We start from the raw sequence: 57,671 nt of genomic DNA on the forward strand, positions 1-57,671 counted from the left end.
GGCTAACTTTGATGGTCCTGCAAATAGTTTAATTGTTGGGTCACCAGCAAAAGTATTACGTGAGCTTTCTGAAAAAGAAATTGCGTGGAAATCCGAAGGTACCTCTGTTTACCAACAATTGGCTCGCGATAGTTTCACCAAGATGAAATCTGTTGAACCTTTATTTGAGATTGAAGAAGGGCGCCGAACTGTCCGTGCGCCAAAGGCAACACCTTTGCATATGACAAAAGATCAAGTTGAAGATTAGTTTTTTATACTTTCAGCATAATGCATCAGGCCACCGCGCCAGCGTGGGAAACCAAATCCGAATACTTCGACGAGGTCGATATCAACAGGAGCTTTGGCAATGCCTTCTGAGAGCATTGCTTCGCCTTCTGCACGCATCGCAGATAGAATGCGATCCAGTATCTCTTCTTCGCTAAAATCTTGGATGGTAGCATCACCATCTTGGCGCAAAGTTTCAATAATACTTGCAACTTCATCGCTGGCAATAGGGGTGCGATCACCTTCCTCATAATCATACCAGCCGCCCTGACTTTTCTGACCAAAACGTTTTAGCGCGCATAACGCATCTGATACAGGGGCATAGACAGGCATCCCATTTTGGGCGGCATTCTGACGCTGGGCAAACGCGATATCTAGGCCGCCTAAGTCTTGTGCCTCAAATGGGCCCATCGACATACCGAATTTCCGCATAACTTTATCAACTTCGCTAGGGTAACAACCTTCAAGTAAAAGCTGTTCTGCTTGTTTACGATAAGTCTTGAGGATGCGATTACCAATAAAACCATCACAGACACCTGCCAGTACCGGAATTTTCCGCAACTTCTTCGCTAAGCCAAAGGCGGTTGCAATAATCTCATCCGATGTATGATCGGTTTTAATTACTTCAACCAATTTCATAATATGGGCCGGGCTAAAAAAATGGATACCAATCATCCGTTCTGGATTGGATATCACATCGCTAAACTTATTTGGATCAAGGTAGGATGTATTGGTTGCAAGGATTGTGTCACTACGGCAAACCTTATCAAGTTCTTTGAAAAGGGTTTGCTTGACGGTCATATCCTCGAATACAGCTTCGATTACTAAATCCGTATCGCTCAAATTGCTATATCCAACTTCTTGCCCAAGGCTAGATAGATTTTCGTGAAGTTTTTTTTCATTTAGCAAGCCACGCTTAAGGCTGCCTTGGTAAAGTTTTGTGATATTGGAAATGCCACGATCAAGGCTTTCTTGATCCCGTTCTACCAAGGTGACTTGATAACCTGCATTTTGGAGAGCAACGGTAATCCCGGCGCCCATGGTGCCACCGCCAATGACAGCAATTTTTTTTAAGTCTTTTATTAAAGACTTGTCCAGCCAATCCGGATTTGTTGCTTTGCGTTCAGCAAAGAACATATGACGTAAGGCTGTGGATTCAGCACTGTTTCGGCATTCAATAAAAATTTGACGTTCTTGTTCTAAGGCATCTGAAAAAGACAGCTCGCAAGCATTCTTGATGGATTGAAGTGCGCGAAGCGGGGATACCTGCCCCTTGGTCTTTTTAAGAAGTTCAGCTTTTTTCTCATCCCAAAAACGATCATGTTTTGGCCCGATCACATCACGATCCTTTAAGGGGAGGGGATGTAGTTTATCTTTGATAATTGCCGCATACGCAACAGTATCCTCTAACAAGTCATTTTCACTGATATAGGTGCATGCGCCCATCTGCATGGCAGTGTCGGCATTAACTGGTTTACCACTGGTGATCATATCAGTTGCTTTACTGACGCAGATAAGACGAGGCAGCCGGATAGTGCCACCTGCGCCGGGAATGAGGCCTAAATTTACTTCGGGCAGGCCGATTTTTGCACCCCTTGCCATCACACGATAAGTACAGGCGAGGGCAATCTCAAAACCGCCACCAAGGGACGTGCCATGAATAGCTGCGATCCAAGTCTTGCAACTGTTTTCAATAGCAGAAATAACTTCTGGTAAAGTTGGTTCTTGAGGTGGTTTTCCAAATTCGGAAATATCCGCTCCGGCAATGAAAGTACGGCCTTCACAAATCAAGATGATTTGATCGATTGTGTCGTCTTGATCCAGTTCATTTGCCGCGTCATATAACCCTTTGCGAACCGCAGCGGATAATGCATTCACGGGCGGATTATCAACCTTAACAATGGCGAGGTGATCGCGTCTTTCAATGGAAACAACCATATGCCTTTTCCTTTATTGGACGTTTTAAGCCGCAACAGGTTTTCTGGTTGCAACGACACGGAAACGTTTTGCCACAAATGCGCTATCTGTCAGGCTGGCATTGCCCGCCGGATTTGCCCCAGTAACATGAAAGTCGCTAAAAGCTGCAGACTGGTTAACGAAAATCCCACCTGTTAAGTTGCAAGACAGATTCACACCTGCATCCCCAAACGCGTCCGATGCTTGATCTAAAACCGCATCATCTGTGGAATAGATGGCAGAAGTAATCGCACCTTTTGTCGCCGCTAAATGGGCTGCATTATTAATAGCATCTGTCGTGTCATCAGTTGCGATAATAAAGGAAATCGGACCAAAAGCCTCTTCTGTATGGATGTCGGATTTAGATGCGTCCACTTTCAAGATTAATGGGGTAGCTGTGCGCGCAGAATCTAGTCCGTCAACAGGGGTGGAGGCACGAAGAATTTTTGCTTTATCGGCATAAGTCGCTACGCGATCTGTTATGCTATCATTGGAGATCGCACCACAAACACCTGCGGCACGTTGTGGATCTTTCAGAAGGCCATTGGTTGCTTTCACAATACCTTCTGCAACTTCATCGAAACTTTTGTGGCCGTCTTCTGTTTCAATACCATTCTTTGGGACATAGATATTTTGGGGGGCCGTACACATCTGACCACTATAGAGGGAAAGAGAAAAGCCAATATTCCCTGTCATACCACGGAAATTGTCGGTGGAGGAAACCACAATGGAATTCACGCCAGCCTCTTCGGTGTAGATGTCAGCTTGTTTTGCGTTGTCACGTAACCATTGGCCAAAGGCATTGGAGCCAGTGAAACCAATAATTTTAACATCTGAATGGATAGATAAATCCTGAGTGATTTGAGCGTCAGGTGTATCCGCAGCAAGCAGGATTGTGTTTGGATTAAAACCGGCTTCTTTCAAAACAGCACGAGCTACGGAAACACTGATTGCCAATGGTAAGATTGCTTTTGGATGAGGTTTTACGATTACGCTGTTGCCCGTTGCTAAACTTGCGAAAATACCGGGATATCCATTCCATGTGGGAAATGTCGCACAACCAATTTCTAACGCTACACCGCGCGGTACGATGCGCCATGTTTTTTCCATCGTATCAACCGAATCTTTACCCGCGGGCTTGCGCCAGATCGCGGTGGCAGGGGTACGTTTCATTTCATCATAAGCATAAGTGACAGCTTCAAGACCACGATCTTGTGCATGCGGACCACCGGCTTGAAAGGCCATCATGAATGCCTGACCTGTTGTATGGGTCACTGCATTGGCGACTTCAAAACTACGTTTGTTTAAACGATGCAGAATCTCAAGGCATACACCAACACGCTCTTCAATAGAGGCTTTACCCCATGATTTGCCTGCTTCTTTAGATGCAGACATGAGTGTTTCAACAGAGGCCGTTGGATATTTGATATTTAACTCTAGGCCATAGGGTGAGGATTCATCACCAACACGGTTTTCTTCCGGATGTCCTTCGATTTTGAAATCACCGTTGCGATAGCTATCAAATGCCGTTTGCCCATCGGCTTTGGCTGTTTCGCCATAGATTTTGCCGCTCGGCATTTCTGGATAGGCAGACCAATAGCCGCGATTTTTCGCTGTTTCCAAGGCTTTTTCAAGTGTCGCACGATGTGTTTCGAAGAAGCTGGACATAACGTCCTCCCTATTAAGTATCACAATATTATTTATTGATTCATATTTTGTGTGATTATTTATTGACCGACCGGTCGATTTATGCAAGTCTTTTCTCATATAAAAATGAAATATGTTGGTAGCTTGAAATAAAAGCGGACATCAAAGAATGGGAAAACTTAATAGGGAGTGAGCTGTGATGAACAGCGATACTATTCTTGTATCTAAAGAAGGTGGCGTGACAAAGATCACCCTAAACAGGCCTGATAAATTAAATTCTTTTAACGATGAGATGCATCAAGCACTTTATGCAGCGATGAAAGAAGCTTCAGAAGATCCTGTTTGCCGAACTGTTTTGTTAACGGGGGCTGGTCGTGCATTTTGTGCGGGACAGGATTTAGGCGATCGTGATCCATCCAAGATGGATGGCCCGCCTGATTTAGGGGAAACATTGGATAAGTTTTATAATCCTTTAATCCGTTTGATCCGTGATATGAATAAACCCGTTATCTGTGCCGTTAATGGTGTCGCAGCCGGGGCAGGCGCAAATATTGCGTTGGCTTGTGATATCGTTTTCGCGGCCAAGTCCGTTAAGTTTATTCAGGCTTTTTGTAAAATTGGTTTGGTTCCGGATTCCGGTGGAACTTGGAGTTTAACCAAGCTTTTGGGAGAAGCACGTGCCAAAGCATTGATGTTGACTGGCACACCGATTATGGCGGATCAGGCGGCTGATTGGGGGATGATTTGGCAAGCAGTGGATGACGATCAATTAATGACCGTTGCGACGAGACAAGCGCAAGAATTTGCCTCAGGGCCTACGGTTGGCCTTGCATTGACGAAACAAGCGATCCATGAGGCTGCGATTAACAGTCTTGATCAACAACTTGATCTGGAACGAGACTTTCAGCGGCGCGCGGGACGTAGTTCTGATTATGCGGAAGGCGTATCCGCTTTTATACAAAAACGAAAACCGGAATTTACAGGGCAGGAATGAGGGGAAGTGATGTCTGCTTTAACTGATAAAGAAGTTGCAGAGAAATCCGCGGCGGCTATGTGGGCCAATGATGATGCTTCTAAAGGTTTAGGCATGGACTTGGTTGAAGTAGATGCAGGTTATGCAAAAATGACCATGCCGATTACTAAATCACAAACCAATGGACTGGATACTTGCCATGGCGGGTTCATTTTTACATTAGCGGATTCAGCCTTTGCCTTTGCCTGTAACAGTCGCAATCAACAAACCGTTGCCCAGCATTGTTCTATTAACTTTGTTGCACCAGCATTTGAGGGGGATGTCCTTTGTGCTGAGGCTAAAGAAGTCGCGGTTTATGGGAGAAGCGGTATTTACGATATTCGGGTTACCAATCAGAAGAATGAATTGATTGCGGAGTTCCGTGGGAATTCACGCAGCATTCGCGGCACACATTTTTAAAATAAAAACCAAATAAGAATAAAAAAACAGAACCAATTATAGGGATAAGATAATGGAAGATTTGAGCCCAAAAAAATCTGATTTGGAAGCGATTGAAATTGCCTCAATTGATGAAATTCGTTCTGTACAATTGGATCGAATGAGAAAGACATTGCATCACGCTTACATGAATTCTCCATTCTATAAAGCGAAGTTTGATGCAGTGGGTGTGCATCCGGATGATCTAAAAGATTTATCAGATCTTTCAAAATTTCCTTTCACAGTTAAGCAAGACTTGAGAGACAACTATCCTTTCGGGATGTTTGCGGTTCCTCAAGATCAATTGGCGCGCGTTCATGCATCTTCTGGCACAACGGGGAAACCTACTGTCGTTGGGTATACGCAAAATGATATTGATATGTGGAGTGACGTGGTCGCACGTTCCCTTCGTGCATCTGGTGTAAGAAGAGGGGATATTGCCCATGTTGCTTATGGTTATGGATTATTCACTGGCGGGTTAGGTGCGCATTACGGGGCGGAAAAGCTGGGATGTACTGTCATTCCTGTGTCCGGTGGCATGACGGAACGCCAAGTGACGCTTATTCAGGATTTTAAACCCCGTGCGATTATGGTGACACCGTCCTATCTTTTATCCATTCTGGATGAGTTTCATGCGCAAGGTATTGATCCTCGCGAGACTTCTTTAGCGATTGGGATTTTTGGGGCGGAACCTTGGACCAACGCCATGCGTCAGGAAATTGAACATCAATTTGATATGCATGCGGTTGATATTTATGGCCTATCCGAAGTCATTGGTCCCGGGGTTGCCAATGAATGTGTGGAAACAAAAGACGGCTTACATATCTGGGAAGATCATTTTTATCCGGAAATTATTGATCCTGAAACAGGGGAAGTTTTGCCAGATGGATCGGAAGGGGAATTAGTATTTACTTCTCTCACAAAAGAAGCTTTTCCAATCATCCGATATCGTACCCGTGATTTAACACGCCTGCTACCTGGAACCGCGCGGTCCATGCGTCGGATGGAAAAAGTTACGGGACGAAGCGATGATATGATTATCCTGCGCGGGGTAAATGTTTTTCCAACACAAATAGAGGAACAAATTCTTAAATGCGCTGGTTTAGCTGCACATTTCCAAATTGAGCTGAATAAAGAAAACCGTATGGATAGTATGACAGTTCATGTGGAAGCGCTTTCACAAGCTAATAATGATGAGGCGAAGGCGAGTTCTGCGAAGGAATTGAGCCACCATATTAAAAGTGTCGTAGGGGTCAGTACTAAGATCATTGTGGCAAATCCGGGTGGGATCGCTAGATCGCAAGGGAAAGCTGTTCGTGTCGTGGATAATCGCAACAAATAAGGTTTACATATGTCCAGAACCCGTGCTCAAGATTTCGATCAAAAAAAGATAGCTATTCGATCTGTGGCAACAGGGTTGTTTTCAAAAGTTGGCTTTCATGCAACCTCCATGACGCAAGTCGCAGAAGCAGCAGGCATATCAAAAGGTTTATTATATCATTACTATCAAAATAAAGATTTCTTACTATTTGATATTCTAGAAACTCACCTGTCCGATCTTGCTGAAGATGTTGAAAACGCGGCATCTAAATGTATGGACCCTGAAGAAAAACTGAATTCCATTATAGAGGCGTTGTTGGATAATTATCATGATTGTGATGATGAACATCGGATACAAGTAGCCGAAATGTCCTCTCTTCCTATCGCACAGCAAGAAACCCTTCGAAATCTTGAGAGACGAATTGTAACACCTGTTAATCATGCTGTATCAAAAATGTTACCTGCGGAGGTTTCGCAAAACATGATGTTAAAACCATGTACGATGACTTTATTTGGGATGGTGAACTGGTGCTTTATGTGGTTCAAAAAAGATGGCCTAATGAGCCGTTCTGACTATGCGAAACTTGTCTCACAAATCTTTCTGAATGGCATTCGATCTTTGCCATAGGGCAAATATAATATCTAGCGCAGAAAAACGAATAGTCCTATAAAGTGAAAAAGAAAAATATCACAGGTTTAGGATCATATGTCGGACGTTTCTCCTCTTCGAAATTCAGTTTATAGCCGATTACTTTCAGCCCAGATTATCGCATTGGCAGGGACCGGCCTTTCAACTGTTGCATTGGCTTTGTTGGCTTATGACTTAGCGGAAGGGGATGCTGGTGTTGTTCTTGGGACTGCGCTGGCTTTGAAGATGGTTGCCTATGTATGTATTGCACCGATTGTTGGTGGATATGCACATAAATTACCACGTAAGATGATGTTGGTTGCCTTAGATATTGGTCGTGCTCTCGCTATTGGGTGCCTTCCTTTTGTGACTGAGATTTGGCAGATTTATGTTTTGATCTTCTTCTTAAATAGTTGTTCTGCAGGTTTTACACCAACTTATCAGGCGACAATCCCGGATGTATTGCCTGATGAAAAACAATATACAAAAGCCTTGTCATTATCCCGTCTGGCCTATGATTTGGAAAACTTGTTAAGCCCGCTCTTTGCTGCTGCCGCTCTTGCCGTCTTAACTTATGATGCTTTGTTTAGTGTCAATGCAGCTGCCTTTATTATATCCGCATTACTTGTTCTATCCTGTACTTTACCTGCTTCTTCAATTGTACAGCGGGAAAAAGGCGTATGGAAAAACCTGACTTATGGGATCAGTGTTTATCTTCGTACGCCACGGTTACGAGCTGTATTGGTGCTGGCGATGGCAGTATCTGCAGCAGGTTCCATGGTGATTGTGAATACAGTGGTCTATGTACGTGATCATTTGGGGCGGTCTGAACAGGATTTAGCATTGGTTTTGATGGCATCTGGTATTGGATCGATGGTCGTGGCGATGTTACTACCCAAATATCTGGATAAGTTTTCAGATAAGCCTGTAATGGTGTTGGGCGGTGTTCTAATGGGATCCGCTTTATTCCTTGGATTACTGGAACCTGACTTTTATCAACTGATGCCGATCTGGTTTATGTTAGGGGCGGGGTCGTCCATGTCCCAAACTCCGATGGGAAGATTGCTTGCAAAATCTGCGACCCAAGGAGATCGCCCGTCCATTTATGCAGCCCAGTTTACTTTATCTCATGCTTGCTGGTTAATTGCTTATCCGTTGGCCGGATGGGTCGGTGGCAAAGTTGGTTTGGATACTGCTTTCTTGGTACTGGGTGTGATTACCGTAAGCTCGACCATTTTAGCATTGGTCATTTGGCCGAAAAATGACAATGAAGAATTAGATCATGTGCATCATGCCCATGATCATGAACATCCTCATTATCATGATGAACATCACGACCATGATCATGAAGGTTGGGAAGGGGAAGAACCTCATGTTCATCCGCATTATCATCCCAAGATTCGGCATCGTCATGCCTATGTTATTGATATTCATCATGAGACATGGCCAAAACAAGGAACTTAACTAAAAACCTTTTTGTCGGTCATATAATGGAAAAGCGGCTTCGCCTTTTTCTAATCTATTGATGTTATTTACCAAGACTTTCGCAGCACTACGGGCATATGTCGCCCCGGACATATGTGGGGTGACATGCACGTTGGGATGAGACCAGAAGGGATCATCTCTTGGTAATGGTTCTTCAATAAATGCATCTAGTGCTGCTGCTGCGATATGTCCTTTATCAAGCTTAGTCAGTAGATCTTGATCCTTGATGATCGCACCGCGCGAGATATTAATGAGAAAACTTCCCTGTTTCATTTTGGATAGGAAATCGCCATCAATCATATTTGTTGTATCACTGGTTAACGGAAGGCAATTAACCAACACATCCAAGTTTTGTAAGAAATCAGTTAACTGATCTATTCCATGATAGGTTTTTATACCCTGAATGGTTTTGCGGCTTAAATCCCAGCCAAGCGTTTGATAGCCATTTTGTGCAATTTTTTGACCAACGACTGAACCAATATTGCCAAGGCCAAGAATACCAACTTGGAAGTCCTCAGCGGGTTTACACGGATAGCGTTCCCAATGTTTTTTAGTTTGTTGTTCTTGGTAGATATGATAGTGGCGATGAAAATTCATACACCAATAAAGGCTATGCATGGCCATATCATCTGCAACAGCAGGGTCAATCAGGCGAATGATTGGTAGATCATCAGGCAGGGAGTTATCTTCTGCTAGATGTTCAACTCCAGCCCCTAATGACAACACAGCTTTTAGATTTGGATAAGTGGCTAGGTCACCTTTTGGGTGATCCCATACTAAGGCATAGGTGATGTCTTCTTTATCTGGTACATTGGGATATTCATAAACAGGTAGATCGTTAGGCAGCAGTTTAGGAAGTTCTTCCATCCAAGCCTGATTACCATATCCATTATTATTTAAAAGGACTGCCATTGAATGCTTCCTTTAGGCCTGAGCATGAAGGCCGACCACGCCGACCACAATCATACCAATGAAAAGAAGGCGTAAGGTGGAAACGGGCTCCCCTAAAAAGACGATGCCCAAAATCGTTAGGATGGCAATGCCAACCCCTGACCAGATCGCATATGCAATACTCATATCAATAGTCTTCATAGATAAGTTGATCAGGCTTAACGCAATAGCGAAAAAGACAATGAACAGAACGCTTGGTACCAGTTTGGTGAAGCCATGGGAAAGTTTCATACAAAATGTACCGGCAACTTCGGTGACAATCCCAAGTGCTAAATATATCCATCCATTCATTGTCTTCTCTTTCTCATTATTTAGATAGGTTGAGATTAACCGCCATATTCAAAAACGGGATCACCTAATATGTCCCAATCTGGCTCAATGCCTAAGCCCGGTGCAGAAGTCGTGTTTAGATATCCGTTTTCTGCTTTTGGTGCACCATGGGCCACATGCCCGTGCATGTAACGATTTAGGTCTGAGCAGTTCAACATAGCCTTCACAGGTGTGCTTGCAGCAAGATGTGAAAGGGTTGTGGTGACAATGTCACTGCCCCAACTATCTTCAACCGTCATGGATAAACCTTGTGCGGCACAAAGATCACGGATTTGTTTTGCTTTGGTCAGGCCACCAACTTTAGAAACCTTAAGACATACAACATCCATTGCGCGGTATTTAATCGCAAGAAGTAATGCCTCAAGACTGTCGATGCTTTCATCCAGTTTAATAGGATGCGGGGTCATTTGACGAATATTTACGCATCCTTCTAAATCTGCACATGGTTGTTCAATATAGACGGAGACATCTTTTAGGGCATGTACCAGCTTGACGGTTTCATGCTGTGCCCAGCCCTGATTGGCATCGGCAATGAAGATTTCACCCGGTTGTCTTGTGGCACATACAGCACGCACGCGTTCTATATCTTCATCAACATTGCCATCACATTTGATCTGGAATTGTTTATAGCCTTCTGCGCGGGCGGCTTCGCAGGCTTCAACCATATTCTCAACAGGCGCACTTGAGATAGAGAAATAAAGAGGCAATTTATCTTGGTATTTACCACCAAGTAAGGTGTAAACAGGAACACCTGAATATTTGCCCAGAATATCCCAGCACGCCACGTCGATTGGTGATTTGACGTAGTTATGGCCTTTCATCAGACTGTCCATGGTTTGGTTTAATACACCTAAATCCAATGGATTTTGTCCGACAAGTTGTGGGGCAAGTTCCGAAAGGCCCGGAATAACCCCTTTTGCATAGGCAGGCAGATAGTTTGATCCTAAGGGGCAAACTTCACCATATCCGGTAATCCCTTGATCAGTTTCGATGGCAACAATTGTACTTTGGGCAGAACTGATAACCTTGCCCATTGCCATGCGATACTCACCCCCAACACAATCAAGATCGGTTTGATAGGCTGAAATCTTAGTGATTACTGGATTTACAACCTTTTGGGTGATGTCGGATTTTAAATCTTTTACCAAATTCATCAGCCTAACTCCTGTTTAGACATTACTGCTCTTCTTCCATCATTCGGGGGAAGAGTGTTTCAGTGTTTCCATCTACACCAATGATTTGACCGGAAATATGTTTTCCATAGTCAGAACAAAGGAAGACGATTAAATCTGCGATTTCTTCTGGATCCACATAACACTGCATGGATGTTCCAATCGCATAAAGGTCGCGCACATAGTCTTCGGATAATCCTTCACCCTTTGCATGGGCGGAGATTACGTTATCCATACGTTCGCCATTTACATTGCCCGGCACGATGCCATTCACGCGAATATTGTCGGGGCCTAGTTCCATAGCCAATGTTTTTACCAAACCAGTGACGGCCCATTTAGCGGCAACATAGGGGCTTCTGTTGGGGAAGCCTAAAATACCAGCGGCAGATACCAGATTAATGATGGTACCTTGTTTCTTTTCTTTAAAATGAGGCACCACGTTTTTAGTGAAAAAGAATTGGCTATCGATACAAACAGCCATGGTTTGACGCCATTGATCGACTGTTACATCTTCAATTGGGGCGGTAGGACCGGCGATACCTGCATTGTTAACCAGAAAGTCCAAGCCATCGGTCATGACTTCAGACATGATACGATCCACCTCGTCTGGATCACTGACATCACAGATATATTTGGTGATGTCATCTGGCAGGGTATCCAGGACTTCTTCATTAATGTCGCAGGTATAAACCTTCGCGCCTAGTTTATGCATGGCGAGACAGGTGGCACGGCCCATACCAGCACCACCTGCACTTACAAATGCTCGTTTTCCTTCCAGAGAAACTTTCATTCGCTTAAGCCATTATTGTTTATTGACGATAGGATGGATCAACTTGATCCAACTGACGCAACAAAGCAGGCCATTCATATTTACCCGGAGGGAAATCGGCATATTGGCGACGTGATAGTTTCCAGATTTCCTCCGGACCTTTATCTAATGGTAGGCCTGTGGAATATGCTTCAACCATCACCTGGCAGGCCCGGATTAAGTAATACATATTCATGAAGGCTTCGCCTGCCGTTTCGCCCACTGTCAAGAAGCCGTGGTTACGCATGATCAAACAGGATTTACCTTCGATATTTTTTGCCAAAGCATCACGTTCTTCAAGGGTTAGGGACAAACCTTCCCAATCGTGATATCCGATATCGCCATAAAGCATGGAGGTATCTTGGATCAAATAATCCAAACCATCTTTTAGCGCAGTCACAGCCAAGCCAGCAGGGGCATGTGCATGGAAGACAACTTTCATATCTGGATGTGCGTTATGGATGGCAGAATGAATGACGAAGCCTGCGGTATTCACATCTGTTGGGCCAGACAGAACAGTGCCATGTTCATCCACCTTAATCAGATTAGATGCCGTTACTTCATTGTATAACAAACCAAATTTGTTCAACAGGAACTGATGGTCTGTGCCCGGTACACGCATGGTTATATGGTTCCAGATCAAATCATCATAACCGTAAAGGGCTGCTAAACGGTAAAGAGCAGCAAGATCAATACGGGCTTGCCATTCTTCGGGTGTGATTTGGCTTGCACCTTGTGCGGATTTGAAGCTGTCTTCGTTCAGCTCGCGGCGGTCCATTTCGTTAATTTCGTCTTTCATCTTACTTCCCTCTTAATAACTGATCATTTTGTTCTTCAAGTAGCTTTACAGCCATGAGATGGTTTTGGTCGAAACCATATTTATCTACAGCGCGGCTGTAGATATCTTCCACTTGCTCACACATTGGCAGTGTTGTGCCTGTGCTTTTGGCGAGCTCAAGGGTCAATTTCATATCTTTATGCGCAAGTCCGAGGGCAAAGCCCGGATCATAGCTGCCTTCAAGAATAGGGGGGCCATAACGGTCTGCCACATAGGAACGTCCGGTTGATTTTTGCACGATGCTTAACATTATTTCCGGATCAACACCGCCCTTTATGCCAAGCATCAATGCTTCGCTTAGGGCGACGGAATGCAAGTAGCAAAGCATCACTTGTGAAATCTTTGCCACATATCCTGCGCCGTGATCGCCAAGATGTTTTACATCTCCGCCGATAACATCCAGAATGTCTTTTACTTTTTCATATGTTTCAGCCTTGCCACCCACATAGATGGCTAAGCTACCTGCTGCGGCACCTTCTGTGCCTCCGCTGATCGGGGCATCCAGTGTTGAGATATCTTTTGCTTCTGCAGCGGCGCGAATTTCGCGCTCCACTTCTAAATTGTTGGTGGAGAGGTCAATCCAGATCGACCCCTGTTTCATAGCGTCTAGGATGTTGTCCTCATCCAAGGCAATTGATTGCAACTGCTTTGGACCAGGTAGGGAAGTCATAACAACATCTGCGTCTACGACCACCTCGGCAGGGGATGTTGACCATACACCACCAGCTGCCAAAATTGGTTCTGCTTTGGATTTATCTAAATCAAAGACATTTATATCATAGCCTGCTTTGGCGATATTAAGGGCCATTGGTCCGCCCATATTCCCTAGACCGATAAATGCGATTTTCATCTTTGCTTCTCTCCTGAAAAGAAGCCTCACCCTTTATTTCGGGTGAGGGAGTTACTCTAAGGGTAATTAGTCTGTCAAACCGTCGGAACGATGGGCTTCACGTTCGTAATGCATTGGTAAAGCGCGTCCATAAACCTGTTTGGAATGTTCTGGGCGGTTTACAGTATATGGATCAATGGCATAAGTCGGTAAGGCGATAATGCGATTTGTTTTACCTTTGACCGGTGTTACGCGATGCATGGAAAAACGACCTTTGAAAATTTGCATATCACCCGGACGAAGTTGCAGGGAATGAACTGGATCACGATCACCATTCAAAACCTTATTCACGCCATCAAAATTTTCATCAGATCGATTGCGAATGTCAGGGGCATATTCGAAAGTGCCGCCTTCTTCAGATTCTTGAACCAGAATTGAAACCGTGAAATCGTTTCCATCAAAATGCCATGGGAAATAATCGTTATCACGCATCACACCATATGGGTGATTTCCCAAAGGATCTGCCCAGCAATAAAGTGGAGATACATTTAAACATTCGCTTAAAAAATCTAACAATATTTGAGAGTCAAAGATCGCATTGAGATCAGATTGTTCTTCAAGGCGGTCTGAGTCGATAAATCCGCTGCTGCGATATTCAAAGAAACGTTTTGGATGATCTTCTGGTAAGCTTTCATCTTCTTTCGTGAAATATGGGTTATGGTTCAGGCTGGACCAAAAGGTTTTTTCTTCCAGACGATGTGCTTCCGCTTGCATACGATCTAAAGATTCTTGTGTGACGAAATCCCGAAGAACCACACATCCAACATCATCCAATTCCTTGCGACAGCGGTCGACCAGTTCTTGACGGGTTGTAGATTCTTTATCGTGAATTGGATAAGTATTTAAATCAAAGATGTGATCCATCGGATCGTTTTTCATAATCTTTAATGGTGTTTTTTCCATATTCATAGCATCCTCCATTACAAATATGGTCGTCTGGGTTCAAAAAGGTGAAATCAGACGTTTTGAATTCTTGTATGTGAGAAGTATGTGTTATTTCTCTTTGACAAAGCAAACGAATATAAATTATGGGTAATATCGGATTTTTCGATTTAACTGAGAATACTCTATGAATATTGAACATATGCGCGCGTTTTTAGAAGTTGCTACAACGGGCAGCTTTCAATTAGCCGCAGATAAATTACATGTGACACAGTCCACGATTTCTGCACGTATCAAGGCGCTGGAGGAACGTTTGAACCGTCAGTTATTTGTACGTCGAAGAAACGGCGCAGAACTAACTGCTGGCGGACATCATTTTCACCGACATGCATTAACAGCTGTGCGGTCATGGGATCGTGCACGTCAAGAGATTGCCCTGCCGGATGATATGAAAGCCATTGTAAATCTTGGGGTGCAGTTGAACCACTGGGACAGAATTGCCGCACCATGGTTGAATTGGATGAATTCGAATGCATCTAATTTGGCAGCGCAAATCGTATCAGAATATTCTGAACCTTTGATGCATCGCCTTCGTGATGGATTATTGGATTTGGCGATTTTATATGATCCGCAACAGAGACCAGAATTGGTCATTGAATCCTTCCTTGTTGAGAAATTGATTTTAGTGTCAACAACGCCAAGGCAAGTGGAAGCAGAAAGGGTTCAAGGGTATATTTTTGTGGATTGGGGAGATAGCTTTAAAGCACAACATAGCTTGGCTTTTCCAAATGCGCTGTCGCCTAAACTATCTGTTGGTATTGGATCTGTTGGTTTAAACCATATTTTACAACATGGTGGATCGGGTTATTTTATTGAAGAAACAGTAAAGCCTTTAATTGCGGAAGGGCGTTTGTTCCGAGTGAAAGATGCACCAGAATTTAAACGTCCAACCTATCTGGTTTATCAAGATAGTCCATCTGATCATGATTTGTTGGAAACTGCGATCAAAGGATTGCGTTCCATCTTACCTGACACGGTATAAAAGTGAGTTAAAAGAATGAAAATAACCAATGTTAAAACCACTTTGGTGGAAGTCCCATTTGAGAAGCCTGTAAAAACTGCAATCCATGATATGCGATCAGTTGGATGTTCTTTACTTGAAATTGAAACGGATGAAGGCCTTGTTGGTGAAGCCTATCTTTTCTCTTTAAACGGTGTGCGTCTGAAATCATTGGATGAGATGTTAAAAGGATTTAATCATCATCTAATCGGTGCCGACCCACATTACATAGAAATGATTTGGCAAAAGATTTGGTCAGAAATTAACCCAATGGGGCATGCGGGGGTAACCATTTCGGCTTTATCAACGATTGATACGGCCCTTTGGGATTTGGTTGGGAAAGCAGCTAATCGGCCATTGCATCACATATTTGGCGCCTGCAGGGATAAGATAAAAACCTATGCAAGTGGTGGTCTATGGATGTCGCAAAGCATTGATGAACTTCAACAAGAAGCCAATGAATTTCTAGATCAAGGCTTCAGAGCCATGAAAATTCGTGTGGGTCATCAAGACATCACCAAAGATGTGGAACGCGTTCGCGCAGTGCGTGACGCTGTAGGTGATGAAATTGAATTAATGGTTGATGCCAATCAAAGCTTTAATCCAAAACATGCCATTCGTCTGGGTCGAAAATTAGAAGAGTTTAATCTGGTCTGGTTTGAAGAACCTGTGCCTGCTTATGATCTAGACGGTCATGCAGAGGTGCGTTTGGCACTTGATACTCCGATTGCCAGTGGGGAAACGGATTATACGAAATATGGCATGAAGGATTATATCGATAAGAAAGCCTGTGATGTCTTAATGCCGGACTTGCAACGTATTGGTGGTTTAACAGAAATGCGTAAAACCGCAGCAATGGCAGAGGCTGCAAATATGCCGATCTCCACGCATATCTTTACAGAGCAAAGTTTATCTATTGCTGGTTCTGCCCCAAATTGTATATCAGTGGAACATATGCCTTGGTTCTGTCCGCTCTTTAATGAAGAAATGGTCATTAAGGATGGTTTGGTTGAGATCCCCAATCGTCCCGGTACTGGCTTTACTTTCCGCACGGAAGCTAAAGAGAAATATAAGTTATGATGGCTGGAAGTTTGAAGATCTTGGAGAGAGAGTGGAATCCTTATGATTTTATATGATGCAAATTCATCCGGATGTAACCCTGTAACCGTTCGACATTTTATTTTAGAACGTGAAGGGTTGTCATTAGAGGTGGAGCATATTGATTTAGTAAATTTGGCAAATAGAGAGCCAGATTATCTTGAAAATGTGAATAGCCGTGGTGAAGTGCCTGCCTTGCGTTTGGATAATGGATCCATTATCACTGAAACCACAGCCATATGTGCGTATCTGGATGAAGTTGCCACAAGTGGTATGTCTTTATTTGGAAATACACCGGAAGAACGCGCTGAAACAAATATGTGGGTGAGGCGGGTATATCTTGAAATTTGCTCACCACTTTTAACTTGGTGGCGTGGCACAGAAGATGCCGTTCAGTTCTATAAAGGTCATCGTGTACCTGCAACCGATGCACAAGAATGGATGCAAGGGCAAACCCATAAAGGATTGGAGCGTTTAAACATCGATCTTGAAGGGCGTATGTTTATTGCGAATGCTAAGTTAACAATGGCAGATATCTTATTAAATGCTTTTCTGACTACCTTACTACGTAAAATTACTTGGGCGGATCGTGAAGATTTAACAAACTTGATGTCTTGGCGGAAGATGATGGCAAGCCGTCCTTCCAGTAAAACAATGTTGGACCCGTTACCTCGTAAAATTGGTTGAGATGTCTAACCTCAAATCAACAAAAAGGGCCTGAAGTTAAATTCAGGCCCTTTTATGTTTCAGCTATAAAGCGTGATTAGCAAGTGATTGCTTTGGTTTCAAGGAAGTCTTCCAGACCCCATTTACCACCTTCACGGCCAATACCGGATTGCTTGTAGCCACCAAATGGCATGCCTTGGGATAGGTCACCACCATTCATGTGAACCATGCCTGCACGTAATTTACGTGCAACGCGGTTTGCTTTATCCAAATCTTGCGTTTGAACATAAGCTGCCAAGCCATAAGGGGTATCATTACCAATTTTGATGGCTTCTTCTTCTGTTTCAAACGGGATCATGGCTAATACAGGGCCAAAGATTTCCTCAGCAGCAACAGTCATCTCGTTATTTACATCAGCAAAGACTGTAGGCTTGATATAGTAACCTTTTTCAAAGCCTTCTGGGCGACCAACACCACCTGCAACTAATCGGGCACCTTCATCAATACCTGCTTGGATCAAGCCCTGGATTTTGTTGAATTGAAGTTCGCTGACAACAGGGCCCATATGACGGCCTTCTTCTGTTGTCGGGCCAACTTTTACAGATTTTGCTGTTTCTTCGGCAATTTTTACAGCTTCTTCATAAGCTGATTTTTCAATCAGCATACGTGTTGGCGCATTACAGGATTGACCTGTATTGTTCATGCAATGCAATACGCCGCGTTTTACTGCTTTTTGTAGGTCAGCATCTGCGAAAATAATGTTTGGTGATTTACCGCCAAGTTCCAAAGAAACACGTTTCACTGTGTCTGCGGCGTCTTTTGTCACCATAACACCGGCACGTGTGGAACCTGTGAAGGACATCATGTCGATATCTGGATGTTTGGACATAACAGAACCAACGCTTGGGCCATCGCCGTTTACAAGGTTAAATACACCTTTAGGGAAACCAGCTTGATCCATCCATTCTGCAAATACCATAGCAGAAAGGGGGGCAATTTCACTTGGCTTCAATACTACGGTGCAACCGACTGCAACCGCAGGAATTACTTTCAATGCGATTTGGTTAACAGGCCAGTTCCAAGGTGTAATCAAGCCACAAACGCCAATTGGTTCATGACGAATAACCTTTTCGGTATCACGATATTTAGATTCGTCTTCAAACTCTTCTAAAGCTTCAATAAAGCCACCTAAATGCCACGGACCCGACCCTGCTTGGGAATTATCTGCCAAGGTTTTTGGTGCACCCATTTCCAAACGAACAGCTTCGCCCATGTCAGCGTTATTTTTATTCATGATATCCATGAGGTTTTTCAACAGTTGCAAACGCTCTTCTTTTGACGTTTGGCTATATGTTTCAAATGCTTCGCGTGCCGATGCGACTGCTTTGTTTACGTCAGCTTCGCCACCCATGGAAATAACGGCACAAGCTTCTTCGGTTGATGGATCAATCACATCTAGTGTTTTTGGTTCTACCGGGTTTACCCATTCACCATTGATGTAGAATTTTGTTTTATCTAACATGGCTTTCAGTCCTTATAAAAGTTCGCCTAAACTGTAGTTTCGACTACGCATCGAAATCATGTTTTAATTTCTCTGAGCGCAGTTTATTCAAAATGTGATCACATTTACAAGCTGAATCTTCACATGAAGTAAGATCGCTTGATCAAATGTCTTTGTCCTAATCAGAAATTATTATGGGATACATATAAGAAAGGGTGGACTTTAAAATCAAGTCCACCCATACGTATTTATGCGCAAAATATTTTTGGTCTTATCTAAAATAAAAACGATTCGCTTTTATTCAGCTGCAGCTTTGTTGTCTTTAACTGCAGCTAATGACACAGGCGCTGCAGGTTTTTGTTTTGTATCTAAAGTCATTTTACGGCTGTAGCGGCCTTCGATTTTCGCGCCTGCTTCTACTTCAAGAACATCATGATAAACATCGCCAACAACATGCGCGCTATTTTTTAGACGTACTTTCTTGGAACGAATCTCACCTTTTAAGTAACCCAAGATAGTTACCTGTTCCGCTTCAACTTTTCCGTCCATTTTACCTGTTTGTCCGATTGTCAAAGCATGACATTTAATTGTACCAGTAAAACCACCATCAAGTTGCACATCGCCTGCACCTTGTAACTCACCACCGATTTCAATACCTTCGGCAATAACAGAAAGCATGGTTGGCGCTTTCTTTGGCGTCGGTGTTGTCACTTCAGCTTGCGGTTGTTTATTCTTAGACCCAAACACGTTCTTAGCTCCCTTGGCCATAAGTGGCCCTGTCTCTTAAATCCAGATTGATTTTGGATAAGTAAATTTAGATATATGGTACGCTAATATAATAGCCTAGACAATGGGTCTAAGATGATTCTTTTATGAATTTTTAGGTAAGATTTTACCTATCACAAAAAGAGTCAATGGAATCAAACATGAAGCTTGATTCCATTGCTAAACATTTATTTTAATTAAAATTTTATTCAGCTGCAGTTGCAACCTGAGATTCAATTTCTGCGATATATTTTTCAGCTTCTAGCGCTGCCATACATCCCATACCTGCCGCTGTCACAGCCTGGCGGTAAATCTTGTCTGTCACGTCACCAGCGGCGTATACACCCGGCACTGTTGTGGATGCTGTACCTGCTTCAACCAATAGGTATCCATGGTCATCCATTGGCAGTTTCCCTTTGAAAACTTCTGTCGCAGGACTATGCCCAATTGCGATAAACACACCATCAACAGTTAGTTCACTCTTGCTGCCGTCTTTGGTGTTCTTGAGACTCAAACCTGTAACACCTTTGCCTTCTTCCCCAAGGATCTCTTCCAGTGTGTTATTCCAGAGAATTTCAATCTTTGGATTCGCAAATAGACGATCTTGCAAGATCTTTTCGGCTGTTAACTGATCGCGACGATGGATCAGTGTAACTTTTTCTGCATGATTGGTCAGATAGATTGCTTCTTCAACGGCTGTATTGCCGCCGCCAACAACAGCGACTTCTTTACCGCGATAGAAGAAACCATCACATGTGGCACATGCACTTACACCAAAACCTTGGAAAGTTTGTTCTGATTCAAGCCCCAACCATTTTGCCTGTGCACCTGTGGAAACAATTATACTATCAGCTGTATAGACTGTACCACTGTCACCTGTTGCACGCATTGGACGGCTTTCAAAATCAACATCAACGATGATGTCATAAACTAGATCAGTGCCCACTTTTTCAGCTTGTTCACGCATCTGTTCCATTAACCAAGGACCTTGGATCACATCAGCAAAACCCGGATAGTTTTCAACTTCAGTTGTAATGGTAAGCTGACCACCCGGTTGAAGACCTGCAACCAATCTAGGTTTCAGGTTTGCACGTGCTGTGTAAATCGCAGCTGTATAACCAGCAGGGCCAGAACCGATAATTAAAACTTTAGAATGTTGGGTTTCAGACATTTTCGTAAACTTTCCGTTTCGCGTGTTTTCTCACGCAATTTGCTATTTCATTTGGGTCCTAAAGATAGGCACAGAAAAAGGAATCTCAAGAGGCTTTTTCGCAGAAAATAAAGCTTTTAGTGAATCCAGTAGTTTAAACCTGTTTCCTTAGGAAGATTTTTCATATGTTACAAAGCGATAGGCAGGATTATCGCCTTCTGCTTCATGTGATTCTGTGAAAACTTCTTGCCAGATAGTTTTATCGATTTCCGGGAAATATGCATCGCCATTCGGCGATAAGGCTACTTCCGTAATATAAAGTCGCGTCGCGGATGATAGGGCAGATGTGTATATTTGCGCGCCACCCACGATCATGATTTCCTCTAAGTTAAGCTCTGTCGCATATTTTTTTCCGAGCTGCACTGCGGTCTCAATATCAGCAACGACATCAACTTTTGGATCGGCTTCGTAATTGGTATTTCGGGTGATCACGATATTTGGGCGGCCCGGTAAGGGGCGACCAATGGATTCATAAGTCTTTCGCCCCATGATGATGGGTTTGCCCATTGTTGTTTTTTTGAAATATTTCAAATCCTCAGACAGATGCCACGGTAAATCACCATCAACACCGATAACGCGGTTTTCACCTTGGGCGACAATCATCGAAATATGCACAGTTTGAACCCTTATCCTTTTATGAATTCCCTATCAATTAAGAGAAACCATCTTTCACGTAAACATAAAAATAGATTTTCAAATTTGACAATAAACTAAATTATCCCTATATACTGCAAAAGACAGACATCTGATAAGATGTTGTTCAGTTCGCATTTATGTTGAGGAGACCGATATGGAATTCATATTTAATCAGCTAACGGATATGGAGATTTATGGATGGGAAGCTTTTATCGGTGATTGGTTCTTTGTTTTCTCTTTCGCTTTTTTAGCGCTCGAATTTCTAAGATATGGTTTGAGAGAAAAGATCAGTTGGGGGCTAATTGGCGATGTTTTTACAAATTACATCACGCTTGGTGCCTTTATCGGAATTAATTATCTGGTAATTGGCGGATTTTATGTGGGGGTTTTCTTTTATGTATCCGAATATGCGATTTGGACGATTGAAAGCAATTGGACTAGCGTTGCGATTTGTATCATTTTGGCAGATCTAATGTATTACTGGGAACATCGATTTGCTCATCGTGTGAATGTTGCTTGGGCGACGCATACGGTACATCATTCATCCCCGCATTTTAATATTTCTGTCGCCTATCGTTTTGGTCCGCTAGATGGATTATTGCCACTACCGTTCTATATTCCTTTGGTGTTGCTCGGCTTTAATCCATTTGTTGTGTTTTTTGCCGAAATGTTTGTGCAGTTATATCAGACATTGTTGCACACGGAAGGTTTTGGAAAATTCCCACGTATTATTGAGAAGGTCATGAATACGCCGTCGCACCATCGTGTGCATCATGGGTCCAATAACAAATATCTGGATAAGAATTATGGTGGCATCTTCATCATTTGGGACCGTATGTTTGGGACCTTCGCAGAAGAAAAAGAAGACGTGGTTTATGGATTGGTGACGCCGATCAAAAGAAACGATCCTTTTTCAGCTTTCTTTCATGGGTTTTATCGTTTGGGGCAAAAGGTTTTCTATACCAAGGGTCTTTTCAATAAAGTCGGTTGTTTGATTATGCCGCCGGGCTGGGAACCAGCTAATCAAAAACGTCAGATCAAACAATAGATAAACAAAGGATTATACACATGCCTTCATTCAAACAGACAGTCGCTGGTATCGCGGTTTCAACAGTGATCGTAATTGGTGGTGCATATATGGCATATGAGATGCCATCAATTTCGGAATATGTGGTGAGTTATGATAGCTCATTTTCAGACGCGGTGACACAAGTGGAAATAGTGAGAGAAACGCCAGAAATTAGCCAAGTAGCAACCACTTCACCTAATGGAGGCGATTTGAGTTTCACAATTTATGATATCGAACGAAACTATGGTAAAGTTATTGTAATGGTTTATGGCGATGAAGATAGTTATAGCACTTATGATCCAAATGGATTGATCGCTTATGACGAGTTATCGATAAACGGTGGGACTGTACATGCTTCCTTTGAAAATATTGGAGAAGGTCCCTTTGCGATCTCTTTCTTTCAAGATGAAGATGGTAATGGTGATTTAACTTTACAGGGAGAATATCCAATCGAAGGTTACGGCGGTTCAGGTATGAAAACACCTTATTCTGAGCCTTCATTTGAAAAAGCTTCTGTGGGTCTTGGAAGTCATAATTTTAAAATGCATTATTTAAAATAAAGTCGTTTTGTATTGTCGAAGAGTGTGACCTTCTGATGAATCGGATAAGATGCTACCAGATTTGATTTGAGGATGAATTTATGAAGCAATATCTGGAACTGGCACAAGATGTCTTGGATAACGGTATTTTTAAAGGTGACCGCACGGGAACTGGGACCAAATCTGTTTTTGGCCGTCAGCTACGCCATTGTTTGAAAGATGGTTTTCCGCTTCTGACCACAAAGAAATTACATTTTAAAAGTATTGCCAATGAATTGATCTGGTTTCTGAATGGTGACACAAACACTAAATGGTTACGTGAAAATGGCGTGTCTATTTGGGATGAATGGGCGACAGAGGCGGGGGAGCTTGGCCCTGTATATGGCAAGCAATGGACGGCATGGGAAACCAAGTCAGGTGAAACCATTAATCAGATCGACTATGTGGTTGATACTCTAAAGAATAATCCAAATAGTCGTCGTATTTTGTTTCACGGCTGGAATGTTGAATATCTGCCAGATGAAGGTGTCAGCCCGCAAGATAATGCGGCAAATGGAAAAATGGCGTTACCACCATGTCATCTTTTATATCAGTTCTATGTGGCGGAAGGACATTTAAGTGCGCAACTTTATATCCGTTCCTCTGATGTTATGCTGGGGCTGCCTTACAATATTGCGTCACTTGCGTTATTGACACATATGTTGGCTGAACAATGCGATCTAATCCCGCATGATATTGTCGTCAGTTTCGGGGATGCACATATCTATAGTAATCATTTTGAACAAATTGAAACGCAGCTGCAACGTAGTCCAAAAGCGTTGCCAGAGTTAAAGATCAATCGAAAACCGGATAGTATCTATGATTATAAATTCGAAGACTTTGAAATCATTGGATATGACCCTGATGCTCATATCAGTGCGCCTGTAGCCATCTAATCCTTAATTCTAAATTCTACAAAATATCAACTGTGGGAGAATATCTTGTCCCCCACAGTTGGAAATTTAGGTGTTTAGTTCAAAGTTTTATTCGCAGTCAAAACGATCAGCATTCATAACATTGACCCATGCAGCTATGAAATCTTCAACAAATTTTTGCTGGTTATCGTCTTGTGCATATAGTTCTGCATAGGAACGCAAGATGGAATTGGAGCCGAATACAAGATCAACACGGGACGCAGTCCATTTTACGTTACCATTTCTTCGATCACGGATTTCATAATTGCCATCTTTTGTCGGATGCCAGCTGTAGGTCATATCTACCAAGTTCACAAAGAAATCGTTGGTCAGTTGACCTTCGCGATCTGTAAAGACGCCATGTTTAACATCTCCATGATTGGTGCCTAACACACGCATGCCGCCGATTAAGGCTGTCATTTCATGTGCATTCAAGCCCATTAGTTGAGACCGATCCAAGAGCATCTCTTCAGCGCTTACGGCATAGGTATCTTTTAACCAATTACGATAGCCATCATGTAATGGTTCAAGTACAGCAAATGAGCCTTCATCTGTCATATCTAAAGTGGCATCACCGCGTCCTGGTGTGAATGGTACTGTGATATTGTGACCTGCAGCTTTTGCAGATTGTTCAATTCCGACATTCCCCGCCAACACAATAATATCTGCGATACTGGCCCCAGTTTGCGAGGCAATGTTTTCTAAAACGGGCAAGATGCGATCAAGACGTTCTGGTTCATTTCCGACCCAATGACGTTGTGGGGCTAGACGGATACGGGCACCATTTGCACCTCCACGCATATCGGAACCACGAAATGTGCGGGCACTGTCCCAAGCGGTAGAAATTAACTCGTTGCTCTTTAAGCCACTGGAGATGATTTTCTCCTTCGCAGCCTCTATGTCAAAATCAACGGGACCTGCTGGTACAGTATCTTGCCAGATCAGGTTTTCTTCTGGAACGTCAGGTCCGATATAACGTGCTTTGGGTCCCATATCACGATGAGTTAGTTTGAACCAGGCACGGGCGAATGTTTCAGAAAAATATTCTGGATCTTGATAAAACTTCTCTGAGATTTTTCTATATTCTGGGTCCTTGATTGTTGCCATATCGGCGTCGGTCATCATCGGCATACATTTGATGGAAGGGTCTTCTACATCAACAGGCATATCTTCTTCTTTGATGTTGACAGGCTGCCACTGCCAAGCACCTGCAGGGCTTTTGGTTAGCTCCCATTCATATGAGAATAACATATGGAAATAGCCATTATCCCATTGGGTTGGGTTTGTTGTCCACGCACCCTCAACACCACTTGAGACCGTATCACGACCAATGCCACGATTGCCTTCATTTAGCCAACCAAGGCCTTGAGTGTGAATGTTTGCAGCTTCTGGATCGGCGCCGACTTTATCGGCATTGCCATTACCATGTGCTTTACCAACGGTATGCCCACCAGCTGTGAGGGCGACGGTTTCTTCATCATTCATCGCCATACGTGCAAAGGTAATACGCATGTCTTCTGCAGTTTTTAGTGGATCAGGCTTCCCGCCGACACCTTCAGGGTTTACATAAATTAACCCCATTTGAACTGCAGCTAATGGATTTTCCAGAGAATCGCGATCATCCTCTTTATATCTATCTGACCCTAACCATTCTTGTTCTGAGCCCCAGTAAATATCTTTTTCTGGATGCCAGATGTCTTCGCGACCAAATCCGAAACCAAATGTTTTTAAACCCATGGATTCATAAGCCATATTGCCAGCAAGAATCATTAAATCAGCCCAGCTGATTTTATTTCCATATTTCTTTTTAATAGGCCAAAGTAAACGACGTGCTTTGTCTAGGTTCACATTGTCAGGCCATGAATTTAACGGCGCAAAACGTTGATTACCTGTAACACCGCCGCCGCGGCCATCTGCTGATCTATATGTGCCTGCGGAATGCCAAGCCATACGGATCATAAGGCCTCCATAATGGCCCCAATCTGCAGGCCACCATTCTTGGCTATCTGTCATAAGTGCTTTTAAATCATCTTTTAAAGCGTCAACATCTAATGACTTTACGGCTTCTCTGTAATTGAAATCTGACCCCATAGGGTTAGTTTTGGAATCATGTTGGTGAAGGATGTCTAGATTTAGGGTATTTGGCCACCAATCAGTATTGGATTTACTTGTGGATGTCATGCTGCCATGCATGAACGGGCATCCTGATGCTTTTTGATTATTACTCATAACGAACTTCTCTATCTTTAGTGAGGTTAGCTTTATGCTCATACGCGATTAGACAGGTTTCAATGATTTGCGATTTTGTTGTAATTGCGTGAGCACGTCTTATGCTTAAAATATAATGTGAAAAAATTGATCTATAAAATATTATAATTTGAATTTATCAATCTAAAAAATAGATCGTAATTCCAATACGTGGGTATTTTAATTCCAAGTCACTCTCAAAACTTCAAGTAAGTTACAGATGAGTTGAAAATCGAATTTTCTTTTATCAAGACGCTTAAAGAGGCTTTATTCTTCGGCTGTGAATGCCTATATAAAGATTACTGCTTTATGCAGTTATGGTGCTAAACGGCTTTATGGAATAAGCGTAGTGGACCCGGGGGCGGTACCCGGCGCCTCCACCATTCATCGGAAGATAGAGAAGGACTTGTTTCTTTCTAGATGGTATGGGGGCGAATTAGGATCGACACGCGTAGTAAAGATTTAGTCGGTACCCGGTATTGTCTCCGCCGTTATCGGGCTATTCTTATAGTTGCAAACGACAACAATGAGATGGTTGCTGCCGCTGCATAATTGCAGCCTAGGCGACGAATTTAAATCCCTATGGACTATCTTCCCATAGGTGGGGCCCGGGGCGCCTAGCAACAGAAGCCCCATTTCTTAAAGAAATATTCACTTTCCCTACCAAATCAGTTTACATAAACTATGTATCTCTTTTTGCTGGGGGGAATAGGGTGAATAAAATTGATATTGCGGCATTGACACAAGAATTAAAAAACTATGTGGAAAAGAAGAATATTAGTCATTTTTTCGATCAAGACTATAATCTTGAAGAAATGAGGGCATTAAATGAGCCGGAAATAAATTTATATCTTGGTTTAATCTATCGGCTGGCTGGGGAAGCTGGTGAGTCGATCTCTCTGTTACTTGATTTTTTAAAGCAATATCCAACACATATCGAGGCACTGCGTCAGGTCTTTTTTCTTCTCAATGCGGGCGGGCGATATGCTGAAGTTCTTGATCTATTCGACAAGTTAGACGAGAAGGTGAAAGTTGATCCGGTAACAGTCAGGCATGCGTTGACAGCTCTTATCGCGTCAGGACAATATTTCCGAGTTGAAGATTTTGTCAGTTTTATACGCGAAAAAAGAATTACTGATTTAAATTCGATCCAATTTATTCTTTTGATATTCTTACTAGGTTCCCCATCTCTTAGCATGGAGGTGGTGAAAGCAACCTCGTCCCATGATCAAGGGGGCAGTGTTGATCCTGCAAAAATTTATGTTTTGCAGCATATATTTAAGGATGTTCCACTCGCTGAGTTGTGGTCCAATTTATCAGAATTTTTTGATGATTTTGAAGGAAAACGAAATTGGCTCTTATTACAGCTTGGCAGAACACATATCTATGATCCTTCGAGTATTGCGTTGCTAAAGCAAGATACACTTTATCCAATTGAACAGGCTGCTTTTGTGTATTCCCCGATTCCATCGATGAATAGTGTCTTACATCATGATATTCCGTTAATGGAGGCCGTCCAAATAGATGTTCCAAGATTTGGACAGGGTTTGGAAGGTTATTTTGATCTTGTAAGGCAAATGAATGATAAAGGTGAGTTTGATACTGCTAAGCAAAATGTATTGGCAGTTAAGGATAAATATGCGCCGAATGCTCATGCTCCGATATCAATTTTATCATCCGGCCGGGCAGGTACTACATCACTTCATCATTTGTTTCAAAAACTTGAAGATACTTTTTCATTTCATTCCTACCAATGGCAAATGCCTACGACGGACAGAAACCATGTTTTATATCGAATATTGGAAAATAACTTCGTAGGTGAACCAATTAGAAATGTCATTAAAAGTTATGTGTCAATCAGAACCACCGAATTAATCTACGCATATCGCCTTGGTAAGACACCTGTATTTACTGGTCATTGGGATAGTATATTAATGCCCATATGGTCTGTACTGTTTCCGGAAAGTAAGTTTATTTATTTAGAGCGAGACAACGTCGCAACATTCAAATCGATTTATGAGAAAAACCAATGGTTTGATAATCAATTACAAGCATTAAGATATGATAAAAGGTTTCCAAATGACTGTTTTCATCATTGTCTTGATACTCGATTGAACATCACGCAAAAGATAAGTTGGTTTTTGTTTACAACGCAACTATTTGGAAGAAAGGTTGCTGATTTTCTTCCTGAAAATAAATATCTGCATCTAAAAAGTGAGGATCTTTTTAATACTCAAAAAGATGCATATGCAGATCTTTCTAACTTTCTGGAAATAGCAGAAATAACTTCCGATTATCTAACGGAACATTTCTCTACGCCGATTAATGAAAAGTCACAGAAAGTTGTGTTTAGAAAAGATAGTAAACAACAGACTAAATATTTGGAACAGTATTTCGATCAGTTAGCCGAAACTGGCTCCTTGATCCGATAAGTTATCGATAGCCATGTTTGGCGAGTATTTCATCAAAAGTACCGTCAGCTTTAATTTTTGTGAAGCCACGATTGAAAGCATTGATGATCTTTTCAGGATTCGTAACCATTTTTGAGATTGCATTATAGATGAGGTTTTCTTGGACAGCTGGTTGATGAATTTTGATCAGGCGATCCCAATTAGGTAGCTTATGGTTTAAACTTCTTATGATATGTTCTTTTCCTGAAAAAATCATATCGATCCGGCCATTAATTAATTTTTCAATGTTTTGATCTGGTAAATCGACAGGAATTTTATTCAAATAAGTCGCTGCATCAAACACACCGCCACCTGACGCACCACGGATAACGCCAATTTTATAAGGTGATAGCTGGCGTAATTCATCAAACTGAATGCTTGATTTTTTCAAGCTTAATAGAACAGTTTGAACTTCTGAAATTGGCTTGGAATAAACAAAATTTTTGGTGCGTTCTTCTGTTAGATATGCACCCAATAAACCGTCATACCGTCCTAAAGCAGCATGTTTTAAGGCTCGTTTCCAAGGGAGGAAAGTGAATTTCACTTTATAGCCTTCACGTTCGAAGGCCGTTTTGGTGAGTTCTGCAATATATCCTTGGTTTAATAGGTTATCTCCGTAATATGGTTCCCAATTGACGGATACCAAGCTTAAAGATCGAATTGTTTCCGCTTTTGCAGATGTATTTAATGTAATGCAAGTAATTGTACTACAAGCACATACAAATAAGAATGTTCGAACTAATTCTTGGTTTATCAATAATAATTACCCCTATTATGTGATGCTATTTTAGCGTGAATATTTTTTATTCCAATAGTAAATCACATTTTCATGAAAGATCAGTTTTCAATCCATAAATATTAACCTAATATGCGCGCGGAACATCAAGAATTGTTGCGTAATCTGCACAGGTTTGATACTTCATTAAGCAATAGAAAATTTTGTATTGGGACGGGAAAAAGCATGACGGAAGACCTGTTAGGCTATAATGAAATGGTTGAAACTGCGATGCGTACAGTTGTACGTGAAGCGTTGGAACGTGCTGGTGACGATGGTTTGCCTGGCGAACACCATTTTTATATTACCTTCCGTACGGATCATCCTGATACAAGTATCCCGGATCGCTTGAAAGAGCGTTATCCAGAAGAAATGACAATTGTTTTGCAGCATCAATATTGGAATTTAGAAACCAGTGATGTTGGGTTTAATGTTGATTTAAGTTTTAATCATAAAATGGAAACGTTGCGCATTCCCTATGATGCATTGATTACCTTTGCTGATCCATCAGTGAACTTTGGTCTGCAGTTTCATGTGGATATTGATGATGACAGTTGGGCATCTGAGGAACTGGAAGCCGCAGTTGAATTGGATGCAGATATCGAGTCGGGTGGACCAACTACAGTTGAGGAACTTGCCGCAGAAACATCTGAAGGCGAAGCGGGTGACAAGGCCAAGGGAGGCGATAATGTCGTTACCTTGGATAGTTTTCGCAAAGACAAATAATAAAAGGGGGAATGCCCCCAACCAAGGCGACTTACAGTCGCCTTTTTTAATGTGATAATGATCAGGATGCAGACAAGATATCTGCAAGTTTGAAGTGAGGAAAAAATGAGCGCAGAGCCAAAAGACGTAATGTTCCCTCTAGGTAAAGATGAAACGCCTTATCGTAAAATCACGAGTGATTATGTGTCTGTTGGTGATTTTGAAGGACAAGAAGTTCTTAAAGTTGATCCGGAAGGTATTCGTCTATTATGCGAAGAAGCGTTTAATGATATCAATCATTATCTTCGTCCAGGGCATTTGGCTCAATTACGAAAAATTCTGGATGATGAAGATGCATCAGCTAATGATCGTTTTGTCGCTATGGATTTATTGCAAAACGCCAATATCTCTGCAGGTGGTGTTTTACCGATGTGCCAAGATACTGGTACTGCAATTATTATGGGTAAAAAAGGCTCAAACGTTTGGGTGACTGGCAATGATCATGAAGCCTTGGGGCAAGGTGTTCTGGATGCGTATGAACGTCGAAATCTTCGCTATTCACAAGTTTCACCTGTTTCTATGTTTGAGGAAGTGAATACTAAAAACAATCTTCCTGCGCAGATTGATATCTTCTTTGAAGGGGAAGGTGCGTATAAGTTTTTATTTATGGCAAAAGGTGGGGGGTCTGCGAACAAAACCTTCCTATTTCAGGCAACACCATCGTTGCTTGAAAAGGAACGCATGATCGCTTTCCTTGATGAAAAAATTAAGACCTTAGGCACCGCTGCTTGCCCGCCATATCATTTGGCCGTGGTGATTGGTGGAACAAGTGCTGAGTTGAACTTAAAAACTGCAAAACTGGCTTCTGCGCGTTATCTTGATAGCCTTCCTAAACAAGGCAATGATAAAGGCCAAGCTTATCGAGACGAAGAATTTGAAGGTATTGTGCATGAGCTGACCCAACATATGGGGATTGGTGCGCAATTTGGTGGTAAATATTTCTGTCATGATGTGCGTGTTATTCGCTTGCCGCGTCATGGGGCGAGTTTGCCAATTAGCATTGCTGTTTCCTGTTCTGCAGATCGTCAGGCAACAGGGAAAATTACAAAAGACGGTATTTTCCTTGAGCAGTTGGAAATGAATCCTGCGCAATATCTACCGGAAGTTACTGAAGGTGATCTATCCAGTGATGTGGTTGAAATTGATTTGAACCAACCAATGGAAAAGGTATTAGCGATTTTAACTAAATGTCCGGTTAAGACACGTTTAAGTCTAACAGGTACCATTATTGTGGCGCGTGATGCGGCCCATCGGAAAATTCGTGAACGTTTGGATGCAGGCGAGCCAATGCCCGATTATTTCAAAAATCATCCAATTTATTATGCAGGTCCAGCAAAGACACCAGAAGGTATGCCATCCGGCTCATTCGGACCTACAACGGCGGGACGCATGGATGGTTTTGTGGATGAATTCCAAGCGGCAGGTGGTTCTTTGGTGATGTTAGCCAAAGGCAATCGTAGCCCACAAGTTCGTGAAGCATGTCACAAACATGGTGGTTTCTACTTAGGATCTATTGGTGGGCCGGCTGCACGTTTGGCTCAGGATTGTATTAAATCTATCGAATTAGTCGAATATGAAGAACTAGGAATGGAAGCTATTCGCAAGATTGAAGTGGAAAATTTCCCAGCCTTTGTCGTTGTGGATGACAAGGGAAATGATTTCTTTAAAGAATTAAATCTGGGATAAATATTTATTTATACGGATTAAGAATTGAAAGCGAGGCAGGATTGTCTCGCTTTTTCTTTGACTCTTTTAAGAGGGATACTACAGTCAAATACAGAAAAAGTATCTATACCGTTCATAACGGAATCGTTGATTAGATTATAGTGCGACATCATATGGGGAATTACATTGTTGAAACTGGGCTTTAAAAGAAATGTATTATTTTTCATTGCTTTGGTTATGCCGATTTTTGCGATCTTAGTATCGTCAGCAAAAGCAGATAATTATCAGAAACTTGCCTCGCAAGTAGCTCAGTCCGGTACAGTTGATATTGTTGTGAGTGGCGGTTGGAATGCCGTAACTGGTGATATTGATCCTCGTGATCTACATCGTGCGATTACAGGTGATATCGACCTTCCTGGATTACAACAAAAATTTACCCGTCAAATGCAGGCAGGGGGCGCTATTGCGGAACCCTTATATACGTTTAAATATTTGCCGTTTTCAGTTTTGAGAGTGGATAGGCAAGGTCTTGAAAATGTAAGAAATTTCTCATCAAAAGTAGCGATTTGGGAAAATCTGGAAATTAAATCTCAGCTGACCGAAAGTACCGAAATGATTGGTGCGCCTATACAATGGCAAATGAACGGAACCGGCACTGGACAAGTTGTGGCTGTTATAGACAGTGGTGTGGATGCGTCTCATCCTATGTTGAGAAATCGTGTGGTATTTGAAGCATGTGTGATTTTACTAGGATGTCGGAATGGAAAGAGTATTGATATCGGGCCTAATGCGTCACTTACGAAAACGAACCATGGGACACATGTGGCAGGTATTATCGCGGGAAATGGAAATGGGATATATGGTGTAGCACCTGAAGCGTTTGTTGCGTCATTTAAGGTGCTAGATGAAAATGGAAGCGGGCGCGCATTAGATGTTCTGGTTGCGTTAGATATGATTTATCAATTGAAAACACAAAAGCAACTAAACATTAATGTGGTGAATATGAGTTTAGGTGGTGGATATTTTCCTGATCCTTGTGATGAGCATCCTTTTGAGGCCGCGGCCGCGATGTTGCAACAAGAGGGGGTAAGTATCGTTGCTGCTTCTGGTAATGAAGGTTATGCAGATGCGCTAGGTGCGCCTGCATGTGCAACATCTATCATTAGTGTTGGTGCAGTGGATAAAACATGGAATATTGCTGAATTTTCCAATGCTTCAGAGCATTTAAATCTCTTGGCGCCGGGGGTTGGTATCAAATCTTCGTCCGTGAGTAATGATGGTCAGCATGTGCTGGAAAAGTTGGACGGAACATCCATGGCAACCCCACATGTTGCTGGCGCGATGGCGGTTATGCATCAAATGTTTCCTGATAAGTCGAGTAACGAGTTATTCGAGATGCTGAAGGGAGAGAAAATCCTTGATCCTAGAAATGGTCTTTCCTTTCCGATGCTTTCTCTACCACAAAAAATAGATAATGAGCCAGTTTCCTCCCCTGAACCTGAACCGGTACCCGCGCCTTTACCCGAAGACAATGGCGGAACAATAGCAATTACGGGATAGTTGCCTGTTGGGAATAGATGTATCGCGAATTGAGGCCATCTGATCGTTTGACGGTTAGATGGCTTCTTCCTATTGTGCGGAAATATATTATTAATACTAAAAGGTCAGTGCGGGATGAGTGAACAAGACAATCAAGGTCGGGCAGGGGTTATATTTGCTCTGATTGCATTTGGTATCTGGATTTTATTCCCGTTTTATTGGAATGAATTACGTGACGTGGATCCAATGGAAATATTATGTCATCGTATTCTATGGAGCATTCCTGTTTTATATATCATTATGATATTGAACAAATCGACAGGTGAAATTGCCCGGGTTTTTCGTTCTCCTAAAATGTTATTGCTGCTTAGTCTGTCTACCGTGGTTATTACGATCAACTGGGGACTATATATCTGGTCAGTAGCCAATGATCTCATCCTGCAAGCAAGCTTAGGATATTTTATGAATCCCTTGGCAAATGTCCTAGCTGGGTTAGTCGTATTTCGTGAGCAACTTCGTAAATGGCAATGGGTATCCGTTGGTCTCGCTGTGGCTGGTGTTGTGATTTCAGTTCTTTACGCTGGTGTATTCCCATGGATTGGTGTTGTTCTTGCTGTTTCCTTTGGTGTTTATGGCGCTGTTCGTAAGCTTGTCGATGTGGATGCTGTACCGGGGCTGTGTGTAGAAACAATTTTATTATTCCCATTCGCAACGGGGTATTTAATTTGGCTTTATATGCAAGGTACTCTTGGTTTCCTTCATCTTGATTTAAAAGCTGATGCATTAATGTTGGGCGCAGGTTTTGTAACTGCCATGCCATTGGTTGCTTATGTGGCTGCGTCAAAGCGTTTGCCTATTTCGACGGTTGGTATGCTGTTCTATCTTGTGCCAAGTGGTTTATTTGTGCTTGCGACACAATATTATGGAGAGGAAATCCATACAGGAGATATTATTACCTTTGCTTTCATTTGGGCGAGTCTGGTGATCTTTACTTGGGAGCGTCGATATACGGCACGTCGTAATCGTGCGGAAATTGTTTAAGAGGATTTCGAATGTCTGAAACGGGAATAACTGGTTTAGATCACAGCATTATAGGTGTTTCTGATCTTGAGGCTGCACGTGGAACTTATGAGAAACTTGGTTTTACGATCACACACCGTGGACGGCATGAAGGGTGGGGTACAGCAAATTATTGTATCATGTTTCCACAGGATTATTTAGAGATCCTAGGTGTCGTTGATCCAACTCAGTTTGATGCAGGGCTTGTGGATTTTCTCGCTACAAACGGCGAAGGACTTATGAAGCTTGCAGCGCGCTCTTCTGATGTAGAGGTGACAAGAGCGCATCTTGATCAAGAAGGTTTTGATCCTTCTGGTGTGCAAAAATTAGGGCGTTGGCTGGAAATGCCTGAGGGGGATGTGATGCCAAATTTCCGTCTTCTACATATCCCTGCGGAAAAGACACCCGGATTTAAAGGGTTCGTATGTCAGCATCTGACGCCTGAAATCGTTTGGCGTGAGGAATGGTTAAGCCATCCAAATACAGTTACTGCAGCGAGAGCATATGTGATTATTAATGAAGATCCAGCAAGTTTGAAGGACTGTTACGAAAAGCTGTTTCAACTACCGACGAAGTTTGAAGATGATATTCTTTATGTGGATACAGGCATGGGAGAGATTATTTTCTCCCCAAAAGACGCATTGAATCAGATTATTCCTGATTTGGTATGGTCTGGGAATGAAGATGAAGGAACGATGGTGGCCATGATATTGGCCGCGAATGATCTTTCAACTACAGCTTCAATACTTCGTGAAAACAGGGTGAACTATATAAAAGCAACCAGTGGTGAGTTGTTGGTTTCGCCAAAAGATGCATGTGGGGTTGCAATCCAATTTATCTAAAGTTTCCCGGGCCGCCCAAGATATGGGTATCCTTCTGGTTGAAGAGAGGCTGGATCGTCATGATCGATAAAATAGGGCTCATCTTCAGATTTACGTTTTAACGCATACATACGTAAATCGGCTTCGTGTAAAACCGTGTCTATTTTGGAATTGCTGTCATAATGTTCAACGCCGACGCTGGCAGAAATAGGGATTGGAATACCTTTCCAGGAAACCGCAAGCGCATTTAGTTCATGATCAATTTGCATGGCTTTTTCCATACCTAAAATACGATCCGTGCCTGTTAAGATTACTGCAAATTCATCTCCCCCTAGGCGGGCGGCAGTATCGACCAAACGGATGTTGTTTTTTAGATGACTGGCAACAGCACATAAAACCAAATCACCTGCTTTATGGCCATGTGTGTCATTGATTGCTTTAAACTCATTCAAATCAATCATGAGCAAAAGACCATTTTCGTTCCGGCGAATAGCGCGTTCAATAGCGCGTTGTAATTCATGTCGGAAACCTCGACGATTGAGAATGCCTGTTAAATCATCAGTTATAGAGGCTTCTTTTAGTCGGGAAACTTCGGCTTCCATTTCTGCTAATGCTTGTTCTGCTTTTGCAGCGTCATGAATGGCATTTTCAAGAAGTTTACAGTAGGCATCAATTGGATCAGCTTTATCGTCAACAGAGTTTAAAAGTTGCAAAGCGATATCACGCGCAGAACGTGCTGAATGTTGCAATTCTTCGCTATTCTCTTCAGTTTGAATAGCTTGTTGTTTACGGAGTTTATTATCTTCTTCATCTAAAGATGCAAAGAAGGAAGTGCTATCCATTATTTCCATTCTAATCCTCCGGTTGGGTCCGAATTCTTCTCATAACAAGAGTTTGGTCTATACAATCCTGTAATTAGAACAAGTATATGCAAGTATTATGCCATAAATAGGATATAAAATAAGGGATATTGCATTTGAGGGAGAGGATATAGAAAAAGCAGTAATTCAGAGGTTTATGCGAAGAAGGGCAGTATTAAACTACCCTTGTTCTACTCAGAGGGAAACCTGACTGGGTAATTTGGTTCCGGCAAAAAATGCATCCAGATTATCAAGGCATTTAAAGCCCATATCATTTCGGGTTTCAACGGTTGCACTGCCAATATGTGGAACAAGGAAAACGTTGTCCAATGTTAAATATTCGGGATTGATATTTGGTTCCCCCTCAAAAACATCAAGGCCGGCTGCGGCGAGTTTGCCAGATTTTAGAGCTGCGATAACATCTGTGTCTTTGATGACAGGGCCACGTGCAGTATTCACCAATACCGCACCATCAGGCATTAGACTGATCCGGTCTTCATTTATCAAATGATGCGTGCTTTCGGTTAACGGGCAATTGATGGACAGGAAGTCACTGGCGGCAAGCAAGCTTTCAACGCTGTCATGGTAAATTGCACCTAAGTCATCAGCGCCTTCTACTGGTCGACGGTTATGATAATGGATTGGCATATCAAAACCTTTTGCACGACGCGCCACGGCTTGACCAATGCTACCCATACCGAGGATGCCAAGACGTTTTCCTGACATATGAGTACCAAGATAACCTGATGGCATCCATCGGCCCCAGCCGCCTTCACGTAAAGATTTCTCGGATGCTTGGGCTTGGCGGGCTGCACCTAGCATGCACAGCATTGCAATATCTGCTGTAGCATCGGTCAAAACATCGGGTGTATTTGTGATAATTATATCTCTTGCAGTGGCTGCGGCCACGTCGATATGATCGTAACCGACAGAGAAAGTAGAGATGATTTTGATGCTATCAGGGAGTGTGTTTATAGCTGCCTGATCCATTTTTTCGGTCGGACTGATCATCAAACCATCGCATTTATCTGCATATTTAGCATAATCTGAAATATCTAATGGCTGATCATTATCGTTCATAACAACGTCATATGATGCAAAAAGACGTTTTTCCACATCCGCAGGGAAGCGGCGTGTGGCAAAGATTTTCGGCTTGCCCATGTTAACTCCCTATTAAGCATATTTTGTTCGAAAGTAGGTTAACGTATTAAATTACTTTAAAGATCTGCCTTTTATTATGGCGTCATTTCCCAATTTGTCACGCAGCAGATCCATGGTATTTTCAATTTTTGCCCGTTTCTGACCATCAGGATCAGCGAGATCAATCGGGTCAGCGAGACCGCCCTCGACAAGTTCTGCTCCACCAATCCCCAAAAGCCTAAAAGCACGTCCATCGGCTTCATTTTTAAGAAGCTGTTTTCCAACCCGAAAAAGCTGTTCTGCCAGCATGGTAGGATCAATCAACGTGCGATTACGCGTGATTTGTTTAAAATCTTTGGTTTTTAATTTCAGTACAACAGTGCGTGCAGCAAGGTTTTGTTTTTTCATTCGCTGTGAAACATTATCGCATAACTTCCACAATGTATTTTCCAATGTTTGATAGTCGGAAATATCAGTATTGAAAGTCGTCTCATTTGAGATGCTTTTCGTTTCGCCGCCAACAGATACGCTACGATCATCTTCACCGCGACAAAAATGATATAAGCGTTTACCCATGCTGCCATAACGTCCCATAAGATCGAATTTTTCATAGGCACGTAATTGGTGAATTTTTTCGATGCCATCATTATGAAGGGTTTTAGCCAAGGCTTTTCCCACACCCCATATTAATGTAACCGGTTTATCACCCAAGAAATCCATAGTTTCTTCTTTGCCGATGACTGCAAAGCCTTTGGGTTTCTCTAGATCAGATGCAATTTTTGCTAGGAATTTATTGTGGCTGAGGCCAACAGATGCGGTGACACCAACTTCGTCTTCAATTCTTTTTATGAATCTTGAAAGTGTTTGGGCTGGATATGCTTTGTGCAATTTCTCAGTGCCGGAAAGATCAAGGAAAGCTTCGTCAATGCTGATCGGTTCAACCATAGGGGTGATATCATGCATCATCTTGCGGATTTCTTTACCCACTTTACTGTATTTTGCCATATTTGGGCGGATGACAACCAGATCGGGGCAAAGTTGTTTTGCTTTAAACATAGGCATCGCGGATCGGACACCATACATACGCGCAACATAACAAGCTGCCGAGACAACACCGCGTTGTCCGCCACCAACAATGACGGGTTTGTCCGCAAGGCTTGGATCATCACGTTTTTCTACCGTGGCGTAAAAAGAGTCACAATCAATGTGGGCCGTGGAAAGCAAGGCCAGTTCTGAGTGGTATTTTAATCGTGGCGAGTTGCAATCCGGACATCTTGCCGCCCTTGGTTGCTCAGGCATATACCAGATATGGCTGCAATCCCGACAAAGGCAATTTGGACTATTTGGGATATCCTGCATTTGTCGAGTTTTGCTCCTATTAAGAAATTAGATCAGGTATTTTGAGGCCAAAGCCATGCGGCACCTCTGATACCACTAGAGTCGCCATGATGGGGTGGTAAAAGTTGAGTTTCAACAAAATCGCTAAACACATATTGTCCCCATTGTTCTGGTATAGTTCTATATAATCGATTTATTTTTGAAAGGCCACCACCTAATACAATAACCTGTGGGTCATAGACGTTAATGATGCTTCCAAGGGCGCGGGCAAGGCGTGTCTCGTAAAGGGTAATAATTTTTAACGCTGGTACATCGCCTTGATCTGCTAAATCAGCTATTTCTGTGGCTTGGGCAGTTTTTCCTGTAAGATTTTTATATTGTTGTGTAACAGCTGGTCCCGAAAGATAGGTCTCGATACATCCGCTTCTTCCACAATAGCAGTCAGGGGCGGGAAGGGAATCTATTTCGCGTTCTGGCAAAGGATTGTGCCCCCATTCACCAGCAATCCCATTGGCGCCATGTATGGCTTGTCCATTCAACACTAATCCGCCCCCAACACCTGTACCAAGTATGACACCGAAAACAGATTGAATATCCTCGTATGGTCCCTCTATTTCATCCACCCTTTCGGTCAAAGCCATCATCTCTGAAAGTGCAAAGCAATTTGCGTCATTCGCTAGTCTAACCGGTTTTCCAATGGCATTAGCTAAATCTTTGTCTAATGCTTTTCCGATCAACCAAGTCGAATTAGCGCCCTTTATAAGGCCAGTCTTTTGAGAGATACATCCCGGAATACCTATACCAATTGTATAGTTTTTTCCAAACTTTTGCTCTATCTCAATGACCAGATCACGAATGCTTCTTATATTGGCGTCGTAATCGTGTTGGGGCGTGAGGACGCGTTTTCTATAGATTTCGATTCCACTGAAATCAAAGGCTGCGATCTCGGTTTTTGTGCCGCCAAGGTCAATTCCAAGGCGAAATGAAATGTCGTGAATTTTTGTCATATGGTAACAATATTTTTTGATTGGATTTTTATACAAGTTTAAACAAAATTTAATGAATTTATAGTTTTAACCATAAATAGTTATACAAAAAAGGAATATTTCTATTGCCATATCTGTCTTAGCGAGGTAGCAATTATATATGGTAAAGCTTCTAAAAGAAGAAGTAAGAAATCCAGATGAGTATTTCTCGTCAATCACGAAAGAATTCGGAGAGGGAAATCATGAGCAAAACAGTCATGATCGTTGAGGATAACGAGCTGAACATGAAACTTTTTCATGATCTGCTAGAAGCACGCGGATACGATATCCTTGAAACTCGTGATGGCATGGAAGCCTTAAAGATGGCTCGTGAGAAGAAACCTGATCTTATCTTAATGGATATTCAGCTTCCGGAAGTTTCTGGTTTAGAAGTGACAAAATGGCTTAAGGAAGATGATGATCTTCGTGAAATTCCAGTGATTGCTGTAACAGCTTTTGCTATGAAGGGGGATGAGGAAAAGATTCGTGAAGGAGGTTGCGAAGCCTATATCGCAAAACCGATTTCTGTGAGTCATTTCCTTGAAACTGTTGAAAAATTCTTACAATAAGCTTTCTTTTAACGAACAGGTAGGGGCGAGTTAAACGGGGTATGGCATGACTGCACGTGTGTTAGTCGTAGATGATTTAAGGCCGAACGTTAAGCTGCTCGAAGCTAAACTGACCAGCGAATATTTTGATGTGATTACTGCTTCTGATGGGCCTTCTGCCTTGGAGGCTGTGGAAACGCATGATCCGGATATCGTTTTGCTGGATGTTATGATGCCGGGTATGGACGGGTTTGAGGTTTGCGAAATTCTTAAAAACGATCCTGATACGATGCATATTCCAGTGGTAATGGTAACAGCACTTTCTGATAGTGCAGATCGTGTACGTGGTCTTGAATGTGGCGCAGATGATTTCCTGACAAAACCGGTAAATGATAAAGCATTATTTGCGCGTGTACGATCTTTGGTGCGCTTGAAGATGCTGAATGATGAATGGCGACTGCGTGAAGAAACATCGGATCAACTAGGCGTTTTACGTGATCGCAAACTGGTAAATACTGTTGATGTGAAAAATGCCTCCGTTCTTGTGATTGACGATAGTCAGGTGGAACGTGTGAAGGTTGTTGAGACGCTTTCTAAAGATGATGACAATGTTGTCTCTGCAGGGACCTTAGCAGAAGCAGAAGAAGCGATTAAAGATCAAGTTTTTGAACTGGTTATTATTAACTTACATATGCGTAATGAAGATTCTCTTCGCTTTGCTAGCCATCTTCGTGCACGCGAAGATACAAGAAATATTCCGATCCTGATGATCGCGGAAGAAGATGATACAGAACGGCTTGCTAAAGGGCTTGATCTTGGGATTAATGATTACGTCGTTAAACCTGTTGATAGAAATGAACTATTAGCACGTTCTAGAACGCAGATACGTCGTCAACGCTATCAGGAACGCTTACGTGACAATTATGAACGCTCGTTAGCAATGGCGCTTACGGATGCGCTGACGGGTTTATATAATCGACGCTATGTTACAGCCCATTTAGGGGGCATGGTTGAGAAACATCTCGCCACAGATAAACCTATGACCTTGGCCGTTTTCGATATTGATTTCTTCAAAGGGGTGAATGATACCTTTGGGCATCAGGCAGGGGATGAAGTTCTTGTTGAATTATCCAATCGTATCGTGAATGGTTTACGTAATGTAGATATGGTGGCTCGTATGGGCGGTGAAGAATTTGTCGTTGTTATGCCAGAAACAGAATTTGATATTGGTTCAGCTGTTGCAGATCGTTTACGTAACTCAATTTGTGAACATCTCTTTAAGATCGCTGAGCGAGAAAAAGGTATTCGTGTTAGTATTTCAATGGGGTTAACACAGCTTGAAAAAGATGGTGATGAGCCTGATAAATTGTTTAAGCGCGCAGATGCGGCATTATATTTTGCTAAGGCGCAGGGACGAAATTCAGTAGTTGCCGCTGTGCCAACAGGCTTTGATATGGTGGGTAAAGGGGATCCGGCTATTCGCTATGAGAATGCTGATCAGGATTAGCTCCAGCTACAAGATTTTGCTAAATAAAAAGGCCCTTATTAGGGCCTTTTCTGCATTTCAAGGATAGAGATTAGCCATTTAGGAGGGTGTTAATCTCATCCTTTAAGGCTAGACGTTTGTGACGTAAATCCTTCTCAACGCTTTCATCCGCAGCTTCAACACGTGTTTCCAAGCGGTGAATTTCTCTGTTTATGTCGTGATACTCATCAGCAAGTTTTGCGAAATGTGCATTAGATGTCTTTAGATCGTGGATTTTTTCTACATATTCTGGAAATTCATCTGCGAGTTCATGAGGTACATGAGACATGTTTATAACCCTATAAAATTTGTTGTTGATTGAATGATAGTATCCAGTCTCTGATGACGAAACATTGACTTTGATCAAATTGTAGAAGGGAGGTAGCTTTATTTTATAAGGCAATAAAAAAGGCCACCCGAAGGTAGCCTCTTTTAAAATCTATTTAGAAGTAATTACTTCATTTTAGATTCACGGAAGATAACGTGTTTACGAACGCGTGGGTCGTATTTACGCATTTCCAATTTTTCTGTGATGTTGCGAGGATTTTTCTTTGTTACGTAGAAAAAGCCTGTATCCGCTGTGCTCACCAACTTAACTTGCAATGTAGCAGGTTTTGCCATGATCGTAGTCCCGCAAAAAATGCACCGGAACAAAAATGTACCAGATGCTGTTAAAATAAATCTGCCGCGAAAATACTGATTACTACGCTGAAGTCAAGCCTAGTTTGGAAGATATATGATAGAATCTCAAAAAAAGAGCTTATAACTCAGGTTCTCTATCAATAATGACACTATAATCATCATAGCTATATGTAAGTAACGGTGGAAGATCTGGCAGCAAACCTGTTTGATAATAAGTAAGAGATTCTTTTAAAGCAAATTCCGTGACATCAGCAATAGGGAGTGTTTTCAAGGCATCTTTCACGTTATACCAGTCGATCTCGATTAGCTCCCCCTCCGGTTTGAAGGGGCGTGGAATTTCTTTGACGATATGTACAAAGAAACGGGCGTTAAAGCGTACGGGGCTCCCTTCCGGTGTAATTGCTTGGGCAACACAAGGTAAAGGTAAGTTAAGGACGCCAGAGTTTTGATCTCTGCAGGCTGTTAAATAGGGGTGCTCAACATCTTTATCTACTTTGGCGTTATCAATAGGAAGATAGCCTGTTTCTTCTATACATTCTCTGCAAGCAGCCAAGCAATGCGCGATATAATCTTGACCTGATAGATCATCACGTATGCCCTGTAAATCGGTAACATCCATTCCTAGAAATCTTGCAGATTCTGTATCTTCAATGTCAACACGGCCGCCTGGAAATACAGCATATCCCGGCATGAAACGTAAGTCATGACGCCTTTTTCCTAATAAGACTTCTGGGTTTTCTGGCGAGCCTCGCAACAGAATTAAACTTGCAGCAGGTTTAGGTGTAACAGTTTGCTGCATGTTTAACCATTCGGACTAATGTAAGAAATTGCCAAAGCATCTTCATAAAGGTCGGGATTGGATAATAATGTTTTTGCTGCTTCGATATCGGGATCCGCTTCACTTAGGGTCGTCCCTTCCCAAAGGCAAGAATGCCGGAAACCTTTTACATCCCCATCTAGATCAAACTGCATTCGCTTTAAGTTTATAAATTCAAGGCGAGATTTATCTGGATGTGCGCGTAATGTCTTTAAGACAGCGGCAATGCCATTTTCTTGTGCAACAGTGCATATATTCGGTAAAACGCCGTAACCTTGAAGATGGTAATTGTTTGGTGCGAGATATCGTGCCCAAGTAAGTTGTAATTCTCCGTAATTGGATAAAGGAACGACATTTTGTACGGTGCCTTTACCATAACTAATCGCCCCAACAATCACAGCTCTTTTCTGATCCTGAAGACCGGCAGCCAGAATTTCGGCCGCGCTTGCAGTTGCGCCATCAATTAAAACGATTAATGGAATATCGCCCAAGACATTCCCGGGCTCTGCTTCGAATTTTTGAAAACTCAGTGGGTTTCGCCCGCGTGTTTGGCTCATGATACCATGATCCAATAAAAGATCAGCAGCATCGATCGCCTCTTGTAAAAGACCGCCGGGATTGCCCCTTAAATCAAGGATTATACCTTTCAATTGATCTCCGGAATAATCCTTGGCTCTTGCGATTGCTTCGGCCATGCGAACAGCTGTTCGGTTATTGAAGTTGCTGATGCGAATAACTGGATAAAGTAAATTTGCATCGTAGAAAACAGTATTTGGGGAAATTTTACTACGGATAAGATTGATGGAAAAAGCTTCAGGTCCCATATCTTCATGTAAGACTTCTAATCGTACATGGCGATTAATAGGGCCTCTGATTAATGTATAGACTTCTTCAATACCTAAACTATCCAATGTGACACCATCAACGGCGATAAGGCGATCACCAACTTGTAGGCGAGAACTTGCTGCAGGGCTGTTCTCTTCTATGGTCGCTATATGAATTGTACTTGTGCGTTTCTCAAGTGTGATCCCAACGCCGCCAAAGCCATCTCGATTCTGTTGGATTGAAAGGGCTTCTTGTGGAGACGCGTAGCGGGTGAAACGATCCAGTTTCTGTATCATCGCCGTCATATATATCGTTAACTGATGATCTGGTGATTTGTCTTGTAACAAGACGGATGTTTTTTGTGCTTCACGAATAATATCATAGCCCGCTTTTGCCCAAGATGCAGGATATTTTAAATCAATCTGATTGAAGTAAACGTCATGAATGTCTTCGTCAGAAGAATAAAGAGTCAGTTTATTATCTGTAAACGTTGCAGATAAATCAGGGTCTGATGCGATAACCGCACGTATACCATTCAGTGAGAGCTCTTTAAGGTTAATATCCTCCACATAATAGTCGTTCAGGCCTTCTAACCCTTCCAACAAGACTTGCTGATCCAGTTCAGTCCATAACGCATCCTCTGAAGGTTTGCTCGCACAGCCTGTAAGATATGTAACAGACAAAAAGGCTAGCGCATATGGCCAGTATTTATGAAGGCTTTTAATAAGCACAGGAATTCCTTGAAAGATTCGACGATGATGAATCTTATCCTAGCTTCGCAGATTGGTCTATTGAGAAATCAAGAAAAGCTTAACGTCTTTTGCCACGTGTTTTTTTGCCTTTATTGGCAAAAGGACTTTTCGCTTTCTCGGAACGTTCACTACGATCTTTTTTCGATGAGGATTTATCCTTACTGCGGCTAAAGCGCTTTTTACCACCACGTCCGCTGGAACCAGATTTGCCGCCAACACTTCTTTGTAGTTTCTTATCTACCTTGCCACCATCCACAATCGCAAAGGTCATGCTGCCTGTGATCGCATCTGCTTCACGTAGGGATATTGTGACTGACTCTCCTAGGCGATAAGTCATACCAGTTTGACGACCGACCAAGGCATGATGCACTTCATCATGAATAAAGTAATCATTCGGTAGAGTTGCGATCGGAATTAAGCCATCCGCGCCTGTTTCATCCAAGGTAATGAATAGGCCAAAGCGTGTGACACCATTCACACGGCCTTTGAATTCCGCACCTACATGCTCCGAGAGATAAGCTGTGACATAGCGATCTTTACATTCACGTTCCGCAACTGAAGCACGACGTTCAGTTTGAGAGATATGTTCACCTAAATCTTCAAATTCATCAGCCTGTTCGGCTTCTAAGCCATCATCACCAAGTTTATAAGCTTTAATCAAGGCGCGGTGAACCAGCAAATCCGCATAGCGTCGAATAGGGGATGTGAAATGACAATATCGGCGTAAAGCCAAGCCAAAATGTCCAAGATTTTCAGGCGCGTAAACCGCTTGTGCTTGAGAACGCAAAATGATGTCTGACATCATCTGCGCTTGTTCAGTACCTTCAACTTTCTTAAGAATGCCTGTAAATTGGCGTGGCGTGATGACACCGCCTTTAGTCATATTATGACCCATGCCTTCAAGACTTTCACGTAAGGCTTCCATCTTTTCCAAGCTAGGCTCATCATGGACACGATACATGATCGCCCGCGCATTTTTTGCTTCTAATGCTTCGGCGGCAGCCACATTGGCAGTGATCATAAACTCTTCGATAAGTTTATGACTGTCCAAGCGGTCGCGTGGTAGAATCTTGGTGACTTCCCCCGCATCATTTACAAAGATACGACGTTCAGGAATTTCCAACTCTAAAGTACCGCGTGATTGACGTGCCTCATCTAACGCTTGATAGGCTGCATAAAGTGGCTTGATGACCGTTTCCATGATTGGTTCAGTGGTTTCATCCAAACGACCTTCAATCGCATCCTGAGCCTGCTCATAAGTTAAACGGGCAGCCGATCGCATTAACCCGCGAATAAATTTATGACGGATTAATTTGCCATGGCGATCAATATACATATGAACAGCCATACAAGCGCGATCTTCATGAGGTCGCAACGAACATAAACCGTTACTTAATTGTTCCGGCAACATAGGGACAACACGATCAGGGAAGTAAACGGAGTTCCCTCGATCTTGGGCAGATTTATCTAGTGGACCATTTGTTTTGATATAGTTGGAGACATCTGCAATAGCGACAAGAAGATGCCAGCCTCCAGGGTTATCCGGATTAGTATCTGGTTCTGCAAATACCGCATCATCAAAATCACGTGCGTCATCCCCATCAATTGTTACCAACGGGATATCACGTAAATCTGTCCTTTTACCTAATGTCGGCTCCGGCAATGCATCTGCTTCTTTTAGGACTTCATCGCTGAATTCCATTGGAATGCCATGGGCATGTATGGAAATCAAACTGAAAGCTTTCGCATCCGTGAAGCTGCCAATAACTTCTGTGATTTTACCTTGTTGGGCCCCATAAACCCGTTGTCCGCCCATTGGCTGTACCAAGGCAAGTTGACCTGCTTTTGCGCCATTGAGATCATTTTCAGCGATAAAATAATCAAGTTTGCTACGACGGTCAGTTGGATGAAGAATGCAGCCACCTTTTGTGGCCTCAAGTAACCCTAGCACTTTTTCTTTTGCAGGATGAAGCGTGCGAATTATCTCTGCTTCGTAAGATTTATCGCCAATACGTTTTAAACGTGCAAGGGCGCGGTCCCCAATTTTAGGAGCAGGGACATTTCGATTGCTATGTGGCTTCATAAAGATGCGCACATTCTCATCTAGATCACCATGCTGTTTGGTTGAAACAGGCTTAGCAAAAGCATCCCCATCCGGGTCAACTTCATGAACCTCAATGACCAATACATCCGGCAGCGCTCCTTTGGGTGCCATCTTACGACGATGCCCTTTATCAATGGAGCCTTCTGAGGCGAGTTCTTTTAAGAGCCCACGTAATTCAGTACGCTGGTCACCACGTAAATGGAAAGCCCGGGCCAGCTCTCGCTTGCCGACGGGCTTTTCACTATTATTGATGAAATCCAAAATTTCCTGTTTGCTAGGAAGAGGGGCCGGGGCTTTGGATTTAGCCGACCTTTTTACAATTTTGGGAGGTTTGGCCAAACTCTAGCTCGCTTTCTTTGCTGCAGCCTTTTTCGCAGCGGATTTCTTTGCAGCTGATTTCTTAGACGCCTTCTTCGCAGAAGCCTTCTTAGAGGACACTTTCTTGGATTTCGCTTTTTTGGCTGCAGCTTTCTTTGAAGCACCTTTTTTACTTGGTCCTTTGGCAAGTTTTGCTGCAATCAATTCCAATGCCTGTTCCAAAGTGATTTCTTCTGGATCAATACCACTTGATTTACTGATAGAGGCATAAGTGCGGCCATGTTGAACATAAGGACCGAAACGACCAATACCCTGATGAATAGCTTTGCCATCTTCTGGGTGAACACCTAATTCACGCTTGGCATTTGCTTTGCCTTTGTCGCCTGCTTGCGCAATTACTTCAACCGCACGGTTCATACCAATGGTCAATATATCATCTTCTTTAGGTAGACTTACGAAAGCTGTGCCATGTTTCAGATAAGGGCCATAGCGACCAACACCAGCTTGAACCAAAGCACCTGAATCAGGGTGAGTGCCCAAATCACGAGGCAAGCTTAACAAGCGTAGAGCTAAATCCAAATCCATACCGGATGGCTTCATTGTTTTTAACAAGGATGCGCGCTTAGGTTTGTCGCCTTTTTTCTCAGCTTCACCTAATTGAACATAAACACCATAAGGACCTTGTTTAAGCGAAACAACTTGCCCGCTTTCAGGATCAACACCTAGTTCTTTTGGTAATTCAACAACTTCACCTTCTTCGCCATCGTCGTTGGATGCCATGGAAAGGTTTTTGTTATATTTACATTCCGGATAGTTTGAGCAGGATAAATATGGGCCGTATTTACCAATATTCAATCCCATACGGCCTGTACCGCAGGAAGGGCATTTACGTGCTGCTTCTGTTGAACCATCTTCATCTTGTTTGAAGAAGTGAACAGCAAGCTCTTTATCCATTGCTTCACGTACTTCCGCATAGGTCAAAGCAAGAGCCGTTTCTGTTTGACCATGGAAAGGCCCCCAGAATTCACGAAGAACGGCTTTCCATTCTTTTTGGCCATCGGAAATATCATCTAGTTTTTCTTCAAGCGCAGCCGTGAAGCCATAGTCAACATAGCGTTCAAAGAAAGCTGTTAAGAAACTTGTTACCAAACGACCACGTTCCTGTGGTTGGAAACGGCGTTTATCCAATGTCACATAATCACGATCCTGTAAAAGTTTCAGGATGGAAGCATAGGTAGAAGGACGGCCAATGCCTAATTCTTCTAACTTCTTAACCAAACTCGCCTCAGTAAAGCGTGGCGGTGGTTGGGTGAAATGTTGTTCCGCTGATGCGTCATTTAGAGGTGTCGCATCGCCTTTCTCCATCGGTGGAAGGCGTTTGCTATTCTCATCATCATCCGATGGGTCGTCATCTTTACTTTCGGTGTAAAGTGTTAAGAAGCCATCAAATTTCAGTACAGAACCTGTTGCACGTAAAGTAACGCGTCCGTCGCTTGATGGAATTACCACTTTCATTTGGTCGAAAACAGCACTTTCCATCTGTGACGCCATGGTGCGTTTCCAGATGAGTTCGTAAAGGCGTAATTGATCATTATCCAGATAGGCAGCCATTTGCTTTGGATGGCGGGATAGATCTGTTGGACGTACAGCTTCGTGAGCCTCTTGTGCGTTTTTGGCCTTTGTTTTGTATATACGTGGCGAGTTTGGTAAGTAATTTTCACCAAATTCTTTTTGAATTAAATTACGAGAGGAATTAATCGCTTCCATGCTTAATGTTGTACTATCTGTACGCATGTAAGTGATCAAACCAACTGTTTCACCACCAATGTCAGTACCTTCATACAGGCGCTGCGCTAGTGTCATTGTCTTGGTCGCACCAAAGCCTAGTTTTCGGCTTGCTTCTTGTTGCAAGGTGGAGGTTGTGAATGGGGCATAAGGATTACGGCGAACTGTTTTGTTTTCAGTTTCTGAAATCGTATATTGGCCTGCTTTGACTGCGTTTAGCGCAGCCTCTGCAATTCCTTGATTACCAAGTGATAGTTTATCCAGTTTTTCACCGTCAAAATGTGTGAGGCGTGCTTCAAACGCTTGACCATTTGGAGCGCTTAATTTTGCCGCGACACTCCAGTATTCATCAGGACGGAAAGCCTCAATCTCTGCTTCGCGATCACAGATAAGGCGTAAGGCAACAGATTGTACACGACCTGCAGAGCGAGAGCCTGGAAGCTTACGCCACAACACAGGGGAGATAGAGAAACCTACTAAGTAATCCAAAGCACGACGTGCCATATAGGCATCGATTAAGTCCTGATCCAGTTCTCGCGCCTGATCAATCGCAGTAACAATTGCATTCTTGGTGATTTCGTTAAAGACTACACGGCTGACATTTAAATCCTTAAGGACTTTGCGACGTGCCAATTCTTCTTGTAAATGCCATGAAATTGCTTCCCCTTCGCGGTCGGGGTCAGTCGCAAGCATCAGGTTTTTCGCTGACTTACAGGCTTTTGCAATATCGTCCAAGCGCTTTTTAGAGCTGCTATCGACTTGCCATTGCATCGCAAAGTCATTGTCAGGGTCAACGGAACCATCTTTGGAAGGCAGGTCACGGACATGACCGAACGAGGCCAGAACAGTAAAGTCTGAACCTAGGTATTTATTGATGGTTTTTGCTTTCGCCGGTGATTCTACAATCAGTACATTTTCCGCAGCCATGCGCCAGAACAAGCCTTTCAATAGGTAGGTATTGTTTTTCTAATATGTGATTCTCTCAATATGAGGAAGAAGCTACATCTTTGCGCGATGTAGCATGTCTTGAGGCGGTTTTGCAATGCGGCAATGAAAATTAGTGTAAAGTTTTCCCGATTGAGCCAGAAGATTGGCGCCAATTTTCCAGATAAGTATCTGCTTTACTTGGGCTGACCTTATTGAAATAGGATACAGCTTTGTTGACCAGTTGACGGTCTTGGTAATCCTCATATTTCTCTGCAAGGAAACGTTTTAACAAATCACGGAACTGATTCTCGGAAAATCCAATTGCACGTGCAGCAATGGCAACTGTATTAACCTGAGCCACATCAAATACCATTTCGGTGACGGCAATTGTAAGGCCCGTTGAATAAGCAAATTCAGAAATGAAATCTTGCTGTCCCTGTGTCATTAAGACTTGATATAGTCGATCGGAGATAGATTGTGTAATCGCCCCGAATAACTTGTCTTTTGGCGGTTGTGACACAGGGGAAGCGTCCACTTCTTCCCCCTCTTGCTGGGCATTTGCAACGGCATCATAGATCGCGGCGTTCGCCAGTTCTTCGTCAATTTTGTAATTGCGAAGAATAAATTGGCGAGTCGCTTCACCAACCCAAGCAAACATACGTTGGGCAATGCTGTTTGGAATATCTTTACGACTTAATAGTTTTGTTTGTAATTGCACATTATCCAAAGAACGCTCAACGAGTATATCCATATTCGCATCGGTAATTTGGGCTCCTGGATTTTCTAGTAGTTTTCCAGAAACCATATCGTCGTTAATTTGGATTAGGGCATTTGTAATCAACGTAGACAGGTTTGGCCTTTCTGCTACAGCCATATGATGGCCACGTTGTTTACGATCAATTAAATCGACAAGAAACTCGTCAGTTAATTGTTGAGAATGAACCAGAATAGGATAGGCGACATGAATTGTATCATTGGCGAGGAATTCAAGCATATCACTTGGTACATCGTCACGATGGGCAAGATAATCTGCCACATAGCGGCGTACTTCCATTTCAACTTCGCCGATTAATTCACGTAAAATCTCAAAAGTAAGATGGGTTTCTTCAGGGGTCAGATTCGTATCAGGCTGCAAACACATTTTAGTAATGGAGGCAGCTAAGCCACCTTTACCATCTAACGTGCGTTGCTGTGCAAGTTGCAGCAGTTTTTCAAAAGATACGTCCGACATGCGTCCCTTATCCTAAATAAGCGTTAAGTAACCTTAATCTTTTATATTATATAAGGGCACGTGAATCAGTGACGTGCGTCACACCTATCACACATTAGTGATTACTTGATTAGATTTTTATTCAGAATCAAGTAAATAGCCCCATAAGTTTTGATAATGAATCAAAAAACTGATTCGAGATCAAGTTAAAAGTTAAAAAAAGATTAATTAATCACGCAATTAATTTAAAATGGAATCGCATTGCTTGTTTTGGCTATTTTGTTACCCGAATGGCGATATAAATGACCTGTAATTTCCAATTCTATGACCAAACAGATGACTTCAGAAGCTGGGGCGTCCATATCACGAATAAGATCATCCATTGAAACTGGTTCTGCGCTTAATGCATTAAGGAGTTTACCCCGCCATTTATCCAAATCACATTCTTGTACTTGATTAAGCGGGATTTCGAATGTGCTATGATTCGCAGGTTCTGATAGATTTGCTTTTTGGGTCTGTAAGGTATTTAAAATATCATCAGGTGTTTCTGTGATTGCAGCACCATGCCGGATTAAATCATTACAACCACGTGAACGTGCGTCCATGGGAGAACCGGGAACAGCAAAAACATCTCGACCTTGTTCGTTGGCAAAGCGAGCGGTGATAAGTGAGCCTGATTTTAAAGCTGCTTCCAATACAAGTATCCCTTCTGATAATCCAGATATAATTCGATTACGATTGGGGAAATGGCGCGCTTGTGGCTTTGATCCCAGTGGCATTTCTGAGACTAATAATCCTTCGGATTTTAAGCGCGCATATAAATCCGAGTTTTCTTTTGGATAAATAATATCAACACCACCGGCTAACACGGCGATTGAGCCTGATTTGATACTGCCTTCATGAGCTGAAGTGTCGATGCCGCGTGCCATGCCCGAAGCGATAGTAAATCCTTCTACCCCTAATACCTCCGCAAAACGATGTGCGAGTTTTTTACCATTTAAAGAAGCATTGCGACCTCCAACAATACCGATGATACGCTCTTTTAAAAGATGAGGATTTCCCGTCACGGATATTACGGGTGGGGCGGTTTCAGTATTAGATAATGGAAAGGAGTATTCATCACTATTCAAAAAAATAAACTGTCCCCCAAGTTTATCCAATTGATGCCATTCTTTTTCTGCAGCGGATAAAGGGAAAAGTTTAAACGGCTTCTTTCTTCCTCCTTGTTTGGCGATATCTGGAATGGCTTTTAAAGCTTCCTTAGCTGTTCCATAGCGTGCGATCAGGTGGCGAAAAGTAATAGGGCCGATATTTTCACTTCGAATGAGACGTAAGCGACTCAGTTTTTCTTCATAACTTAAATTGGTAGTGATGTTGTTCATACTGTCCCCCTCAAACTATCTGCTTAGGTAATGAAGGGGAAAGAGCTGTTTTCTATCTCTAAGACCAAGGATGTCTTAGATCAGCTTTCTTTCTTTTTGGATTTTCCAATTTTTGGTTCTTCGCCTTTTAGGATGCGGACGATGTTTTGATGATGTCTGATCCAGGCTAATATTGCCAATATAGCTGCACCAATAGCGACTTCAGGTTTTTGAAAATACCATGCATATATAGGTGCAAGAGCCAACGCCACTAAGGCCGAAAGGGATGAAATACGAAACACCACCGCCATGATTAACCAAGTGACAGCTGCCCCTAAGCCAACAGGCCAAGATATCGCAGCGAGAGTACCAAGGGTCGTTGCGACCCCTTTACCGCCTTTGAATTTTAACCAGATGGGAAAATTATGACCGACAACGGCAGCTATGCCAGCAATCAGGCCGGCCATTGGCCCTAGTAAATAAGCAAAGGATAGCGCTGCGATGGCGCCTTTGCCGCTATCTAGTAGTAAGGTTGCCAATGCCAAAGGTTTATTACCAGTACGCAACACATTAGTTGCACCGATGTTTCCGGAACCGATCTTTCGGATATCTCCATAGCCACCGATAAATGCCAATACTAAACCAAATGGAATAGAACCTAAAAGATACCCCCCAAGCATAGCTTGCCAGTCCTGACTCCAATCAATCGAGAGCGTAAAATCCATAAGGAGTATCCTTTATTGTTTTTCTTATTAAGCAGAAAAGCCCTTGTCTTTATATAAGACACGACCGTCCACAATTGTTGCTTTGACTTTGCCTTGTACGGGGCGTTTATCAAAGGGGGTATTCTTAGACTTACTTTTAAAGTCACTTTCGCTAATTTGCCATGGTAGATCCGGATCAAATATCACCAGATCAGCAGCACCGCCAATTTTTAACTTACCACCAGATAATTTAAGTAGATCAGCTGGCTTATTCGTTAAGCAACCAATGACGTCTAACAAAGATAAATGACCATTGTGATATAGCTCTAGAGAAATAGTCAGTAACGTTTCTAGGCCAACAATTCCAAAAGCGGCTTGATTAAATGGTAGGCGTTTTGATTCAGCATCATGGGGTGCATGATCACTATTGATGACGTCAATGGTTCCATCTGCAAGTGCTTCCACTACCGCGCGACGATCCATTTCATCTCGTAGAGGCGGGGAAACTTTTGCAAAGGTACGATAGTCACCAACCGCTGTTTCGTTTAAGGCAAAATAATGCGGCGCCGTTCCGCATGTTACAGGCAAACCTTGGCGTTTTGCCCGGCGAATAACATCGATAGATTCACGTGTTGTAATGTTAGCTGCGTGATAACGCGCACCAGTCATCTCAACAAGGCGTAAATCCCGTTCAACCATCATGACTTCCGAAAGGCGCGGGATGGCAGGTAAGCCAAGACGGCTTGCTAATTCACCGCCATTCATTGCGCCGCTGGATGCAAGGCTAGGTTCTTCTGCATGTTGTACCAATAACAAATCGAAGGCAGTAGAATAACTTAAGGCCCGGCGCATGACACCAGCATTGGCAACCGCTTTGGTCGCATCTGTAAATGCAACTGCACCGGCTTCGCTTAACATACCGAATTCTGTAAGTTCTTTGCCTTCCAGATTTCGGGTAATCGCACCATAAGAATGGATTTTTGTACGCTTTAATTGACGTGCGCGACGTGCTACGTAACGAACGCCTGCCTCATCATCAATTACTGGATCTGTTTTTGGAAGGGTTACCATCGTAGTAACGCCACCTGCACTTGCGGCATCGGTTGCTGTTTCATAAGTGCCTTTATGCTCATCACCCGGTTCGCGGATTTGAACACGCATATCAACAAGCCCCGGTGCGAGACAAAGGCCTTTGCAGTCCACAACCTTATCAACGGAAGGCGCGCCACTTTTAAACAGGTTTGGGCCAAAGTCCGCAATCACACCATCTTCAACCAGCACAGCACCTGTGGCATCAAGACCGGATGCAGGATCAAGTAGACGGGCATTCATATAAGCAATACGGGATTGTGCCATGGTTATGCCCCTTTCTCTTCGTCTTTAATTTGGATTGGTCGGGTAAGCAGGTCAAGGCAGGCCATACGTACAGCAACGCCCATTTCTACTTGATCCAAGATAGCTGACCGATCTACATGATCTGCGATATCAGCATCAATCTCTACCCCACGGTTCATCGGACCGGGATGCATCACCAAAGCGTCGGGTTTTGCATAAGATAGTTTTTCCTGATCCAACCCAAAGAAGCGGAAATATTCACGTGTTGAGGGGACATAGGACCCTTGCATACGTTCAAGTTGAAGACGTAACATCATCACGATGTCACAATCTTTAAGGCCTTCACGCATATCGGTATAAACTTCTACGCCCAAACGATCAGAAGCACCCGGTAACAGAGTTGGTGGTGCGACGATACGGACACGTGCACCCATTGTGTGAAGAAGGTGGATGTTGGAACGTGCGACACGGCTATGGGCAATATCGCCACAGATTGCAACTGTCAGATTATTTAAGCGTCCAACGCGACGACGGATGGTTAAGGCATCTAAAAGCGCTTGTGTGGGATGTTCATGCTGTCCATCGCCTGCGTTGATAACAGCGCATTTTACTTTTTCAGAAAGAAGTTTAACCGAACCAGATTCACCGTTTCTGACAACCAGAACGTCTGGATGCATGGCATTGAGTGTCATCGCAGTATCAATAAGGGTTTCGCCCTTTTTGATGGAGCTGCTACTTGCCATCATATTAATCACATCGGCGCCAAGACGTTTTCCTGCCAATTCGAAGGAGGTGCTGGTCCGTGTGGAATTCTCAAAGAAAAGATTAATCACATTCAAGCCATTCATGCGTGTCAGCTTTGGCTTGCGCTGGCGATTTCTCTCTGCGTAATGATCTGCGAGATCAAGAATCTGTGTGATGTCTTGAGGCGAAAGTCCCTCTATGCCCAGAAGATGGGGGTGGGGAAATAATGTGCTGTCATGGATATCAGTCATTAAAAGTGCACCCTATAAATATTATAGGATTTTGCAAGGAAAATGACTCATCAAAATGATAGTTTTTTAATATTCGAATTCGACGTCCAAAGTCTCGGATGTTGCTCTAGCCTGACAAGTCAAAATTGTACCGCAACTAATTTCATTGGGCGTTAAGGCCTCAGGATTTTCCATTGTGACAGTACCTTGTTTTAATTGGGCTTTACAGCTGCCACATAAGCCAGATTGACATGAGTAAGGTGGATCCATCTGGGCATCTTGCATGGCTTCCAATATGGATTGTCCTTCAGGCACGTTTAAATACTCAACACGTCCATAGAGGTTCACTTCTACCTGACTATCCATCATTATATCAGATTTTTGACCGGTTCCTGATTTAGGTGTGAAACTTTCGAAATGGATTCGGGTTTCTGGTATGTCGAGACCCTTTAATGCATTTGTGACATCTTCGTTCATGCTATCCGGCCCACAGATATAATATTCTGTATCTTGTGTGTTGGAATGGGATTCCTTAATGAAATCCTGAACAGCAATTGCGTTTATGCGTCCAGAACGCCAAGCATTAAAATCAGATGTTTGATTTGGTTCAGAGAGGATATGTTTGATAACAAAACGTCCTGCATATTCTTCTTTCAACTCTTCTAAAGCATCATGAAAGATAATCTGATTTTCGTTTTTATTTCCATATAACAAAAAGCATTGAGAATTAGGCTCTTTAGCAAGAATGGTTTTAAACATGGAAAATAAAGGTGTAATTCCGGATCCAGCCCCGAAAAAATAATGACATCTTTGGGCATTTGCATCAGGTTCCACAAAGAAATTTCCGTTAGGTGGCGTTATACAAACTTCATCGCCTTCATTCAGTTTGTCATTAATATAGTTGGAAGCAACGCCGTCTTTTATACGTTTGACCGTTATCGCGAGATGTTCACCAAGCACATGTGAAGAAGAGATCGTATAACTGCGACGAATATCTTGTCCTTGCGGATCAAATTGCACATTCACATGTTGTCCAGATTTCCAGTGAAACAAAACCGCATATTGGGGATGAATATCAAAGATGATTGTTTTAGCATCCTTTTCAAGTTCAGACCGTATTTCTTTCACTTTGGATTTAAGGAAGCCGATATTCATTTTTAATTTCTCGCAATTTGTTTAATGCGACTAATAAAAGGGATATATCACAATAATTCAAGAAGTAGATTTGCAGCCTTTATATTGCCGTCTTCCCATCTTTGGGGAGGATGCAGTGGATTATAAGCGTCTTTGTTGAAATAAATAGCAATCACGCCCTGAGTTACTGCAAAAATGCGGTCTGTATCCTCACATGACGATGTTCGTTTTAAGAACTTCTCTATACAACTTATGAAACTGGTTAAACTACTTAACAAAAGAGGCTTTAATTCTGCATCTTGTTCAGACCGGGCAACCAATGCCTGATAAACGAGTACCAAATTCATGTTAGATATAACACCAGAAGCAAACAGGATATCTAATAGCTGTTCTTTCTTATCACTTGCCTGTAAAGCTTGATCCATTAACTCTGTTTGGCCTTGAAATTGATCAATTACATGTACAGCCAAGGCTTTTAGCATGTCATCTTTATTACCTAGGTAATGGCGTAAAATCGTACGCTGTACACCTGCCTGTTCGGCAATACGTTCCTGCGTCGCGCCTTCCAACCCAAAGCGGGCGGCGCAAATCACATAGGCATCAAGAATTTCTTCACTGCGTTGATCTTTTAGACTTGGTCTTGCCATGATTAATTTCCATTAATTATCATTATTGACAATATATTGTAAAGCTAAAGATCATTTCAAGATGAAAAGCGGATTGCTTACATATAAAGATATTGGGCTAATAAAATCACAAATGGCATCAAAGCCATGGAAACCAAGGTATGGATTGTGATCAATCCTGCAATCAAGGGTACATCACCGCCAAGTTGTTTTGCTAAGGCATATCCTGATGCTGCGGTTGGTAGGCAAGCAAATAGGAAAGCCGTAAAGGCTGGTAAACCAG

Annotated in this window: 53 protein-coding genes and 1 other RNA gene (2 of these 54 only partly in view); 21 read left to right on the top strand and 33 right to left on the bottom strand. The window is 42.7% G+C overall.

Going from position 1 to position 57,671, the window contains the following annotated elements:
• Positions 1-247 carry the final stretch of a DapH/DapD/GlmU-related protein gene (locus ACOQOA_RS16220; protein ID WP_420549644.1) on the top strand. Its footprint begins 368 nt before the window's first position, so only the last 247 of its 615 coding nucleotides appear in the window; its start codon lies off the left edge, out of view; it ends in the stop codon at positions 245-247.
• Here the strand turns inward: ACOQOA_RS16220 and ACOQOA_RS16225 are convergent.
• Entirely contained in the window at positions 244-2,202 is a 1,959-nt protein-coding gene (locus ACOQOA_RS16225; RefSeq protein WP_420549645.1) for a 3-hydroxyacyl-CoA dehydrogenase NAD-binding domain-containing protein, read from the bottom strand. The two genes, ACOQOA_RS16220 and ACOQOA_RS16225, sit on opposite strands and share 4 nt — an antisense overlap.
• A gap of 24 nt (positions 2,203-2,226) precedes the next feature.
• Complete coding sequence (gene paaN / locus ACOQOA_RS16230; protein WP_420549646.1) at positions 2,227-3,888, bottom strand: phenylacetic acid degradation protein PaaN; 1,662 nt, start codon at positions 3,886-3,888, stop codon at positions 2,227-2,229.
• Between the two features lie 178 nt (positions 3,889-4,066).
• Here paaN and paaG point away from each other — a divergent pair, with 178 nt between their 5' ends.
• From paaG to ACOQOA_RS16255, 5 genes are all read left to right on the top strand, one after another.
• On the top strand, positions 4,067-4,861 hold the full coding sequence (paaG, locus tag ACOQOA_RS16235) for a 2-(1,2-epoxy-1,2-dihydrophenyl)acetyl-CoA isomerase PaaG (RefSeq protein ID WP_420549647.1): 795 nt from the start codon (positions 4,067-4,069) through the stop codon (positions 4,859-4,861).
• Positions 4,862-4,870: 9 nt separating this feature from the next.
• Entirely contained in the window at positions 4,871-5,299 is a 429-nt protein-coding gene (paaI, locus tag ACOQOA_RS16240; RefSeq protein ID WP_420549648.1) for a hydroxyphenylacetyl-CoA thioesterase PaaI, read from the top strand.
• A gap of 52 nt (positions 5,300-5,351) precedes the next feature.
• The gene (gene paaK, locus ACOQOA_RS16245) at positions 5,352-6,659 is read left to right on the top strand and encodes a phenylacetate--CoA ligase PaaK (RefSeq protein ID WP_420549649.1); all 1,308 of its coding nucleotides are present in this window, start codon (positions 5,352-5,354) and stop codon (positions 6,657-6,659) included.
• A 9-nt stretch (positions 6,660-6,668) separates the two neighbouring features.
• Positions 6,669-7,265 carry a TetR/AcrR family transcriptional regulator gene (locus ACOQOA_RS16250; protein ID WP_420549650.1) on the top strand — a complete coding sequence of 199 codons (597 nt, stop codon included), beginning with the start codon at positions 6,669-6,671 and terminating at the stop codon, positions 7,263-7,265.
• Positions 7,266-7,343: 78 nt separating this feature from the next.
• Positions 7,344-8,729, top strand: coding sequence for an MFS transporter (locus ACOQOA_RS16255; protein WP_420549651.1), 1,386 nt, complete (start codon positions 7,344-7,346; stop codon positions 8,727-8,729).
• Here the strand turns inward: ACOQOA_RS16255 and ACOQOA_RS16260 are convergent, their stop codons facing one another.
• The 7 genes from ACOQOA_RS16260 to ACOQOA_RS16290 all read right to left on the bottom strand — a co-directional run bounded on the left by ACOQOA_RS16260 (position 8,730) and on the right by ACOQOA_RS16290 (position 14,647).
• Entirely contained in the window at positions 8,730-9,662 is a 933-nt protein-coding gene (locus tag ACOQOA_RS16260) for a 2-hydroxyacid dehydrogenase (protein ID WP_420549652.1), read from the bottom strand.
• 12 nt (positions 9,663-9,674) lie between these two features.
• Positions 9,675-9,992: a DMT family transporter gene (locus ACOQOA_RS16265; RefSeq protein WP_420549653.1), complete on the bottom strand. Its 318-nt coding sequence runs from the start codon at positions 9,990-9,992 to the stop codon at positions 9,675-9,677.
• A 35-nt stretch (positions 9,993-10,027) separates the two neighbouring features.
• Positions 10,028-11,185: a mandelate racemase/muconate lactonizing enzyme family protein gene (locus ACOQOA_RS16270; protein WP_420549654.1), complete on the bottom strand. Its 1,158-nt coding sequence runs from the start codon at positions 11,183-11,185 to the stop codon at positions 10,028-10,030.
• 22 nt (positions 11,186-11,207) lie between these two features.
• Positions 11,208-11,993 (bottom strand): SDR family oxidoreductase, encoded by a 786-nt coding sequence (locus ACOQOA_RS16275; protein ID WP_420549655.1) that lies wholly within the window; start codon positions 11,991-11,993, stop codon positions 11,208-11,210.
• A gap of 19 nt (positions 11,994-12,012) precedes the next feature.
• Positions 12,013-12,810: a class II aldolase/adducin family protein gene (locus ACOQOA_RS16280; protein WP_218048799.1), complete on the bottom strand. Its 798-nt coding sequence runs from the start codon at positions 12,808-12,810 to the stop codon at positions 12,013-12,015.
• A gap of 1 nt (position 12,811) precedes the next feature.
• Positions 12,812-13,699, bottom strand: a complete 888-nt coding sequence (locus ACOQOA_RS16285; protein ID WP_420549656.1) for an NAD(P)-dependent oxidoreductase — start codon at positions 13,697-13,699, stop codon at positions 12,812-12,814.
• 66 nt (positions 13,700-13,765) lie between these two features.
• Complete coding sequence (locus ACOQOA_RS16290) at positions 13,766-14,647, bottom strand: HalD/BesD family halogenase (protein WP_420549657.1); 882 nt, start codon at positions 14,645-14,647, stop codon at positions 13,766-13,768.
• 160 nt (positions 14,648-14,807) lie between these two features.
• On the opposite strand from ACOQOA_RS16290, the gene ACOQOA_RS16295 reads away from it, so the two are divergent.
• The 3 genes from ACOQOA_RS16295 to ACOQOA_RS16305 are packed head-to-tail and all read left to right on the top strand — an operon-like array spanning position 14,808 to position 17,465.
• The gene (locus tag ACOQOA_RS16295; RefSeq protein ID WP_420549658.1) at positions 14,808-15,662 is read left to right on the top strand and encodes a LysR family transcriptional regulator; all 855 of its coding nucleotides are present in this window, start codon (positions 14,808-14,810) and stop codon (positions 15,660-15,662) included.
• Positions 15,663-15,677: 15 nt separating this feature from the next.
• Positions 15,678-16,760, top strand: a complete 1,083-nt coding sequence (locus ACOQOA_RS16300; RefSeq protein ID WP_420549659.1) for a mandelate racemase/muconate lactonizing enzyme family protein — start codon at positions 15,678-15,680, stop codon at positions 16,758-16,760.
• A gap of 42 nt (positions 16,761-16,802) precedes the next feature.
• A complete protein-coding gene (locus ACOQOA_RS16305; RefSeq protein ID WP_420549660.1) occupies positions 16,803-17,465 on the top strand; it encodes a glutathione S-transferase family protein in 663 nt (220 codons plus the stop codon).
• 76 nt (positions 17,466-17,541) lie between these two features.
• On the opposite strand, the gene ACOQOA_RS16310 is transcribed toward ACOQOA_RS16305, so the two are convergent.
• From ACOQOA_RS16310 to ACOQOA_RS16325, 4 genes are all read right to left on the bottom strand, one after another.
• Entirely contained in the window at positions 17,542-18,966 is a 1,425-nt protein-coding gene (locus tag ACOQOA_RS16310) for an aldehyde dehydrogenase family protein (RefSeq protein ID WP_420549661.1), read from the bottom strand.
• A gap of 276 nt (positions 18,967-19,242) precedes the next feature.
• Complete coding sequence (locus ACOQOA_RS16315; protein WP_420549662.1) at positions 19,243-19,692, bottom strand: bactofilin family protein; 450 nt, start codon at positions 19,690-19,692, stop codon at positions 19,243-19,245.
• Between the two features lie 223 nt (positions 19,693-19,915).
• Complete coding sequence (trxB, locus tag ACOQOA_RS16320) at positions 19,916-20,881, bottom strand: thioredoxin-disulfide reductase (protein WP_420549663.1); 966 nt, start codon at positions 20,879-20,881, stop codon at positions 19,916-19,918.
• Between the two features lie 147 nt (positions 20,882-21,028).
• On the bottom strand, positions 21,029-21,535 hold the full coding sequence (locus tag ACOQOA_RS16325; protein WP_420549664.1) for a dihydrofolate reductase: 507 nt from the start codon (positions 21,533-21,535) through the stop codon (positions 21,029-21,031).
• A gap of 175 nt (positions 21,536-21,710) precedes the next feature.
• On the opposite strand from ACOQOA_RS16325, the gene ACOQOA_RS16330 reads away from it, so the two are divergent.
• From ACOQOA_RS16330 to ACOQOA_RS16340, 3 genes are all read left to right on the top strand, one after another.
• Positions 21,711-22,604: a sterol desaturase family protein gene (locus ACOQOA_RS16330; RefSeq protein ID WP_420549665.1), complete on the top strand. Its 894-nt coding sequence runs from the start codon at positions 21,711-21,713 to the stop codon at positions 22,602-22,604.
• 20 nt (positions 22,605-22,624) lie between these two features.
• Positions 22,625-23,185, top strand: a complete 561-nt coding sequence (locus ACOQOA_RS16335; protein ID WP_420549666.1) for a DUF2141 domain-containing protein — start codon at positions 22,625-22,627, stop codon at positions 23,183-23,185.
• A gap of 80 nt (positions 23,186-23,265) precedes the next feature.
• A complete protein-coding gene (locus ACOQOA_RS16340; RefSeq protein ID WP_420549667.1) occupies positions 23,266-24,099 on the top strand; it encodes a thymidylate synthase in 834 nt (277 codons plus the stop codon).
• Positions 24,100-24,186: 87 nt separating this feature from the next.
• Here the strand turns inward: ACOQOA_RS16340 and katG are convergent, their stop codons facing one another.
• Positions 24,187-26,346 (bottom strand): catalase/peroxidase HPI, encoded by a 2,160-nt coding sequence (gene katG, locus ACOQOA_RS16345; protein WP_420549668.1) that lies wholly within the window; start codon positions 26,344-26,346, stop codon positions 24,187-24,189.
• Between the two features lie 280 nt (positions 26,347-26,626).
• Here katG and ssrA point away from each other — a divergent pair.
• Positions 26,627-27,002, top strand: a transfer-messenger RNA (tmRNA) gene (gene ssrA, locus ACOQOA_RS16350).
• Between the two features lie 75 nt (positions 27,003-27,077).
• Positions 27,078-28,796, top strand: a complete 1,719-nt coding sequence (locus ACOQOA_RS16355) for a tetratricopeptide repeat protein (RefSeq protein WP_420549669.1) — start codon at positions 27,078-27,080, stop codon at positions 28,794-28,796.
• Position 28,797: 1 nt separating this feature from the next.
• Here ACOQOA_RS16355 and ACOQOA_RS16360 read toward each other — a convergent pair whose 3' ends face one another.
• The gene (locus ACOQOA_RS16360; protein ID WP_420549670.1) at positions 28,798-29,571 is read right to left on the bottom strand and encodes a substrate-binding periplasmic protein; all 774 of its coding nucleotides are present in this window, start codon (positions 29,569-29,571) and stop codon (positions 28,798-28,800) included.
• Positions 29,572-29,775: 204 nt separating this feature from the next.
• Here ACOQOA_RS16360 and ACOQOA_RS16365 point away from each other — a divergent pair, with 204 nt between their 5' ends.
• The 5 genes from ACOQOA_RS16365 (at position 29,776) to ACOQOA_RS16385 (ending at position 35,459) form a co-directional block, all read left to right on the top strand.
• On the top strand, positions 29,776-30,315 hold the full coding sequence (locus ACOQOA_RS16365; protein ID WP_420549671.1) for an SspB family protein: 540 nt from the start codon (positions 29,776-29,778) through the stop codon (positions 30,313-30,315).
• A gap of 105 nt (positions 30,316-30,420) precedes the next feature.
• A complete protein-coding gene (locus ACOQOA_RS16370; RefSeq protein WP_420549672.1) occupies positions 30,421-32,040 on the top strand; it encodes a fumarate hydratase in 1,620 nt (539 codons plus the stop codon).
• A 165-nt stretch (positions 32,041-32,205) separates the two neighbouring features.
• Complete coding sequence (locus ACOQOA_RS16375; RefSeq protein WP_420549673.1) at positions 32,206-33,579, top strand: S8 family peptidase; 1,374 nt, start codon at positions 32,206-32,208, stop codon at positions 33,577-33,579.
• A gap of 114 nt (positions 33,580-33,693) precedes the next feature.
• Positions 33,694-34,599, top strand: coding sequence for an EamA family transporter RarD (gene rarD / locus ACOQOA_RS16380; protein WP_420549674.1), 906 nt, complete (start codon positions 33,694-33,696; stop codon positions 34,597-34,599).
• 11 nt (positions 34,600-34,610) lie between these two features.
• A complete protein-coding gene (locus tag ACOQOA_RS16385; protein WP_420549675.1) occupies positions 34,611-35,459 on the top strand; it encodes a VOC family protein in 849 nt (282 codons plus the stop codon).
• Here the strand turns inward: ACOQOA_RS16385 and ACOQOA_RS16390 are convergent.
• The 4 genes from ACOQOA_RS16390 to ACOQOA_RS16405 all read right to left on the bottom strand — a co-directional run bounded on the left by ACOQOA_RS16390 (position 35,456) and on the right by ACOQOA_RS16405 (position 39,783).
• Entirely contained in the window at positions 35,456-36,289 is an 834-nt protein-coding gene (locus tag ACOQOA_RS16390) for a GGDEF domain-containing protein (protein ID WP_420549676.1), read from the bottom strand. The genes ACOQOA_RS16385 and ACOQOA_RS16390 overlap by 4 nt on opposite strands.
• A 204-nt stretch (positions 36,290-36,493) precedes the next feature.
• Positions 36,494-37,459, bottom strand: coding sequence for a 2-hydroxyacid dehydrogenase (locus ACOQOA_RS16395; RefSeq protein ID WP_420549677.1), 966 nt, complete (start codon positions 37,457-37,459; stop codon positions 36,494-36,496).
• Between the two features lie 51 nt (positions 37,460-37,510).
• Complete coding sequence (locus ACOQOA_RS16400) at positions 37,511-38,797, bottom strand: DNA polymerase IV (protein WP_420549678.1); 1,287 nt, start codon at positions 38,795-38,797, stop codon at positions 37,511-37,513.
• Between the two features lie 32 nt (positions 38,798-38,829).
• The gene (locus ACOQOA_RS16405; protein WP_420549679.1) at positions 38,830-39,783 is read right to left on the bottom strand and encodes an ROK family protein; all 954 of its coding nucleotides are present in this window, start codon (positions 39,781-39,783) and stop codon (positions 38,830-38,832) included.
• Positions 39,784-40,004: 221 nt separating this feature from the next.
• On the opposite strand from ACOQOA_RS16405, the gene ACOQOA_RS16410 reads away from it, so the two are divergent.
• Both ACOQOA_RS16410 and ACOQOA_RS16415 read left to right on the top strand, forming a co-directional pair.
• On the top strand, positions 40,005-40,370 hold the full coding sequence (locus ACOQOA_RS16410) for a response regulator (protein WP_155155228.1): 366 nt from the start codon (positions 40,005-40,007) through the stop codon (positions 40,368-40,370).
• Positions 40,371-40,416: 46 nt separating this feature from the next.
• On the top strand, positions 40,417-41,856 hold the full coding sequence (locus ACOQOA_RS16415) for a PleD family two-component system response regulator (RefSeq protein WP_420549680.1): 1,440 nt from the start codon (positions 40,417-40,419) through the stop codon (positions 41,854-41,856).
• A gap of 70 nt (positions 41,857-41,926) precedes the next feature.
• On the opposite strand, the gene ACOQOA_RS16420 is transcribed toward ACOQOA_RS16415, so the two are convergent.
• The 14 genes from ACOQOA_RS16420 to ACOQOA_RS16485 all read right to left on the bottom strand — a co-directional run.
• Positions 41,927-42,163 carry a YdcH family protein gene (locus tag ACOQOA_RS16420; RefSeq protein WP_420549681.1) on the bottom strand — a complete coding sequence of 79 codons (237 nt, stop codon included), beginning with the start codon at positions 42,161-42,163 and terminating at the stop codon, positions 41,927-41,929.
• 164 nt (positions 42,164-42,327) lie between these two features.
• The gene (rpmG, locus tag ACOQOA_RS16425; protein ID WP_155155225.1) at positions 42,328-42,495 is read right to left on the bottom strand and encodes a 50S ribosomal protein L33; all 168 of its coding nucleotides are present in this window, start codon (positions 42,493-42,495) and stop codon (positions 42,328-42,330) included.
• 139 nt (positions 42,496-42,634) lie between these two features.
• The gene (locus tag ACOQOA_RS16430) at positions 42,635-43,315 is read right to left on the bottom strand and encodes an NUDIX hydrolase (protein WP_420549682.1); all 681 of its coding nucleotides are present in this window, start codon (positions 43,313-43,315) and stop codon (positions 42,635-42,637) included.
• A gap of 2 nt (positions 43,316-43,317) precedes the next feature.
• A complete protein-coding gene (locus ACOQOA_RS16435) occupies positions 43,318-44,889 on the bottom strand; it encodes a S41 family peptidase (protein WP_420549683.1) in 1,572 nt (523 codons plus the stop codon).
• Positions 44,890-44,968: 79 nt separating this feature from the next.
• Complete coding sequence (gene rnr / locus ACOQOA_RS16440; protein WP_420549684.1) at positions 44,969-47,353, bottom strand: ribonuclease R; 2,385 nt, start codon at positions 47,351-47,353, stop codon at positions 44,969-44,971.
• Positions 47,354-47,356: 3 nt separating this feature from the next.
• Complete coding sequence (gene topA, locus ACOQOA_RS16445; RefSeq protein ID WP_420549685.1) at positions 47,357-50,044, bottom strand: type I DNA topoisomerase; 2,688 nt, start codon at positions 50,042-50,044, stop codon at positions 47,357-47,359.
• A gap of 130 nt (positions 50,045-50,174) precedes the next feature.
• Positions 50,175-51,275 (bottom strand): DUF2336 domain-containing protein, encoded by a 1,101-nt coding sequence (locus ACOQOA_RS16450; protein WP_420549686.1) that lies wholly within the window; start codon positions 51,273-51,275, stop codon positions 50,175-50,177.
• Between the two features lie 224 nt (positions 51,276-51,499).
• Positions 51,500-52,636, bottom strand: coding sequence for a DNA-processing protein DprA (dprA, locus tag ACOQOA_RS16455; RefSeq protein WP_420549687.1), 1,137 nt, complete (start codon positions 52,634-52,636; stop codon positions 51,500-51,502).
• 80 nt (positions 52,637-52,716) lie between these two features.
• Positions 52,717-53,340 carry a glycerol-3-phosphate 1-O-acyltransferase PlsY gene (gene plsY, locus ACOQOA_RS16460; RefSeq protein WP_420549688.1) on the bottom strand — a complete coding sequence of 208 codons (624 nt, stop codon included), beginning with the start codon at positions 53,338-53,340 and terminating at the stop codon, positions 52,717-52,719.
• Positions 53,341-53,367: 27 nt separating this feature from the next.
• Positions 53,368-54,675, bottom strand: a complete 1,308-nt coding sequence (gene pyrC / locus ACOQOA_RS16465) for a dihydroorotase (RefSeq protein ID WP_420549689.1) — start codon at positions 54,673-54,675, stop codon at positions 53,368-53,370.
• A gap of 2 nt (positions 54,676-54,677) precedes the next feature.
• A complete protein-coding gene (locus ACOQOA_RS16470) occupies positions 54,678-55,649 on the bottom strand; it encodes an aspartate carbamoyltransferase catalytic subunit (protein ID WP_155155216.1) in 972 nt (323 codons plus the stop codon).
• Between the two features lie 66 nt (positions 55,650-55,715).
• Positions 55,716-56,783 carry a 2Fe-2S iron-sulfur cluster-binding protein gene (locus tag ACOQOA_RS16475; RefSeq protein WP_420549690.1) on the bottom strand — a complete coding sequence of 356 codons (1,068 nt, stop codon included), beginning with the start codon at positions 56,781-56,783 and terminating at the stop codon, positions 55,716-55,718.
• 47 nt (positions 56,784-56,830) lie between these two features.
• Positions 56,831-57,409: a TetR/AcrR family transcriptional regulator gene (locus ACOQOA_RS16480; protein WP_420549691.1), complete on the bottom strand. Its 579-nt coding sequence runs from the start codon at positions 57,407-57,409 to the stop codon at positions 56,831-56,833.
• A 77-nt stretch (positions 57,410-57,486) separates the two neighbouring features.
• Positions 57,487-57,671, bottom strand: partial view of an AEC family transporter gene (locus tag ACOQOA_RS16485; protein WP_420549692.1) — the final stretch only. The gene runs 751 nt beyond the window's last position; the window shows 185 of its 936 coding nt (coding positions 752-936); the start codon falls outside the window, past its right edge — the gene reads right to left on this strand; it ends in the stop codon at positions 57,487-57,489.

Source organism: Curvivirga sp. (genome assembly GCF_965219885.1).
Classification (GTDB): Bacteria; Pseudomonadota; Alphaproteobacteria; order UBA8366; family Aestuariispiraceae; genus Curvivirga.

Bases quoted from the DNA above. Each gene is read 5' to 3' on its own strand.
- ACOQOA_RS16415 (WP_420549680.1), top strand. From the start codon at position 40,417: ATGACTGCACGTGTGTTAGTCGTAGATGATTTAAGGCCGAACGTTAAG.
- ACOQOA_RS16430 (WP_420549682.1), bottom strand. From the start codon at position 43,315: ATGCAGCAAACTGTTACACCTAAACCTGCTGCAAGTTTAATTCTGTTG.
- ACOQOA_RS16300 (WP_420549659.1), top strand. From the start codon at position 15,678: ATGAAAATAACCAATGTTAAAACCACTTTGGTGGAAGTCCCATTTGAG.
- ACOQOA_RS16310 (WP_420549661.1), bottom strand. From the start codon at position 18,966: ATGTTAGATAAAACAAAATTCTACATCAATGGTGAATGGGTAAACCCG.
- trxB (WP_420549663.1), bottom strand. From the start codon at position 20,881: ATGTCTGAAACCCAACATTCTAAAGTTTTAATTATCGGTTCTGGCCCT.
- ACOQOA_RS16405 (WP_420549679.1), bottom strand. From the start codon at position 39,783: ATGACAAAAATTCACGACATTTCATTTCGCCTTGGAATTGACCTTGGC.
- paaN (WP_420549646.1), bottom strand. From the start codon at position 3,888: ATGTCCAGCTTCTTCGAAACACATCGTGCGACACTTGAAAAAGCCTTG.
- ACOQOA_RS16480 (WP_420549691.1), bottom strand. From the start codon at position 57,409: ATGGCAAGACCAAGTCTAAAAGATCAACGCAGTGAAGAAATTCTTGAT.
- ACOQOA_RS16290 (WP_420549657.1), bottom strand. From the start codon at position 14,647: ATGAATATGGAAAAAACACCATTAAAGATTATGAAAAACGATCCGATG.
- plsY (WP_420549688.1), bottom strand. From the start codon at position 53,340: ATGGATTTTACGCTCTCGATTGATTGGAGTCAGGACTGGCAAGCTATG.
- ACOQOA_RS16255 (WP_420549651.1), top strand. From the start codon at position 7,344: ATGTCGGACGTTTCTCCTCTTCGAAATTCAGTTTATAGCCGATTACTT.
- paaK (WP_420549649.1), top strand. From the start codon at position 5,352: ATGGAAGATTTGAGCCCAAAAAAATCTGATTTGGAAGCGATTGAAATT.
- rarD (WP_420549674.1), top strand. From the start codon at position 33,694: ATGAGTGAACAAGACAATCAAGGTCGGGCAGGGGTTATATTTGCTCTG.
- ACOQOA_RS16260 (WP_420549652.1), bottom strand. From the start codon at position 9,662: ATGGCAGTCCTTTTAAATAATAATGGATATGGTAATCAGGCTTGGATG.
- paaG (WP_420549647.1), top strand. From the start codon at position 4,067: ATGAACAGCGATACTATTCTTGTATCTAAAGAAGGTGGCGTGACAAAG.
- ACOQOA_RS16365 (WP_420549671.1), top strand. From the start codon at position 29,776: ATGACGGAAGACCTGTTAGGCTATAATGAAATGGTTGAAACTGCGATG.
- paaI (WP_420549648.1), top strand. From the start codon at position 4,871: ATGTCTGCTTTAACTGATAAAGAAGTTGCAGAGAAATCCGCGGCGGCT.
- ACOQOA_RS16225 (WP_420549645.1), bottom strand. From the start codon at position 2,202: ATGGTTGTTTCCATTGAAAGACGCGATCACCTCGCCATTGTTAAGGTT.
- rpmG (WP_155155225.1), bottom strand. From the start codon at position 42,495: ATGGCAAAACCTGCTACATTGCAAGTTAAGTTGGTGAGCACAGCGGAT.
- ACOQOA_RS16450 (WP_420549686.1), bottom strand. From the start codon at position 51,275: ATGTCGGACGTATCTTTTGAAAAACTGCTGCAACTTGCACAGCAACGC.
- pyrC (WP_420549689.1), bottom strand. From the start codon at position 54,675: ATGGCACAATCCCGTATTGCTTATATGAATGCCCGTCTACTTGATCCT.
- ACOQOA_RS16420 (WP_420549681.1), bottom strand. From the start codon at position 42,163: ATGTCTCATGTACCTCATGAACTCGCAGATGAATTTCCAGAATATGTA.
- ACOQOA_RS16390 (WP_420549676.1), bottom strand. From the start codon at position 36,289: ATGGAAATAATGGATAGCACTTCCTTCTTTGCATCTTTAGATGAAGAA.
- ACOQOA_RS16470 (WP_155155216.1), bottom strand. From the start codon at position 55,649: ATGACTGATATCCATGACAGCACATTATTTCCCCACCCCCATCTTCTG.
- ACOQOA_RS16395 (WP_420549677.1), bottom strand. From the start codon at position 37,459: ATGGGCAAGCCGAAAATCTTTGCCACACGCCGCTTCCCTGCGGATGTG.
- ACOQOA_RS16250 (WP_420549650.1), top strand. From the start codon at position 6,669: ATGTCCAGAACCCGTGCTCAAGATTTCGATCAAAAAAAGATAGCTATT.
- ACOQOA_RS16410 (WP_155155228.1), top strand. From the start codon at position 40,005: ATGAGCAAAACAGTCATGATCGTTGAGGATAACGAGCTGAACATGAAA.
- ACOQOA_RS16335 (WP_420549666.1), top strand. From the start codon at position 22,625: ATGCCTTCATTCAAACAGACAGTCGCTGGTATCGCGGTTTCAACAGTG.
- ACOQOA_RS16475 (WP_420549690.1), bottom strand. From the start codon at position 56,783: ATGAATATCGGCTTCCTTAAATCCAAAGTGAAAGAAATACGGTCTGAA.
- ACOQOA_RS16270 (WP_420549654.1), bottom strand. From the start codon at position 11,185: ATGAATTTGGTAAAAGATTTAAAATCCGACATCACCCAAAAGGTTGTA.
- ACOQOA_RS16265 (WP_420549653.1), bottom strand. From the start codon at position 9,992: ATGAATGGATGGATATATTTAGCACTTGGGATTGTCACCGAAGTTGCC.
- ACOQOA_RS16330 (WP_420549665.1), top strand. From the start codon at position 21,711: ATGGAATTCATATTTAATCAGCTAACGGATATGGAGATTTATGGATGG.
- ACOQOA_RS16305 (WP_420549660.1), top strand. From the start codon at position 16,803: ATGATTTTATATGATGCAAATTCATCCGGATGTAACCCTGTAACCGTT.
- dprA (WP_420549687.1), bottom strand. From the start codon at position 52,636: ATGAACAACATCACTACCAATTTAAGTTATGAAGAAAAACTGAGTCGC.
- ACOQOA_RS16285 (WP_420549656.1), bottom strand. From the start codon at position 13,699: ATGAAAATCGCATTTATCGGTCTAGGGAATATGGGCGGACCAATGGCC.
- ACOQOA_RS16370 (WP_420549672.1), top strand. From the start codon at position 30,421: ATGAGCGCAGAGCCAAAAGACGTAATGTTCCCTCTAGGTAAAGATGAA.
- ACOQOA_RS16385 (WP_420549675.1), top strand. From the start codon at position 34,611: ATGTCTGAAACGGGAATAACTGGTTTAGATCACAGCATTATAGGTGTT.
- ACOQOA_RS16275 (WP_420549655.1), bottom strand. From the start codon at position 11,993: ATGAAAGTTTCTCTGGAAGGAAAACGAGCATTTGTAAGTGCAGGTGGT.
- ACOQOA_RS16295 (WP_420549658.1), top strand. From the start codon at position 14,808: ATGAATATTGAACATATGCGCGCGTTTTTAGAAGTTGCTACAACGGGC.
- ACOQOA_RS16280 (WP_218048799.1), bottom strand. From the start codon at position 12,810: ATGAAAGACGAAATTAACGAAATGGACCGCCGCGAGCTGAACGAAGAC.
- ACOQOA_RS16400 (WP_420549678.1), bottom strand. From the start codon at position 38,797: ATGCAGGATATCCCAAATAGTCCAAATTGCCTTTGTCGGGATTGCAGC.
- katG (WP_420549668.1), bottom strand. From the start codon at position 26,346: ATGAGTAATAATCAAAAAGCATCAGGATGCCCGTTCATGCATGGCAGC.
- topA (WP_420549685.1), bottom strand. From the start codon at position 50,044: ATGGCTGCGGAAAATGTACTGATTGTAGAATCACCGGCGAAAGCAAAA.
- ACOQOA_RS16340 (WP_420549667.1), top strand. From the start codon at position 23,266: ATGAAGCAATATCTGGAACTGGCACAAGATGTCTTGGATAACGGTATT.